At 69.6% G+C, this 56,479-nt stretch carries 54 protein-coding genes, 2 tRNA genes and 1 pseudogene (1 of these 57 cut by a window edge); 33 read left to right on the forward strand and 24 right to left on the reverse strand.

The features are described from left to right. Positions 1-347: transposase (locus tag ACH47Z_RS26915; protein WP_399077968.1), on the reverse strand; the 347-nt coding region annotated here is incomplete at its 3' end. Positions 348-508: 161 nt separating this feature from the next. On the opposite strand from ACH47Z_RS26915, the pseudogene ACH47Z_RS26920 reads away from it, so the two are divergent. Beyond that, positions 509-1,095: pseudogene (locus tag ACH47Z_RS26920) on the forward strand (tyrosine-type recombinase/integrase); the annotation flags it as partial. A 500-nt stretch (positions 1,096-1,595) separates the two neighbouring features. After that, entirely contained in the window at positions 1,596-5,453 is a 3,858-nt protein-coding gene (locus ACH47Z_RS26925; protein WP_399077970.1) for an NACHT domain-containing protein, read from the forward strand. Between the two features lie 350 nt (positions 5,454-5,803). Here the strand turns inward: ACH47Z_RS26925 and ACH47Z_RS26930 are convergent, their stop codons facing one another. Genes ACH47Z_RS26930 through ACH47Z_RS26945 form a run of 4 tightly spaced genes read right to left on the reverse strand, consistent with a single transcriptional unit; the run spans position 5,804 to position 7,380 of the window. Continuing rightward, positions 5,804-6,055, reverse strand: a complete 252-nt coding sequence (locus ACH47Z_RS26930) for a hypothetical protein (protein ID WP_399077972.1) — start codon at positions 6,053-6,055, stop codon at positions 5,804-5,806. A gap of 53 nt (positions 6,056-6,108) precedes the next feature. Next, positions 6,109-6,504, reverse strand: coding sequence for a hypothetical protein (locus ACH47Z_RS26935; protein WP_399077974.1), 396 nt, complete (start codon positions 6,502-6,504; stop codon positions 6,109-6,111). After that, entirely contained in the window at positions 6,498-6,926 is a 429-nt protein-coding gene (locus ACH47Z_RS26940) for an ATP-binding protein (RefSeq protein ID WP_399077976.1), read from the reverse strand. Before ACH47Z_RS26940 ends, ACH47Z_RS26935 begins: the two co-directional genes overlap by 7 nt. A gap of 46 nt (positions 6,927-6,972) precedes the next feature. Beyond that, entirely contained in the window at positions 6,973-7,380 is a 408-nt protein-coding gene (locus tag ACH47Z_RS26945) for an NUDIX hydrolase (protein WP_399078351.1), read from the reverse strand. A gap of 109 nt (positions 7,381-7,489) precedes the next feature. On the opposite strand from ACH47Z_RS26945, the gene ACH47Z_RS26950 reads away from it, so the two are divergent. From ACH47Z_RS26950 to ACH47Z_RS27000, 11 genes are all read left to right on the forward strand, one after another. Beyond that, the gene (locus ACH47Z_RS26950) at positions 7,490-8,278 is read left to right on the forward strand and encodes a GntR family transcriptional regulator (RefSeq protein WP_251093790.1); all 789 of its coding nucleotides are present in this window, start codon (positions 7,490-7,492) and stop codon (positions 8,276-8,278) included. 169 nt (positions 8,279-8,447) lie between these two features. Next, complete coding sequence (locus ACH47Z_RS26955; RefSeq protein ID WP_356190057.1) at positions 8,448-8,804, forward strand: hypothetical protein; 357 nt, start codon at positions 8,448-8,450, stop codon at positions 8,802-8,804. Further along, positions 8,804-10,180 (forward strand): FtsK/SpoIIIE domain-containing protein, encoded by a 1,377-nt coding sequence (locus ACH47Z_RS26960; RefSeq protein WP_399077978.1) that lies wholly within the window; start codon positions 8,804-8,806, stop codon positions 10,178-10,180. Before ACH47Z_RS26955 ends, ACH47Z_RS26960 begins: the two co-directional genes overlap by 1 nt. A gap of 34 nt (positions 10,181-10,214) precedes the next feature. Beyond that, complete coding sequence (locus ACH47Z_RS26965; protein WP_399077980.1) at positions 10,215-10,835, forward strand: DUF2637 domain-containing protein; 621 nt, start codon at positions 10,215-10,217, stop codon at positions 10,833-10,835. Between the two features lie 11 nt (positions 10,836-10,846). Continuing rightward, the gene (locus tag ACH47Z_RS26970) at positions 10,847-11,038 is read left to right on the forward strand and encodes a mobile element transfer protein (RefSeq protein ID WP_399077982.1); all 192 of its coding nucleotides are present in this window, start codon (positions 10,847-10,849) and stop codon (positions 11,036-11,038) included. Positions 11,039-11,054: 16 nt separating this feature from the next. Next, complete coding sequence (locus tag ACH47Z_RS26975) at positions 11,055-11,249, forward strand: hypothetical protein (protein WP_184965503.1); 195 nt, start codon at positions 11,055-11,057, stop codon at positions 11,247-11,249. 25 nt (positions 11,250-11,274) lie between these two features. Then, positions 11,275-11,520 (forward strand): SpdD protein, encoded by a 246-nt coding sequence (locus ACH47Z_RS26980; protein ID WP_399077984.1) that lies wholly within the window; start codon positions 11,275-11,277, stop codon positions 11,518-11,520. Between the two features lie 140 nt (positions 11,521-11,660). Next, positions 11,661-12,962 (forward strand): replication initiator, encoded by a 1,302-nt coding sequence (locus tag ACH47Z_RS26985; RefSeq protein ID WP_399078354.1) that lies wholly within the window; start codon positions 11,661-11,663, stop codon positions 12,960-12,962. Then, positions 12,955-13,167 carry an excisionase family DNA-binding protein gene (locus ACH47Z_RS26990; RefSeq protein WP_208032738.1) on the forward strand — a complete coding sequence of 71 codons (213 nt, stop codon included), beginning with the start codon at positions 12,955-12,957 and terminating at the stop codon, positions 13,165-13,167. Before ACH47Z_RS26985 ends, ACH47Z_RS26990 begins: the two co-directional genes overlap by 8 nt. Then, positions 13,167-14,324, forward strand: a complete 1,158-nt coding sequence (locus tag ACH47Z_RS26995) for a tyrosine-type recombinase/integrase (RefSeq protein WP_399077986.1) — start codon at positions 13,167-13,169, stop codon at positions 14,322-14,324. The genes ACH47Z_RS26990 and ACH47Z_RS26995 overlap by 1 nt, the downstream gene beginning before the upstream one ends. A 181-nt stretch (positions 14,325-14,505) precedes the next feature. Beyond that, positions 14,506-14,802 carry a hypothetical protein gene (locus ACH47Z_RS27000; protein ID WP_399077988.1) on the forward strand — a complete coding sequence of 99 codons (297 nt, stop codon included), beginning with the start codon at positions 14,506-14,508 and terminating at the stop codon, positions 14,800-14,802. Between the two features lie 210 nt (positions 14,803-15,012). Here the strand turns inward: ACH47Z_RS27000 and ACH47Z_RS27005 are convergent. The 3 genes from ACH47Z_RS27005 to ACH47Z_RS27015 all read right to left on the reverse strand — a co-directional run bounded on the left by ACH47Z_RS27005 (position 15,013) and on the right by ACH47Z_RS27015 (position 18,079). After that, positions 15,013-15,085, reverse strand: a tRNA-Arg gene (locus tag ACH47Z_RS27005). A gap of 53 nt (positions 15,086-15,138) precedes the next feature. Beyond that, positions 15,139-16,746, reverse strand: coding sequence for an IclR family transcriptional regulator C-terminal domain-containing protein (locus tag ACH47Z_RS27010; RefSeq protein WP_399077989.1), 1,608 nt, complete (start codon positions 16,744-16,746; stop codon positions 15,139-15,141). A 97-nt stretch (positions 16,747-16,843) separates the two neighbouring features. Then, positions 16,844-18,079 (reverse strand): M6 family metalloprotease domain-containing protein, encoded by a 1,236-nt coding sequence (locus ACH47Z_RS27015; RefSeq protein ID WP_399077991.1) that lies wholly within the window; start codon positions 18,077-18,079, stop codon positions 16,844-16,846. Positions 18,080-18,854: 775 nt separating this feature from the next. Here ACH47Z_RS27015 and ACH47Z_RS27020 point away from each other — a divergent pair. Together ACH47Z_RS27020 and ACH47Z_RS27025 are read left to right on the forward strand one after the other, a co-directional pair. Then, a complete protein-coding gene (locus ACH47Z_RS27020; protein ID WP_399077993.1) occupies positions 18,855-19,502 on the forward strand; it encodes a TetR/AcrR family transcriptional regulator in 648 nt (215 codons plus the stop codon). A 199-nt stretch (positions 19,503-19,701) separates the two neighbouring features. Then, positions 19,702-21,240 (forward strand): MFS transporter, encoded by a 1,539-nt coding sequence (locus ACH47Z_RS27025; protein WP_399077995.1) that lies wholly within the window; start codon positions 19,702-19,704, stop codon positions 21,238-21,240. 16 nt (positions 21,241-21,256) lie between these two features. On the opposite strand, the gene ACH47Z_RS27030 is transcribed toward ACH47Z_RS27025, so the two are convergent. Further along, on the reverse strand, positions 21,257-21,769 hold the full coding sequence (locus ACH47Z_RS27030) for a MarR family winged helix-turn-helix transcriptional regulator (RefSeq protein ID WP_399077997.1): 513 nt from the start codon (positions 21,767-21,769) through the stop codon (positions 21,257-21,259). Between the two features lie 104 nt (positions 21,770-21,873). Here ACH47Z_RS27030 and ACH47Z_RS27035 point away from each other — a divergent pair, with 104 nt between their 5' ends. Then, positions 21,874-22,680, forward strand: a complete 807-nt coding sequence (locus ACH47Z_RS27035; protein WP_399078000.1) for a dioxygenase — start codon at positions 21,874-21,876, stop codon at positions 22,678-22,680. A gap of 391 nt (positions 22,681-23,071) precedes the next feature. After that, positions 23,072-24,070, forward strand: a complete 999-nt coding sequence (locus ACH47Z_RS27040; protein ID WP_399078002.1) for an RNA polymerase sigma factor RpoD/SigA — start codon at positions 23,072-23,074, stop codon at positions 24,068-24,070. 689 nt (positions 24,071-24,759) lie between these two features. On the opposite strand, the gene ACH47Z_RS27045 is transcribed toward ACH47Z_RS27040, so the two are convergent. Next, positions 24,760-25,749, reverse strand: coding sequence for a MerR family transcriptional regulator (locus ACH47Z_RS27045; protein WP_399078004.1), 990 nt, complete (start codon positions 25,747-25,749; stop codon positions 24,760-24,762). Positions 25,750-26,269: 520 nt separating this feature from the next. Between ACH47Z_RS27045 and ACH47Z_RS27050 the strand changes: the two genes are divergently transcribed. Further along, positions 26,270-26,857, forward strand: a complete 588-nt coding sequence (locus tag ACH47Z_RS27050; RefSeq protein ID WP_399078357.1) for a TetR/AcrR family transcriptional regulator — start codon at positions 26,270-26,272, stop codon at positions 26,855-26,857. A 115-nt stretch (positions 26,858-26,972) separates the two neighbouring features. On the opposite strand, the gene ACH47Z_RS27055 is transcribed toward ACH47Z_RS27050, so the two are convergent. Then, on the reverse strand, positions 26,973-27,971 hold the full coding sequence (locus ACH47Z_RS27055; protein WP_399078006.1) for a helix-turn-helix transcriptional regulator: 999 nt from the start codon (positions 27,969-27,971) through the stop codon (positions 26,973-26,975). 63 nt (positions 27,972-28,034) lie between these two features. Between ACH47Z_RS27055 and ACH47Z_RS27060 the strand changes: the two genes are divergently transcribed. From ACH47Z_RS27060 to ACH47Z_RS27080, 5 genes are all read left to right on the forward strand, one after another. After that, on the forward strand, positions 28,035-29,555 hold the full coding sequence (locus tag ACH47Z_RS27060) for an MFS transporter (protein WP_399078008.1): 1,521 nt from the start codon (positions 28,035-28,037) through the stop codon (positions 29,553-29,555). A gap of 252 nt (positions 29,556-29,807) precedes the next feature. Next, positions 29,808-30,569 carry a DeoR/GlpR family DNA-binding transcription regulator gene (locus ACH47Z_RS27065; protein ID WP_399078010.1) on the forward strand — a complete coding sequence of 254 codons (762 nt, stop codon included), beginning with the start codon at positions 29,808-29,810 and terminating at the stop codon, positions 30,567-30,569. After that, positions 30,566-31,513 carry a 1-phosphofructokinase gene (gene pfkB / locus ACH47Z_RS27070; RefSeq protein WP_399078012.1) on the forward strand — a complete coding sequence of 316 codons (948 nt, stop codon included), beginning with the start codon at positions 30,566-30,568 and terminating at the stop codon, positions 31,511-31,513. The genes ACH47Z_RS27065 and pfkB overlap by 4 nt, the downstream gene beginning before the upstream one ends. A 283-nt stretch (positions 31,514-31,796) precedes the next feature. After that, a complete protein-coding gene (locus ACH47Z_RS27075) occupies positions 31,797-33,971 on the forward strand; it encodes a fructose-specific PTS transporter subunit EIIC (RefSeq protein WP_399078014.1) in 2,175 nt (724 codons plus the stop codon). Positions 33,972-34,091: 120 nt separating this feature from the next. After that, on the forward strand, positions 34,092-34,343 hold the full coding sequence (locus ACH47Z_RS27080; RefSeq protein ID WP_399078016.1) for a hypothetical protein: 252 nt from the start codon (positions 34,092-34,094) through the stop codon (positions 34,341-34,343). A gap of 13 nt (positions 34,344-34,356) precedes the next feature. Here the strand turns inward: ACH47Z_RS27080 and ACH47Z_RS27085 are convergent, their stop codons facing one another. From ACH47Z_RS27085 to ACH47Z_RS27100, 4 genes are all read right to left on the reverse strand, one after another. After that, a complete protein-coding gene (locus tag ACH47Z_RS27085; RefSeq protein WP_399078019.1) occupies positions 34,357-35,103 on the reverse strand; it encodes a DUF6227 family protein in 747 nt (248 codons plus the stop codon). Between the two features lie 157 nt (positions 35,104-35,260). Beyond that, a complete protein-coding gene (locus ACH47Z_RS27090; protein ID WP_399078360.1) occupies positions 35,261-36,478 on the reverse strand; it encodes an Ig-like domain-containing protein in 1,218 nt (405 codons plus the stop codon). 164 nt (positions 36,479-36,642) lie between these two features. Next, positions 36,643-37,668, reverse strand: coding sequence for a P1 family peptidase (locus ACH47Z_RS27095; protein ID WP_399078021.1), 1,026 nt, complete (start codon positions 37,666-37,668; stop codon positions 36,643-36,645). A gap of 37 nt (positions 37,669-37,705) precedes the next feature. Beyond that, complete coding sequence (locus ACH47Z_RS27100) at positions 37,706-38,944, reverse strand: low temperature requirement protein A (protein ID WP_399078023.1); 1,239 nt, start codon at positions 38,942-38,944, stop codon at positions 37,706-37,708. Positions 38,945-39,032: 88 nt separating this feature from the next. Here ACH47Z_RS27100 and ACH47Z_RS27105 point away from each other — a divergent pair, with 88 nt between their 5' ends. Further along, positions 39,033-39,209, forward strand: coding sequence for a hypothetical protein (locus ACH47Z_RS27105; protein ID WP_399078024.1), 177 nt, complete (start codon positions 39,033-39,035; stop codon positions 39,207-39,209). Positions 39,210-39,228: 19 nt separating this feature from the next. Here the strand turns inward: ACH47Z_RS27105 and mscL are convergent, their stop codons facing one another. The 6 genes from mscL to ACH47Z_RS27135 all read right to left on the reverse strand — a co-directional run bounded on the left by mscL (position 39,229) and on the right by ACH47Z_RS27135 (position 45,123). Next, positions 39,229-39,705 carry a large conductance mechanosensitive channel protein MscL gene (gene mscL / locus ACH47Z_RS27110; protein ID WP_399078026.1) on the reverse strand — a complete coding sequence of 159 codons (477 nt, stop codon included), beginning with the start codon at positions 39,703-39,705 and terminating at the stop codon, positions 39,229-39,231. A 138-nt stretch (positions 39,706-39,843) separates the two neighbouring features. Beyond that, positions 39,844-40,356, reverse strand: a complete 513-nt coding sequence (locus tag ACH47Z_RS27115) for a hypothetical protein (RefSeq protein WP_399078362.1) — start codon at positions 40,354-40,356, stop codon at positions 39,844-39,846. A 325-nt stretch (positions 40,357-40,681) separates the two neighbouring features. Next, positions 40,682-41,515 carry an S-methyl-5'-thioadenosine phosphorylase gene (locus tag ACH47Z_RS27120; protein ID WP_399078028.1) on the reverse strand — a complete coding sequence of 278 codons (834 nt, stop codon included), beginning with the start codon at positions 41,513-41,515 and terminating at the stop codon, positions 40,682-40,684. Between the two features lie 100 nt (positions 41,516-41,615). After that, positions 41,616-41,915 (reverse strand): FmdB family zinc ribbon protein, encoded by a 300-nt coding sequence (locus ACH47Z_RS27125; protein WP_399078030.1) that lies wholly within the window; start codon positions 41,913-41,915, stop codon positions 41,616-41,618. Positions 41,916-41,982: 67 nt separating this feature from the next. Further along, complete coding sequence (locus tag ACH47Z_RS27130) at positions 41,983-43,278, reverse strand: MFS transporter (RefSeq protein WP_399078032.1); 1,296 nt, start codon at positions 43,276-43,278, stop codon at positions 41,983-41,985. A gap of 297 nt (positions 43,279-43,575) precedes the next feature. Next, complete coding sequence (locus ACH47Z_RS27135) at positions 43,576-45,123, reverse strand: potassium/proton antiporter (RefSeq protein ID WP_399078034.1); 1,548 nt, start codon at positions 45,121-45,123, stop codon at positions 43,576-43,578. Between the two features lie 225 nt (positions 45,124-45,348). Here ACH47Z_RS27135 and ACH47Z_RS27140 point away from each other — a divergent pair, with 225 nt between their 5' ends. After that, positions 45,349-48,186 carry a penicillin acylase family protein gene (locus ACH47Z_RS27140; RefSeq protein ID WP_399078036.1) on the forward strand — a complete coding sequence of 946 codons (2,838 nt, stop codon included), beginning with the start codon at positions 45,349-45,351 and terminating at the stop codon, positions 48,184-48,186. A 71-nt stretch (positions 48,187-48,257) separates the two neighbouring features. Here ACH47Z_RS27140 and ACH47Z_RS27145 read toward each other — a convergent pair whose 3' ends face one another. Further along, positions 48,258-48,839 carry a 5-formyltetrahydrofolate cyclo-ligase gene (locus tag ACH47Z_RS27145; RefSeq protein WP_399078365.1) on the reverse strand — a complete coding sequence of 194 codons (582 nt, stop codon included), beginning with the start codon at positions 48,837-48,839 and terminating at the stop codon, positions 48,258-48,260. A 140-nt stretch (positions 48,840-48,979) separates the two neighbouring features. Here ACH47Z_RS27145 and galU point away from each other — a divergent pair, with 140 nt between their 5' ends. From galU to ACH47Z_RS27180, 7 genes are all read left to right on the forward strand, one after another. Then, positions 48,980-49,891 carry a UTP--glucose-1-phosphate uridylyltransferase GalU gene (galU, locus tag ACH47Z_RS27150; protein ID WP_399078038.1) on the forward strand — a complete coding sequence of 304 codons (912 nt, stop codon included), beginning with the start codon at positions 48,980-48,982 and terminating at the stop codon, positions 49,889-49,891. Further along, complete coding sequence (gene glp / locus ACH47Z_RS27155; protein ID WP_399078040.1) at positions 49,888-51,210, forward strand: gephyrin-like molybdotransferase Glp; 1,323 nt, start codon at positions 49,888-49,890, stop codon at positions 51,208-51,210. The genes galU and glp overlap by 4 nt, the downstream gene beginning before the upstream one ends. Before the next feature lie 135 nt (positions 51,211-51,345). Further along, positions 51,346-51,825 (forward strand): cyclic pyranopterin monophosphate synthase MoaC, encoded by a 480-nt coding sequence (moaC, locus tag ACH47Z_RS27160; RefSeq protein ID WP_399078041.1) that lies wholly within the window; start codon positions 51,346-51,348, stop codon positions 51,823-51,825. Further along, positions 51,822-52,322, forward strand: coding sequence for a molybdenum cofactor biosynthesis protein B (locus tag ACH47Z_RS27165; protein ID WP_399078042.1), 501 nt, complete (start codon positions 51,822-51,824; stop codon positions 52,320-52,322). Before moaC ends, ACH47Z_RS27165 begins: the two co-directional genes overlap by 4 nt. Before the next feature lie 20 nt (positions 52,323-52,342). Further along, positions 52,343-52,969: a GNAT family N-acetyltransferase gene (locus ACH47Z_RS27170; RefSeq protein ID WP_399078043.1), complete on the forward strand. Its 627-nt coding sequence runs from the start codon at positions 52,343-52,345 to the stop codon at positions 52,967-52,969. Positions 52,970-53,141: 172 nt separating this feature from the next. Further along, positions 53,142-54,329, forward strand: coding sequence for a gephyrin-like molybdotransferase receptor GlpR (gene glpR, locus ACH47Z_RS27175; RefSeq protein ID WP_399078045.1), 1,188 nt, complete (start codon positions 53,142-53,144; stop codon positions 54,327-54,329). A gap of 92 nt (positions 54,330-54,421) precedes the next feature. Then, positions 54,422-54,495: transfer RNA gene (locus tag ACH47Z_RS27180), tRNA-Ala, on the forward strand. A gap of 48 nt (positions 54,496-54,543) precedes the next feature. On the opposite strand, the gene ACH47Z_RS27185 is transcribed toward ACH47Z_RS27180, so the two are convergent. Then, positions 54,544-55,020, reverse strand: coding sequence for a GNAT family N-acetyltransferase (locus ACH47Z_RS27185; RefSeq protein ID WP_399078047.1), 477 nt, complete (start codon positions 55,018-55,020; stop codon positions 54,544-54,546). A gap of 82 nt (positions 55,021-55,102) precedes the next feature. Here ACH47Z_RS27185 and ACH47Z_RS27190 point away from each other — a divergent pair, with 82 nt between their 5' ends. Continuing rightward, complete coding sequence (locus ACH47Z_RS27190; RefSeq protein ID WP_399078049.1) at positions 55,103-55,906, forward strand: exodeoxyribonuclease III; 804 nt, start codon at positions 55,103-55,105, stop codon at positions 55,904-55,906. On the opposite strand, the gene ACH47Z_RS27195 is transcribed toward ACH47Z_RS27190, so the two are convergent. Further along, positions 55,903-56,479: the 3' portion of a MerR family transcriptional regulator gene (locus tag ACH47Z_RS27195; protein WP_399078368.1), read on the reverse strand. Its footprint extends 44 nt past the window's final position; 577 of the gene's 621 nt are visible here — the last part of the coding sequence; the start codon falls outside the window, past its right edge; its stop codon occupies positions 55,903-55,905. The two genes, ACH47Z_RS27190 and ACH47Z_RS27195, sit on opposite strands and share 4 nt — an antisense overlap.

Here is a 56,479-nt window from a genome sequence, read left to right on the forward strand (position 1 = left end):
CTTTTCAGGGCCCGCATGTTCACGGAGTCGATCGCGCAACGGGACCAGTCCAGCTCGCCGCGCGAGCCGAGCTCGTCGAGGACCAGGCGGTGGAGCTTGGCCCAGACCCTGGCCTTCGTCCACTCGGCGAAGCGCCGGTGAGCGGTCGCCCCCGACGGCCCGAACGACGCGGACGGCAGCTGCTGCCACGTGCAGCCCGACATGGCCACGAACACGATCGCAGCCAGCACCTCCCGGTCACCGTGACGCCGCCGGCCGCCTCCCTGAGGCCGCGATGGCGCCTCCGGCACCACCCGCTGGAACAACTCCCACAACTCGTCCGGCACCAGCCGCTCAACGATTCCCACGCCAACAGGCTACCGAACACGCCAAATGAGATGACCTCTTAGGCGTGGCCTCATCCTTATCAGGTCGATCACGGTGCCCCTGGTAGCTGGAGGGGTCCCAGCGTGATGACGGTCTATCGACCGCCGGGGGCCGCTCTCGTCCGGAGGTGTTCGCCGCTGTTCGGCTCGAATCCCTCGGCGTCGCTGACGTCCGCCGGTTCCTCGTGCGCCTGGAGAAGGACACCACCGCAGCAACCGCCAAGGAATGGCACCGAGTTCTGCGCTCCGCACTGTCCTCCGCCTGCCGCGAGGAACTGATCACGCGCAACGTCGCCAAGCTCGTTGAGCCGCCCCGTACGGACACACCCGAGCTGCACCCCTGGACCCTGGACGAGACGCTCGACTTCCTCGCGGCCTCCCGCAAGGACCCGCTCTAGCCGGAGCCAAGGCGGGGGAGAGGTGGCAAGAGTCGGACTACGTCTTCGCCACCCGGAACGGCCGACCTGTCGAGCCGCGCAACCTCTACCGCTCTTTCACCCGAGTCGCCGAGTCCGCCGACCTCCGCGTCATCCGCCTCCACGACGCCCGCCACGGCACCGCCACCCTCCGCACGGCGGCCGGAGTCGCGCCCCGCGTCGTGATGGAGATCCTCGGCCACTCCCAGATCAGCATCACCATGGACATCTACACCCACGTCGTCCAGGACACCCAGCGCGAGGCCATGAGCCACATGGACCGGCTGCTCAGGAGGCGCCCCGGTCGCCAGTGATCGCCCGCGACCATCCGCGTTGATGTCAGAAGTAGATGTCAAAGGCCCCGGACCAAAATCGGTCCGGGGCCTTTTCCCTTGTGCCCCCGGCAGGATTCGAACCTGCGACACCCGCTTTAGGAGAGAGGCTGGACGATCTCGGACCTGAGCTGCGGCTTCGCCGGCCGAGAAAGCGAGCGACTACTCGACCGTGGGGTACCGGTGTTGACCGTGGCTACCCCCTGAATCTGGCACGGTTGTGGCACGAACCTCAGCCGACGACAGTCAGCCACGATGGCGGGTGCGCCGACCGATCAGGCGCGCGTGTGCTCGTTGCACCCCGCCGACCTTGGTCACGTTTCTGGCATGTCTTGTCGGTCAGAGGCAGGCTGGTGGCTTCGACCTCGACGAGAGCACCATGTGCCCGCGTGCTTCTGAAGAGCTCAGCTTAGGCTGGATTAGGAGCGTCTTCTTCGCAGAAAACCCTGCGAGGAGTGTGCCGGTGTAGCCATACTGCCTACATGAAGTTTGATCTCTCCAGGCTGGGTCCGCGCGAGTTTGAGAACCTGACTCAGAGCCTAGCTCTTGCGGAAATCGGCTCAGCACTCAACATCTTCGGTGCCGGCCCTGATGGCGGACGAGAGGCGACATTCGAAGGACCTGTCACCCTTGGTGAATCAGGCCCTACGATAGAGGGTTACGGGGTCCTTCAAGCGAAGTACTGCGAAAATACGAGCTCTCCGCGTTCGGATGCTACCTGGCTGATTAGACAGATCAGGGACGAGTTCAAAGAATGGAAGACTTCCATTAAGCGAACCAGGAAGCCGAATTGCATCATTTTTGCGACTAACGTAACTCTCTCGGGAGTGCCGCGTACAGGCGGATTGGATCGAGTTCATAAAGAACTTGAAAAGCAGTGCGAGACGTTGGGCATTAGGGAATGGCATGTCTGGCACGGTGAAACCATTAACAGGCTGCTGGAAAATCATCCTGAAATTCGGACGAGCTATTCCGCCTGGGTCCTTCCTGGAGATATTCTCGCGGAGCTTTACTCCAATATGTCGGCCCGGAAGCAAGAAGTCGGCAAGGGTCTCCAAAGGTATCTCGCTAAAGAACTGCTTCGGGACTTGCATGTAAACCTAGATCAGGCGGGATCGGCAGACGATCTGCAAATTCCATTGGCTGAAGTCTTTATTGACCTTCCGATGGGGATTCCCGGAGCAAGTAACGCAAATGCGCCCGGGAAAGTACTTCGCAACCTGATTAATGCCTGCGACCTAAAAGCGTCTCCTAATTCACCGAACCGAAAAAAGGTAACGCTCGATCGCTATGTACTTGTAGGAGGACCGGGACAAGGCAAGAGCACCGTAAGTCAATTTCTATGTCAACTCTATAGGGCAAACCTAATTGCTGGAGCGCCGGTCGCGCGCGCAAGTAATGTTGCACAGGCAATTGATTTGATTACAAACCAAGCAGCCCGTGAGAATCTCATCCCAAATTCTCACAGATGGCCTGTCAAGGTTCCACTGACTCAGCTTGCTGACGAGCTGGCGCACGGAGCGTCAAAATCTCTTTTGCAATTTATCGCCGCCCGAGCATCAGATGCTTCGGACGTGCATATCACACCCCAAGATCTCCGTGAATGGCTTGCGACATTTCCGTGGTTGCTTCTTTTGGATGGCCTTGACGAGGTGCCGGCCTCAAGCAACCGAGACCAAGTCTTGGCTGTGGTCAACGAATTCCTCATGGACGTCGAGGAACTTTCGGCTGATGTAGTTCTCATCGCCACGACGCGACCACAAGGTTATACAGAAGAGTTTTCTCCATCAAACTTCACGCACTGGGAGCTGAAGCCGCTCGGAAAGGAGCGTGCACTTCACTACGCCCAAAAGCTGGCCACTGCTCGACATGGCGCTGATTCAGAGCGCACCGTCAGACTGATGAGTCGTCTGAAGCAAGCTGCCGACGAAAGTTCAACGGCACGGCTAATGTCGTCCCCTCTTCAGGTAACAATCATGGCGGTCTTGCTCGACAGAATGGGCAAAGCTCCAAAAGATCGCTACACCCTATTTAAGGACTACTACAGGGTCATTTATGAGCGTGAACTTGAGAAAGAAGGGGCCGCAACCAACCTTCTGCGCGATTATCGTGCAGACGTTGACGCCATCCATGCCGACGTCGGGCTTCTTCTGCAGACACGTAGCGAGCGATCTGGAGACACGGAATCCCGAATTGCACTTGAGGAGTTCAGCGGAATAATTGGTCAGCGCCTTGAAGCTGAGGGACATACAGGATCGTCGCTAGAGTCATTGACTAAGGCGATCAGTCTCGCGGCTACTGATCGCCTTGTCTTCCTGGTGCCGTCCCGTGCCGGTGAAGTCGGGTTCGAAATTCGGTCTCTACAGGAGTTCTGGGCCGCAGATGCCTTGATGTCGGCAAGTGATGAAGAGGTAAGGGATCGCCTTAGCCTAATTAGTCCGAGTTCCCATTGGCGGAATGTATTTCTTTTTGCCGTGGGGAAGATTTTTGCCGAGAGGCGGCACCTCCGAGACTCAGTAAGCAGTGTCGTGGCTGAGCTGAACCTCCATATCAAAGCACCCCATGCTCCTACTCGCCGCCTCGCTCTTGGATCACGCCTAGCTGTAGAAATCCTTGCCGACGGCATGGTTAAAGCTCCGAAACACGAAGCTGTTCTGGTCGACCAAGCCACCAAGCTTTTCGGTCTTCCGTCCTTTGACGCCGTAGAGAGACTCGTGCCGTCCCTTTCGGAAAGTGGACTCCAGGCTGCAAAGGCGAGTGTCGACAGCTGGATTCTTGAAGGTAAGCGAGTTACCGAGAGTCTCCTCCTCTTTCTGGCAAGATTGATCTCCAAGGGTCACCCATGGGCTAAAGATCACCTTGACGCGCTCTATAGGAGGATGGATGAGGTTGCGCGTGATCAGTTGTTGTGGCTTGCCTTTGAAATGTCCGCACCAGAATTGCTGAGCGTTGCTGGCGATCGCATGCTGGATGTTCCAATTCGGGAGCTGCCTGAGATTCTGACCGCCCGATACAGGCGCCCTTATTCGCGCCCCATGCAGCTGGTTAATGGTCCTGCTTGGGTGCAGCGGCTTCTGACTACCTCTGAGCAGGGTCCGCAACTGGACCCCAACCTTTCCCCTGTCCTTTCGGTAGGAAGTAGTAGCCTTACTTGTGAAATTCCCAAGCTTGGCGAGCACGACTTGTGGCAGGGGATTGATCTAAGCGGCGTGAGCGACAATCACTGGTTGCGCGTAGTTAAAAGTTTTGTCGATGCCCCGTCTCCTGTTTCACTCAAGGAGGCAGTCATCGCAGTGGAAGCAGCAAAATGTGAACTATACCGAGGGACTTCCTTCCTCCCTTGGCCAGTCGTTGCTGCGTTGCATGATTTGGTCAGTGGAGAAGTCTCCAGGGAGTCCCTGGGGGACCCCGCATATCTGGGATCCCTGGATTCTTGGAGAGCTATCGAATCCTTCTGGCAGGAGCCAATTTCTATTAATGATCTGGCGCCTAGCTTCTCGGTAGCGGTTCGCGATTCATTGCCATATTATCCTCTCGCTGCGGCTAGCGCGCGATCGTTCGATTCGCCGACCGACCGTGCTCCCTCAAGCCTTGCCTCGATTTATCTGTCAGAGCTGCTCACGCTGCTGAAATCTTCTCCAAAGTATGTGCAAGCTGGTATCGCTCAAATGGCAGTTAGTGGCCTGCGTATTCACGATAAGGCGCCGCTTGAAGCGGAAGAAGTCGAAGCAATGAAGGGCCTCACTGTTATGGCTTTGGAGGCCGCTGGTCATGTCGACCTCACTTGGTTGGCGCGGGCCAGGCGGCTGGGCGAAGGCGCGGCAGCATGGCTTAACCGAGCGGTCGCGACCGGATCGGCAAATGTGTGGATGCCGCACGTACCGCGTGATATTTGGCGAGATTGGGTTTCGGACCCGACGAAGAACGAGTTGGGGAGGGCGCTTTGTGCCGCCGATGTGACTTCAGCTCCGAAAAGCGTGCAGGGGGCTATTTCCCGGGAGTGGAAGAGGATTTCTGCCGACAGTTCGGTTGATATAAGTCGCCGAGGTGCGATTTGCCTACTGGTTAGCTCTTTCGAACCCTGTAGCGGTGAAGAGGATTTGACCAGGAGAGTCGAAGTACTTGTCCAAGCTGCTCAGATGGGCATATTCGATCCGGCTTTCGTGGCTATGAGGGTTGCACTGTCGCATGATCCGCTTCAGCAAAGACTTATTCTGGGTGTCCTCGATGCTTTGCCTGGCATCGAACATGACATCTGGGAATTGGCAATGGATCGGCTTGTAGCTGACGAGACAAGTCTGCCCACCAGAATCGATTTCAATGTGATGAGGGCTCAATGATCTGTGAAGGTTGGCGGAGCGGCTTTGGGCTGGAGCTGCTTTGGCGCGAGTGATCATGGCCCCGTAAGCTTTCGGCGCGTCGGGCAGTTTGTTGACCTGCCCGGTAAAGCACGACGTTGGGGCCATGATCTTCGAGGCTCGCGCCAAAGTGGCTGCGTAAAGCCGCGGAGCCGACCACCCCAGCCACGATGTACCCCTTCTCTGGCATCAGGCGGCTGACCGCTGAAAGCGCGGCACGGGCGCCGGCCGGGCTGGAGCAGGGCGGAGACTGGAGCGCAGGCCCGGCCGGGGGCCGGGCCGCGCGCGGGGAGCGAAGCGAGCCGCCTTGAACCAGTAGAGAAAGTTGTAACTCACTGGCTGGGGCCGGTGGATTGCTCAGTTCCTGAGCTTCGGGCCTCTGCGATGTGGCGGCCGTGTTCGGCAGCTCGTAGCAGTGACTGGGCTACCCGTTCGGCGTCGTCGGGGTGCAGGTGGACCTCCTGGGTCCACAGCACTGACAGTCGCACGGTGCCGTTCAGCAGGTTCGTTGCTACGTCTACCTCGACGCCGTTGCCGGTGGTGTCGCTGACGTTCAGGTCCAGATCGCTGCTGTAGGCGCTCATGCGATTGAGCATGCATGAGGCCCGGCTTCAGATGTGAGGCCGGGCCTTCGTCATCAGCTGAGACGGTTCGCGGTAGGCAGACGCTTGAAGTCGTGAGCGCAGAGCGGGAGTTCCCTGAGTGCGCGATGAGCGAGTGGCAGGTAGGTCACTGGCCGGATGGTCCAGGTGACGCGGGTGTCAGCGTGTGTGACCGACACCGTGCAGGGTTCGGACCGTAGTAGTGCTCGTCTGGTCTCGACACGGCCGTCGTGCAGCCACTCCCATGCCTCGTCTGAGGCATCCGAGTCCAGGGCTGGTGAGATGGTGCGAAGTGCGACCGCGACCCACCGGTCGGCCTGTGGTGCCGAGTAGGCGTCGAAAGATGCCAGGAGCGCTGGCCCGTGCTCCTCGGCGAGGTTTTCCGTCCAGCACTCGCACCAGAAGCCGCGGCGGGTTTTCTGACTCAGCACGGATGGCCTCCCCACCGGGCGTTTGCGTACAGCTCCGCGGTGACTGTGCGGCCTTGGTCGCTGTCGTGCACGACGACCCGGTGGGCGATGGCGCTGACCATGCCCAGCCCCCGGCCGCGCTCGGCGTCCCGGTCCTGGTGCTCGATCTTCGGAACCGATCCCGTACCGCCGTCGTCCGTGACCGACACCGCGACCACCTGAGCGGAGACCGCGACGGCCAGGTGGAAGGTGCCGGACTCCCAGCCGCTCGCCGTGTGCCGGATTGCGTTCGTGCTCAGCTCGCTCACGATCAGTTCGGCGTCTTCGGCTAAGGGGGAGCCACGCAGGATGTCACGGGTCCAGCGGCGGGCCCGGCTCACTTCTTCCGGGAATCCTGGGCAACTCAGCCCCCACACCCGGGCTGTACTCGTATACTCGTGCATACAAGTTCCTTCGTGCTGGTAGGCCGCCATGTGCAGCGGGTTCGGGCTAGACGAGTTTCACGCCGTCGTGGGCGCGGATGGCCGGCGGGGACGCCGCGTCGAGTGCGTCAAGGACGCGGATCGCGTATGCCTCGTCGGCAAGCTCGGTGACTTCTTCGCGGTTGGCCCAGCGCAGTGCGCGGGTCTCGTCACCGGTGGTGGGCGCACCGTCGGCGGCTTCACAGCGGAAGACCAGCGAGACGATCAGGCCCTTCATGTTCTTGTAGACGCCGGTCAGAGTCGCCGGAAGCGCGATCTTGATGCCGGTCTCTTCGAGGACTTCGCGCTGGAGGGCTTCCGGGATGGTCTCCTCGCGTTCGAGAACACCGCCTGGTGGCTCCCAGTGACCGTTGTCCCGGCGTTGGATCAGGAGGGCCCGGCCTTGGTCGTCGACGACGACCCCGGCGACGCTCACGGAGTGCGGGCGTTCAGTGCTCACGTTCCTCGGCCCTCTCGGCTGGCTAGGCTCTCCACCGTAGCAACACCACTCGCCCACTCGTCTAGATACCTAAAGGAGTACTCACGTGAGCCCTCTTCCTTCGGGCCTCCTCGGTGATCTCGACCCCACGAGCGATCGTGCGGTCTTCCGGCAGATCGCCGACCAGCTGCGCGAGGCCATCGACCGTGGGCGATTCCGCGAGGGCGAGAAGCTGCCCTCCGAAGCCGAGCTTGTCGAGCACTACGGAGTCTCCCGGATGACCGTCCGGAACTCCTTCTCCATCCTCACGGGCGAGGGCCTGGTGCACGCCGAGCACGGCAAGGGCGTCTTCGTCCGGCCGCGTCCCCCGGTGCGCCGACTCGCCTCCGACCGGTTCGCCCGGCGGCACCGCGAGCAGGGGAAGTCCGCCTTCATCGTGGAGGCCGATGCCGCTGGCAGTCATCCCACGGTCGACAGTCTGGAGGTCAAGGAAGAGAAGGCCAGTCAGGACATTTCCACCCGGCTGGGGTCGGTGCGACGGGTTCTCGCTCGTCGGCGCCGGTACCTCCTCGACGGGCGGCCGGTCGAGTTCGCGACCTCCTACCTTCCACTCGACATCGCCCGCGGGACCCCGATCGCTGAACCCAACCCCGGCCCGGGTGGCATCTACGCCCGTCTCGAAGAGCTGGGCCACCACCTCGACCACTTCGAGGAAGAGATCCGCGCCCGGATGCCCTCGCCTGCCGAGGTCAAGACGCTGCATCTGGCGGCCGGCGTGCCCGTCATCCATCTGATCCGGACCGCCTTCGACTCCGAGGGGCGAGCTGTCGAGGTCTGCGACACGGTCATGGCGGCGGACGCGTACGTCCTGTCGTACCAGCTCCCGGCGACCTGATCGTCATGGTTTGCGGTGGTGCGCGGGGGCGCTTCTCCGAACTCGTACACCCCAACACGCTTACTCGTATAGACGAGTGGCCAAGTTGTGTGGCAAGGTGATCCGTGTGATCCCGGAGATCGGGTTCGCAGGACGGCTCTTGTATAGACGAGTAGATAGGAGCGCTCTCTTGCGCACCATCCGTGTTGAAACCTCCGCCGCCACGATCCTCCTCACCGAGGCCCCCGAGCCGAAGGTCCGCGACCGGCAGACCGGCGAGATCGCCAAGGACGCCAACAGCGGTGAGGCGCTGATGACCATCGGCGTCGTCTACATCGAGGACGGCGAGTCGTCGCTGATCAAGGTCACCGTTCCGGAGGGCGGCATCTCCGAGGGGCTGACCCTCGGGGCTCCGGTCTCGCTGCCCGGCCTCGTTGCCCGGCCGTGGGAGTCGGTCTTCAACGGCCAGCAGCGTCACGGCATCGCCTACCGCGCTGCCGCTGTCACGCCTGCCGCCTTCCCGGCCACGACCGGGGCCGCCGCCTGATGCCCGACCTGACGACGCTTCTCGAAGTAGGTGGTCCTGTCGCCGCACTCGGCGGCGGGGCCGCCTATGCCCGGGCCAAGCACCCGGCGGCGTACTGGTCCACGGTCGGTCTTTCGGTGTCCACGGTCCGGCTGCTCAGCTCGTACGGCTCGATCATGGAGGCGTGTGGCCTGACCGTGGCGCCCTCCCGGCTGCGGGTGCTCGCCGTGAAGGCCATGACGCAGCGCGAGGTACGGCCCGTACCGCCGCGCCGAGGCCTCATCCGGCCCACCGCGACCGGGCTGCGGATACGCCTCCGCCTGGCGCCGGGCCAGGAACCCGCCGACGTCGCCGCCTCCGCCGAACGCCTGCGGCATGCGTGGGGCGTTCACGCCGTGTACGTCACCACCGTCAAGCCGGGGGTCGTCGAACTGCGGCTTGTCGGTTACGACGTCTTACGGCGGGTGCGCATGCCGCGCAAGGTCGCGGGCGGCTTCCTCAAGGTGCCGGTCGCATTGCGAGAGGACGCCACGCCCTTCCTACGTGACTACCGCACCATCCCGCACCAACTCACCCTCGGCGCCACGCTGTCCGGCAAGTCCATGTACCTGCGCCACCTCGTCGCCGGACTCGCCCCTCAGCCGGTCGCCCTCGTCGGCATCGACTGCAAGCGGGGTGTCGAGCTGGCTCCCTTCGCGCCCCGGCTCTCCGCACTCGCGACCGACCCGGAACAGGCGGCTGAGCTGTTGCCCGTACTGGTCAAGGAAATGGAGGACCGATACGACCTGATCAAGGCCCGACAGGGCATCGCCCCCGGCACCCCGGACGAGGAAATCACCTCCGACATCTGGGGCCTGCCCGAGCACGAACGCCCGGTGCCAGTAGTGCTGTTCGTGGACGAGGTGGCGGAACTGTTCATGGTCGCCACAAAGAAGGACGAGGAACGGCGCGACGAGATGGTCACCCAGCTCATCCGTCTCGCCCAGCTCGGCCGTGCCGCCGGCATCTACCTGGAAGTGTGCGGACAGCGCTTCGGCGCCGAACTCGGCAAGGGCGCCACCATGCTCCGAGCCCAGCTCACCGGCCGTGTCTGCCACCGCGTCAACGACGAAGCGTCCGCCAAGATGGCCCTGGGCGACATCGCGCCCGAAGCGGTCTCCGCCGCCTGCTCCATCGCCCCGGAACGGCCTGGCCTGGCCGTGGCGGGCGACACCTCCGGTGGCTGGTCCCGCATCCGCACGCCGTACCTCTCCCTCGGCGACGCTGCCGAGACCTGCCGCGAGTCGGTCCACCTGGTTCCCGACCTCCCCGCACTGAAGCCCTTCCGGCCCGACGTGCCCGAGCGTCCGGTCGAGAGCGCGGCTCCGGTCGTCCTGCCCCACCCGGTAACCGACTGACCTTCTCCTGCCCGACTCCGGAAGGAGCCGCATCATGCGTGCCCACCTGGCCCGCGTCGACGCGGTGCTCGTCCAGGCGCTCATCGCCGCCGCGCTGTCCTTCGCCCACCTCCACGACGTCGCAGTGGCGGCCGGACAGGACGGATGGAAGGCATGGGCCTACCCCGTCTCTGTTGATCTGCTGCTGGTCGCCGCTTGGCGTCGACTGCGCTCCGGTCACGGCAAAGCGGCGGCCTGGTGCTGGTTCGTCATCGCCCTTGCCGCCTCCCTCGGTGCCAACGTCGCCACCGCCGGCCTCCTCGACCTCGGCAACGTCCCGGCCTGGCTGCGCATCCTCGTCGCGGGCTGGCCCGCAATCGCCTTCCTCGGCGGGACCCTCCTCGCTCACACCGCGCCCAAGACGGACTCCGAAGCCGAGGGCATCGAGGACCAGGAGGACGAGCCCGAAACCGCGTCCGAGCCACCTGCCCAACCGGCCATCGAGGCACCACCGCAACCCTCGCCCGTACCCGTCCCGTCCGCCCTGGTCGACCACGCCCGCAAGGTCGCCGCCGAGCACCACGCCCGTACCGGCGTCCCGATCGACACCCCCACGCTCCGCGCCCGCCTCGGCGTCCCGGCCCCGATGGCCGAAGCCATCGCCGTCCACCTCTGAGAGGAGACCCCGTGTCCGCCAACCGCAGCTTCCGCAACGTCACCCGCATCGGCCCCGTTCAGGTCGGCACCGCTTACGACACCCGGGGCCGTGAGAAGCACACCGCGGCCTGCACGGCCCCGCGCTGCGGCTTCTCCGCCGACTACGACAGCCGCGCCGCCGCCGAACTGGCCGCCCGCACCCACCGCTGCCCCGTCCGCTGAAAGGACCCGGACAACCGTGACCGTCAGCCTGCCGCTCGTCGTCGTCCTCGGCTTCTTCGCCTGGGGAGCGATCAAGTTCCTCGGCGTCCGTACCTGGATCGTCGTCCTGATCGCCCTGTTCGGCTTCTGGCTCTCGCACACCTTCCTGGCTCCCGCCATCGAGTCCGGCACGCGCTCCGGCGTGAGCGTCGTAAACGGCTCACATGCCTAGACGAGTAGATAAGGAGAGTCCTGCCGTGTTCCTGCCCAAGTACCCGGACAGCCCCACCCCGCCGCCCGCCCACACCCACGCGCGGACCGACCCGGCTCCCGTCCGACGCGGCCTCCCGTCGCTCCCCGTGGATCAGAAGACGGTCGCGACGGTGCTCGTCGCCGGCGTGGTCCTCACCGCGCTCCTGGCCGCCGTCGCCGTCACGGCCATATCCGTGGCCGTCGCCGCTGTCGTCGTGCGCTCCCTGCTCCGCGACCAGTACCGGCGCTGACAAGCCGAACCGCACCCGGGGCGGCCACGACACAGCCAAGCATCCGGCCGTCCCGGGCCATCGCTCCTGACCGATCCAGTCAGAAGGAGATCGCCATCTTCACCCGCACCACCCCGCCCCCGCTCCCGGAACTCGCAAGGCTGGCCGAAGGCGGCACCCTGCCCGGTATCCTCCGGCAGCTCTCCGGGCTCGGCGGCTGCACCAACCCGATCCGCCTCGACGGCCACCGCACCGAGTACGACATCGACACCACCACCGGCGAGATCGGCGGCGTCCTCCACCACCTCGACTCGACCGCCCTCCCGGCCGGCCAACTGCTCGTGCGCTGCAACAACCGCCGCACCACTCGCTGCGCGGCCTGCGCCGAGGTCTACCGCCGCGACACCTTCCACCTGATCACCGCCGGACTGCGCGGCGGCAAAGGCACCCCGGAACACGTCGCCGCACACCCCCGCGTCTTCGCCACCTTCACCGCACCCGGCTTCGGCCCGGTCCACAACCGTCGCGCCGACGGCCGCCCCTGCCGCTGCGGCACCCACCACGACCAGGACGACGACACCCTTGGCACTCCGCTCGACCCGGACACCTACGACTACGAGGCGGCCGTCCTCTGGAACGCCCACGCCGGGCAGCTCTGGCGGCGCTTCTCCGTCTACCTGCGCCGAGAGGTCGCCAAGCGGGCGGGCCTGTCCCAGCGCCGGTTCCGCGAGCACGCGCGCGTGTCCTTCGCGAAGGTCGCCGAGTACCAGAAGCGCGGAGCCGTCCACTTCCACGCGGTCATCCGCCTCGACGGCCCCAGCGGAGGAGACACCCCGCCTCCGGCCTGGGCAACGGCCGAACTCCTCACCGACGCCATCGAGGCCGCCGCTGGCAAGGTCCGCGTCGACGGCCTGGTCATCGACGGCCGCGCCCATACCTTCGCCTTCGGCCGACAGCTCGACGTCCGCACCATCCGCTCCGCCGACTTCAACGACGGCCAGGAGCTGACCGAGCGTGCCGTAGCGGCGTACATCGCCAAGTACGCCACCAAGGGCGCCGAGACCGCGACGGGTGCTCTCGACCGACCGCTGAAGTTCGCCGCCGAACTCGCCCAGCTCGACATCAGCGACCACGCCCGCCGCCTCATCCGAACGGCCTGGACCCTCGGCGCGCGCAAGGACCTGGAACACCTCCGCCTGCGCGCCTGGGCTCACATGCTCGGCTTCCGCGGCCACTTCTCCACCAAGTCCCGCCGCTATTCCACGACGCTCGGCGCCCTCCGCGACGCCCGGGCCGAATGGCGCCGAGCGCAAGCGACAGCGGCCAACGGCCCGGAGCCCGAGACGACTTACGTCCTCGCCCACTGGGTCTTCGCCGGCACCGGCCTGTCCGACGCCGAAGCCTGGCTTGCCGCATCCCTAGAACCCGCCCCCGGAACGGAAGGAGAACCCACCCATGGCTGACCGCTACCTGACCGTCGCGCAGGTGGCCGAACTCCTCGGCACTACGGAACGCTTCCCGCGTCGCCTGATCGCCGAGCGACGCATCGTGTTCGTCAAGGTTGGCCGTCACGTCCGCATTCCGGAGAGCGCGCTGAACGCCTTCATCGACGCCAACACGGTGCAGGCGATCGGTCATCGGCGCAGCTCCCTGCGGAGGGCTGCCTGATGGCCAACAAGAAAGGGAGGCGTCGGGACTTTGGTTCGGTCCGACAGCTTCCGTCCGGCCGTTGGCAGGTCCGGTACCGAGACCCGGAGACGGGGCAACTGCGTCCCGCTGAGAAGACGTACGCGACCAAGACCGACGCTCAGGTCGCCCTGACACACATCGAGTCGGACATCGCGCGCGGGCAGTGGTCGGACCCGGACGCCGGGCAGGTGAACTTCGCCAAGTACGCCACCGCATGGCTGCGGGACCGCAAGCTGGCCGACCGCACTCGCGAGCGGAACGAGTCGGTGATGCGGCTGCACATCCTGCCCACCTTCGGGGCCGGAACGGTGGCCGACGTGACGACCGCTCGCGTACGGAGTTGGCGCGGCAAGCTCCTGGCGGCTGGCGTCGGCGAGCCGTCGGTCGTGAAGGCGTACCAGTTGTTGCGTGCCCTGATGAACACGGCCGTGGACGACGAACTGATCCGGCGAAACCCGTGCAGGATCAAGGGCGCGGACCGCTACGACGTACCCGAGCGGCCGGTCCTCACGGTGGCGGAGGTCTTCGCCGTGGCCGACTCCATCGCACCGCGCTACCGGCTGCTCGTCCTCCTCGCGGCCTTCACCACGCTGCGGTTCGGGGAGCTGGCGGCCTTGCGGCGCCGGGACATCGATCTGGAGGCGCTGACTGTCACTGTGCGCCGCGCTCAGGCAGAGCTGCAGAACGGCCGGCTCTTCGACAAGGCGCCGAAGTCCGCGGCCGGGGTTCGCTCCGTCTCCTTCCCGGCCGAACTGCTCGACGAGGTGACGCGCCACCTGGAGGACTTCGCCGCTCCTGGCCGTGACGGTCATGTCTTCGTCGGACCGCAGGGCGGGCAACTGCGGCGAAGCAACTTCCGGGACGACTGGGTGAAGGCCCGGAAGGCTGCGGGCGTCACTGCCGAACTGCACTTCCACGACCTTCGCCACACGGGCAACACGCTGGCCTCGACCGCAGGGGCCAGCACGCGGGAGCTGATGACGCGGATGGGCCACAGCAGCTCGCGGGCTGCGCTGATCTACCAGCACATGACCAGCGACCGGGACCGGGCCATCGCCGACCGGCTCGGGGCCATGATCCGGGGCGATGGGGGAGCGGTGTCCGAGACCTCTGAGAAGGGCGCTGTGGGCCCGTAGTGGCCTGTTCGTGGCACGACCCTTGTACGTCGAAGGGCCAGCACGGGAGGAACCTCTCCTGAGCTGGCCCTTCTCTCTGCGCCCGGTTCGCATCGACCTCGGCTCGCCTCTTCTCCTCCGATTCGCCCGCGGTGGCGGTACGGACATGGCAGCCTATGAGCGGCAACGAAAGGACCGGAAAATGCCCATTCTCTTCTTCGCCGCCGCTGGTGTCCTCTTCGTCGGCGGAACCGGCGGAGGGTGGTACATGTGGAAGCGCGGTTGGCAGGAAGCGGCCAAGCGGCTGCAGCATCAGGACGCCGAGGCTGCGAAGCAGGCGCTTACGGATGGCACCGACCTTGCTGAACTGCGTAGCAAGGCGCAAGAGGCAGGCTTGGACCCGGATGACGTTGTTGCCGGATACGAGAAGTTGCGAGACTCACAGTTGTCTGTTGAGGACGTGCTCAAGATGCTGAGCCAGGCTCCCATCACAGGCTGAACAACTTTGCTCCGCCGTCCGGGTCTTCCGTCTTTCGCAAGGTGCGTGAGTGGCGGCCCCTCATGAGGCGATCATGCTCGTGGGCCCAGGTTCTGGACGCGGATGCTCCCGGATCGTGAGTGCGTGTACTGGCATGCCTGTGGCACGACCCCTGAAACGCCGAAGGGCCAGCCTGGGAGGAAAACCCTCCTGAGCTGGCCCTTCTCTCTGTGCCCCCGGCAGGATTCGAACCTGCGACACCCGCTTTAGGAGAGCGGTGCTCTATCCCCTGAGCTACGAAGGCGTGGTACTCGATCAACAGGGTACCGGATGGTGCGCGGGGCGGTGGTGGGGTTGTCAGGTTGGGGGGATGGGGGTGAAGCGGGAGGCTGTGTGGAGGTCGGTCTGGATGTGGTCGGCGGTGGTGCGCAGGGCGGGGAGGACGTCCTCGATGCAGGAGGTCAGGGTGCGGCGGGCCGTGTGCGTGGCGACGCACACCGCGGCGACCGCCCGGCCCGTGCGGTCCCGTACGGGTACGGCGATGGAGCGCAGGCCCGATTCCAGTTCCTCGTCGGCCAGGGCGTAGCCCTGCGCGCGGATCTCCGGGAAGGCGGGGGAGGTGTCCGCCAGCAGGACGCGGCCGAGGGAGGTCGCGGTGGCGGGGAGGCGGGCGCCGACCGTGATGTGGACCGTGAGGACGCGGCTCGTGCCCGCCCCGGCCGTGTACTGGATCTCCGTGCCGTCCTCCGTCAGCAGCGCCATCGCCGTCGGTTCGTGCAGACGGGCTGCCAGTGCGCGCAGGTGGGGCTCGGCCAAGTGGGGGAGTGTCGTGCGGGAGAGAGGTGGGAAGCCGAGGTCCAGGACGCGGGGGGTGAGGGTGAAGGTGCGGTCGGGCAGGGCGCGTACCAGGCCCAGGTGTTCGTGGGTGAGCAGCGCGCGGCGGGCCGTGGCCCGGGACAGGCCCGTCGCCCGTGCCACCTCGGTCAGTGGCAGTGCCGGGCGGCCCGTGCCGAAGGCGGTGAGGACCGTCAGACCCCGGGCCAGGGATTCCACGAAGTCCCGGCCCAGTTCGTGTTTCGACGCCGTCGTCCAGGTTGCCAGGCCTGACGGTGGCGGGCCCGGCTCGGGTGGGGGTGCGGTGCGCAGGTCCGCCTCCATCGCCGCCACCGCCGTACGCAGGCGGGGGAGGAGGGCGGCGCGCAGGTCGGCCGCCGAGTGGCGGCTGGTGTGGCTGACCACGCTCGCCACGCAGGCCGGGCGGCCGGTGGCGGGGTCCCGTACCGGTACGGAGACCGCGACCAGCCCCGGTTCGATCAGCTGGTCGTCCAGTGCCCAGCCGTTCCGGCGCGCCCTCTCCACCCGTTCCGGGAAGGTGAGACCGTCCGCCGGTATCTGCTGGGGCGGTACGGCGGGGAAGGCCACCTCCTGCGGGTCCGCGGCCCGGCGTGTGCGCCAGCGGGCCCAGTCCTGGTCCGTCCACTGCGTCGCGAACAGCGGTCCCGGCGCGGTGCGTTCGGCGGGGAGGAGGTCGCCGATGCGGAAGCTCACCGACAGCGCGCGGCGGCGGGTGGCCTGGTGGATGAAGCGGATGCCGTCGAGGTCGGCGACCGCGAGGGACACCGACTCGTCCAGCTCGTCGGCGAGGGCGTCGGCGCGCGCGCCGAGCAGCGCGGGCAGGCGCAGGGCGGCCAGATAGGCGTTGCCCAGCTCCATCACGCGGGGAGCCAGTACGACGTCCCGGGCGTCCAGGCGGACGTAGCCCATGCGGGCCAGGGTCGCGGTGATCCGGTCGACCGTGGACCGGGCGAGCCCGGTGGCCCGCTCCAGCGCGCTCGGACTCAGGGTGCCGCCGGCCTCGGTCAGCCGCCGCAGCACCCCGACCCCGCGGATCAGCGGCCCTACCGCCTCGTCAGGAGGCCCGGCCTCAGCGGGGGCATCGGCGTCCAGTGCGGGATTCGCGGGCATCGGCTCTCCGGTACGGCATACGGGCACGCCTACGGTAAACCCCGTCCGACCGGCGCAGCCCAGCCGCGGGCTCCCCCTCCTCCCCCCCCGGCCCCCACTACCCCCGGGTGACCCGCACCCGGTAGTTCCCCTCCTCGTCCCTCTCCAGTACCTGCACGGTGATCCCGTGCGCGGGGTCCTTGAAGCTCTCGCCGGGGGAGAAGGGGGCGTCGGAGAGTTCCGTCTGGATGTTGGGGCTGCGCGTGCAGCCGCCGCTGCCCCGGTGGGCGTCGTAGACCGTGATCGGGCCGCGGCCGGTGTCGATCGTGGCGTCGACCTTGTAGACGAGGACACCCGGCTGGCACACCGCCTCGTCGTTGCCGCCCTGGGTGCGGACCTCCAGGGCGTAGGAGCTGCGGGCGTTGATCGGCACGATCACCAGCTTTCCGCCGCCCTTCCGGTACAGCGGCGTCAGCGCGTACTCGGCGCTGCCCGGGGCCGCCGCGCAGCCCACCTGGGAGCCGTCCAGCCAGCCGAGCTTCCACTTGTGCCAGCCGAGCAGATCGTTGTCGGCCCCCCAGTCCTCGCTCATGATGTCCCAGTGCCCGACCGCGCCCCCGCCCTCCTGGGTGTACAGGTCGGGCAGGCCGAAGGTGTGGCCGTTCTCGTGCGGCAGGACGCGGAAGCCGGTGTGCGCGTAGGAGCCGGAGCCGTCGTCCTGGCGGGAGTAGACGAAGGAGGCGTTGGAGATGGGGACGCCGTCGGCGACCGGGGCGTCGCCGTTGCCGGCGAAGGTCACGGACAGCACCGTGTCCAGCGCGGCGGGGCCGGCGTTCGGGGTGACCAGGACGTTGAGGATGTCGTACGAGCGGAAGTCCACCTGGGGGTCGGCCGCGGCCACGATGTCCTGCACCAGCTGCCGGTAGCCGGGGTCGAAGGGCGCGCCGCGCTCTATGCCGTACGCCCGGAAGGGTTTCGGCATCCGCAGCCAGCCCGTGACCGGGGTCTCCGGCCGGTAGTCGAGGCGGCCGTACGACGCCGTACGGAACCACTCCTGGGTCTGCGGGAAGAACTCGTGGAAGCGGTCCATCGCGCTGCCCTGGCCCGGCGCGTCGGAGAAGTCGACCATCAGGGTCAGGGCGTGCACCGTGCCCGTGGCGCGGGCGTAGCCCTGCGGGGTGGGGACGCCCTCGGTCATCTGCACATCGGAACCGCCGTGGATCATGCAGGGCGCGAGGGCGGTGGAGCGGGCCAGGCCGATGGGCCCGGCGGTGGTGGGCGCCGTCAGATGTCCGGTCCCGGCCGAGGTGCTGACCGTGAGGGTCAGCGCGGTCACCACGACGAGAGCGGCCACCCGGCGCGGGCGTATGCGCCGGGGCGGGCGTATGTGCCGGGGCTCGTGACCGCGCCCGTCGCCTAGGCCGCTCTGCCCGTCAGTCGGGTCGGCTTGCCTGCTGCCTGGTTCGCCTTGCCGGCCGCCTGGGCTGCTCTGCCCGTGACTCGAGTTGCCTTGCCCGCTGCCCGGGCCGCTCTGCCTGCCCCCCAGGCTGCCTTGCCCGCTGCCCGGGCCGCTCTGCCCGCCACTTGAGGTGCCCCGCCAGCCGTCCGGGTCGCCCTGCCCACCACCCTGCCCGCCCCGCCCGCCACCCTGCCCACCCCACCCGCCCCCCGGTCCAAGCGCGTCCTCCGCGAGATCCTCGTCGGCCGCGGCCCGCCCGGAGGACGACACGCGTCCGGGGGACACGTGTCCACGGGAGACGTGTCCGGAGAGGTGCTCGTCGGAGGCGTGCTCGTGAGGGAGGCGTATGCGGCGGGGTGGCTGCGGCTGCATGCATGGACCTCTCGCTCCACGGCAGCCGCCGTTCTCCGGCTGCACCCTTGCGCTCACCCTGTGTCGACGGGGCGAGGGGCGCGCGCTGGAGGAGACCGATCGTGGGAAAGCCGGTCCGCACGGGGGTGAATCCTGGCCGGAGGTGAGTGTGACTCAGGTGTGGTTCAGGTCACAGTGATTCTTTGCGCGGGTGGGAAATAACCGGGGACCCTCTCCCCGTTTGATCCTGTGTCCGAGCGAAACGGGGACTGCCTCCCCGGATCGCCCCACACACTTCCCACACCGTGAGGAGTACGCCGTGTCGACCGCGACCACCCCGGTACTGCGCAAGGTCCCCCGGCCCCGGGCCGATGCCCTGCGCAACCGGGAGCGGATCGTCGCCGCCGCCCGCGAGATGTTCGTCGAGGACGGCCCGCACGTGCCGCTGGACGAGATCGCCCGCCGGGCCGGCGTCGGCAACGCCACGGTGTACCGCAACTTCCCCGACCGCGAGGCCCTCGTCCGCGAGGTCGTCTGCTCCGTCATGGACCGTACGGCCGAGGCGGCCGAGATCGCCCTCGCCGGGACCGGGGACGCCTTCGCCGCGCTGGAGCACTTCGTGCACGCAGCCGCCGACGAGCGGATCAGCGCGCTGTGCCCGATGATCTCCAGCACGTTCGACCAGCACCACCCCGACCTGGAGGCCTCCCGTGAGCGGCTGGAGCGGCTCATCGAGGAGGTCATGGGCCGGGCCGCGGCGGCGGGGCAGCTCCGGCCGGACGTCGGCGTCGGCGACGTGATGATCGCCGTGGCCCAGCTGAGCCGGCCCCCGGCCGGCACGGACTGCCTGCGCGGCGACCGGTTCGTCCACCGCCATCTGCAGCTGTTCCTCGACGGCCTGCGGGCACCTGCCCGCTCCATCCTGCCGGGCGAGGCCGTGACCATCGAGGAGCTGCGCAGGTCCTGACCGATCAGTACGGCCCCTGACCGATGAGTTCGGGCGTCTGCCTCAGTCCATCCTCGCGTCCGCCCTCACGTCCCGTCCCGACCTGCCGTCAGCGTCGACGAGCCGGACCGGCCGGTTCCGTTTTTTCGCTCTACTTCATCTTTTCCAGCGAAGTTTCCCTCTAGTTTTCCGTCACGAAAATCCCGAAGTGGGTAAATCCATGTCCGAAACAGATCGCAAGGCCTTCGGCGTCACCGCCCCGGGCGTTGACGCCAACCGCTGGAAAGCGCTCGTCTTCATCGCGCTCGCCCAGCTGATGGTCGTCCTCGACGCCACCATCGTGAACATTGCCCTGCCCCACGCCCAGACCGACCTCGGCATATCCGACGGCAACCGGCAGTGGGTCGTCACCGCCTACGCCCTCGCCTTCGGTGGTCTGCTGCTCTTCGGCGGCCGTATCGCCGACAAGTGGGGCCGCAAGCGCGCCTTCGTCACCGGCCTGGCCGGCTTCGCCCTCGCCTCCGCGCTCGGCGGTGCCGCCACCACCGGCCCGATGATGTTCGGCGCCCGCGCCCTCCAGGGTGTCTTCGGCGCCCTGCTCGCCCCGGCCGCGCTGTCCCTGCTCGCGGTGATGTTCACCGACGCCCGCGAGCGTGCCAAGGCGTTCGGCATCTACGGCGCCATCGCGGGCGGCGGCGGTGCCGTCGGCCTGATCCTCGGCGGTTTCCTCACCCAGTATCTGAACTGGCGCTGGACCTTCTTCGTGAACATCCCGTTCGCCATCGTCGCGGCCCTCGGCGCGTACTTCGTCATCCGTGAGCCCGAGGGCGGCCGCAACCGCTCCCCGCTCGACATCCCCGGCGTGATCCTGTCCACCCTCGGCCTGGTCGCGCTCGTCTACGGCTTCACGCGCGCCGAGTCCGACGGCTGGGGCGACGCGATCACCGTGTCCATGTTCGTCGCGTCCGCGGTGCTGCTGCTCACGTTCGTGCTCGTCGAGTCCCGGGTGAAGGCCCCGCTGCTGCCGCTGCGCGTGGTCAGCAACCGCAACCGCGGCGGCATCTACCTCTCCCTCGGTCTCGCCATCATCGGCATGTTCGGCCTGTTCCTCTTCCTGACCTACTACCTGCAGATCGTGAAGGGCTACTCGCCGGTCAAGACCGGCTTCGCCTTCCTGCCGATGATCGCGGGCATGATCACGGGCTCCACCCAGATCGGCACCCGCCTGATGACCCGGGTCGCGCCCCGGCTGCTGATGGGTCCCGGCTTCCTGGTCGCCGGTCTCGGCATGCTGCTGCTGACCCAGCTGAAGATCGACTCCTCGTACGGCATGCTCCTGCTGCCCGCGATGCTGCTGCTCGGCCTCGGCATGGGTACGGCGTTCATGCCGGCCATGTCCCTGGCCACCCAGGGCGTCGAGCCCCGGGACGCCGGTGTCGCCTCCGCGATGGTCAACACCTCGCAGCAGGTGGGCGGCGCGATCGGCACCGCCCTGCTGAACACCATCGCCTCGTCCGCGAAGACGTCGTACTTCAAGGACCACATCGCCGGTGCGGCCAGCAAGCCGCAGCAGCAGCTGGTCGGGCTCCAGGCCATGGTGCACGGCTACAGCACCGCGATCTGGTTCGCCGTCGGCATCCTGGGCCTCGCCGCCCTGATCGCCTTCACCTTCGTCAACGCCGGCCGTCCGGGCGCCGGCCCGGTGGCCTCCGGCGAGGGCGTCGAGGACGAGGTGCCGGTGCCGGTGGTGGCCCACTGAGCGGCCGTACGGTGATTTAGCGGAGCCAGGGCAGGTCCGCACCCACTTCGTTGGGCTGGAGGCCCTCGGCGACGATCTCCATGATCTCGCCGAGGGTCTTCTGCTGTTCCGGGGTGAGCCGGTCGAACAGCGCCTGCCGTACGGCGGCCACATGGCCGGGCGCGGTGCGCTGGAGCACCTCCAGGCCCTCGTCCGTGAGCACCGCGAACTGGCCGCGCTTGTCGGAGGGGCAGTCCTCGCGGCGCACCCAGCCGTTCTTCTCCAGGCGCGCGATCGCGTGCGACAGCCGGGAGCGGGTGATCTTCGACTTCATCGCCAGCTCGGTCATCCGCAGCCGCCGCCGCGGTGCCTCGGCGAGGCCGACGATGAGGCCGTAGTAGATGTGCGGCATGCCCGCGTCGCGCTGGAGCTGCCGGTCGAGGTGGTCCTCCAGCAGGGTGGTGGCGTGCAGGTACGCGCGCCAGACGCGCTGCTCCTCGTCGGTGAGCCAGCGGTGCCGTGCGGCGGCGGAGTCGGGTGCCGTGTTCATGTCTTCCACTGTACGAGCTGCCTCCTTGAAACTTGAACAAGTCGGGCGTACTGTGACGAGTAAAGCTTGAGAGTTAAAGCACCTGGAGACTGGGAGCCGCCATCATGTCCGCCGTATCGCAGGAGCGTGTTCCGGAGGGGCGCATGCCCACCCTCTACCTCAGCCACGGCGCCCCTCCCCTCGCGGACGACCCCATATGGCCCGGCGAGCTCGCCGCCTGGTCCGCCGGTCTGCCCCGCCCCAAGGCGATCCTCATGGTCTCCGCCCACTGGGAGGAGGCGCCGCTCGCCCTGGGCGCCGTACGGACGATCCCGCTCGTTTACGACTTCTGGGGCTTCCCCGAGCACTACTACCAGGTCCAATACGCCGCCCCCGGCGCACCGGAGCTCGCCGAATCCGTGCGCAAGCTGCTGCGCGCCCCCGGCATCCCGGTCCAGGACATCCCCGACCGCGGCCTGGACCACGGCGCCTACGTCCCGCTCGTCGAGATGTACCCGGACGCCGACATCCCCGTCCTGCAGATCTCCATGCCGACCCTCGACCCGGTGAAGCTGATGGACATCGGGCGCAAGCTCGCGCCCCTGCGTGACGAGGGCGTGCTGATCGTCGGCTCCGGCTTCTTCACCCACAACCTCGCCGCCCTGCGGTACGCGGGCGGCGGCGTGCCCAGCTGGTCCTCCGAGTTCGACGACTGGGGCCGGCGCGCCCTGGAGGCCCGCGACTGGGACGCCCTGCTGGACTTCCTGGGCAAGGCCCCGGCCGGCCGCTACGCCCACCCGCGCACCGAGCACTTCGCCCCGCTCTTCGTCACCATGGGCGCGGCCGAGGCGGGCGGCGAGCTGGACGCGCAGAAGTCCGTGATCGACGGGTTCTGGATGGGCATGGCCAAGCGGTCGGTGCAGTTCGGCTGAGCCTCTTGCGACGGGCTCCTTGCGAGGATTTGCCGTGATTCCGCTTCCCTGGCAACCATCGGCGGGTGCGGGCCGTCTTCCGGGTCGGGGAGAGCGGTCAAGGGCGGCGCTCTTCCGGAACTCTTCCAGCAGTCGTCAGGTGCTGGTCCGGCGCTCTTCAGGAGCGGCCTGACCTGCACCTCTGTGGGTTCTAACGGCCCTCGCCTCCTCATGCGGCCGGACAGGGTACTGCATGATCAGAAAAATTGAGGGGCGGGTTGGGAATTCTGTCCGGATTCCAGTCGTTGTTTCCATCGGACGCAGGGCACCCGAGGAGAGTTTCCCCACAGTCCCCGGAGTGCCGAGCGACCGCCAGGACCACCCGCCAGCCCACCATCGCAAGGGAGCACGCATGGCAACCCGTGCCGTCGCCCGTCGTCAGTCCGCCTCCGGCGAGACGGCCGACTCGGCAAGCAGTGTTCGCGCACACGTCGGCGAGATCGCCGACCGTGACCTGGTCGGCATGTACCTCGACGAGATCGCGCGTACGCCGCTGCTCGACGCCGCCAAGGAGGTCGAGCTGTCCCAGACCATCGAGGCGGGTGTGTTCGCGCGGCAGGTCCTCGACGGCGAGGAGGAGTCCGCGACGGACGCCACCCGCGAGGAGCTGGAGGCGCTCATCGCCGCCGGCGAGCGGGCCAAGGACGTCTTCATCCGTTCCAACCTCCGTCTGGTCGTCGCCGTCGCCCGACGCTATCCGCGCAGCGGCCTGCCCCTGCTGGACCTGATCCAGGAGGGCAACGCCGGTCTGGTGCGCGCGGTCGAGAAGTTCGACTACCGCAAGGGCTTCAAGTTCTCGACGTACGCCACCTGGTGGATCCGTCAGGCCATCACCCGCTCCATCGCCGACCAGTCCCGCACGATCCGGCTGCCCGTCCACCTGGTGGAGGAGCTGGGCCGTATCCGCCGCATCCAGCGCGAGTTCAACCGCGAGAACGGCCGCGACCCGGAGCCCGCGGAGATCGCCACGGAGCTGGGCTCCACGCCGGAGCGCGTCATCGACGTCCTCGACTGGGCCCGTGACCCGGTCTCGCTGAACATGTCGGTGGACGACGAGGGCGAGACCCAGTTCGGCGACCTGCTGGAGGACACGTCGGCGGTCAGCCCCGAGCAGTCGGTCCTCACCCTGCTCCGCAGCGAGGAACTGGACGACCTGATCGGCCGCCTGGACCAGCGCACGGCCTCCATCATCAAGATGCGGTACGGCATCGAGGACGGCCGCGAGCGCACCCTGACCGAGGTCGGCAAGGAGCACGGCCTGACCCGCGAGCGCATCCGCCAGATCGAGAAGCACGCGCTGCTGGAACTGAAGAAGCTGGCCCGCGACACCGGGTTCGACGCGGCGGCATAGGCGTGACGGTCCGTCGGGCGGGAGGTCGGTCCGTCGGACGGTCGGTCGGTCGTACGGGGGCCTGTACGCAGGCGTATCGGGGGCCGTGTCGGGGCTGTGCGGTGACGGTTGTGCGGTGCAGGGCGCGGCGCGGTGCCGCCGTGATGCGGTGCCGGGCGCCTGCGGGAGGGTGGGCGTGCGGAGTTGTGGCGCCTGCGGGTGCGGCTGAGTGTGTGGTGCGCGGGTGTGGGCGTGCGGTGCACGGGGCGGCGCATACCGGTGGTGCGCCCGGGGCGACCTGCGCAGGTGGGGTGCCCGGGGCAGCGTGCGCCGGTGGGGTGTTCGTGGCGGCGCACGCCGGTGGCGAAAGACGGCGCAAACATGGCGTGGTCCGGTCGCTTCAACGCCCGGACCCGAGGGAACAACCCTTGCGGGCCCTTCACCGGGCCCCGGGAACCGCGACCGCACTCCCCACCGCGGCTGACACACCGCACCACGACACACCACTCACCTGACACGCACAGCCGCGCCGCACGGCGGCCTTCGTACCGCCGGCCGTCCCCACGCGAACCACGTCCCGACGCACCATCCCCCCCGGCGCCGGGACCTCCCGAAGCCGGGCTCCGGCGCCCATCCCCCCTGGGTGCCGGAGCCCGGCTCTCTTGTCTTCGCGTCCGGTCAACTCCCGTGCGCTGTACGCCTGTCGGGCCTCACGCGGCCGGCGTGTGGGCGCGCAGGGCGGTGACCGTCCAGTCGATCAGGGGTGCCACGGGGTCAGGGGCCGGCCAGCCGTTGATCAGGGCCAGCAGCTGGAGGTAACGGTCCCAGCGGGGATCGCGCGCCGACTCCAGCCGGCGGAGCAGCCATGCGGCGGGCTCGGCGGTCCCTCGGTCGCCGGGCACGGTGTCTCCTCGGCGACCGGGGGCGGGTGCGTACCGGGTGAGGAGGGCCGTGACGACGGGCTCCGCCTGCGGTGCGTCGGGTGCGGTGCCGGCCGCCATGACGGGCCCGGCCAGTTCGCGGGCGACGGCGACGACATCCGGGCGCGGTGTCCGGTGGGTGGCGCTTCGCGCGTGGTCACGGGCCAGCCGCCGTACGGCCGCACGGAAACCGTCGTCGAGGGCCAGCTCGGCCAACTCCAGCCAGGCGGCGAGCTGTTCCTCGGTCGGGTCGGTGGGCAGCTCGGGGGTCATGGAACGCCGGGCTGCGGCAGGGGGGTTGTGTGGGACGGGGCTGTCGGCGGGGACTTCGCAGACGATGTCAGGGCCTTCGAAGACGGCGTCCAGGAAGCCGTCGATCAGCCGTCGACGCTCGGTCTCGGACAGGGTCGCCAACCGGTGCATGAGTTCCGCCTCCTCGAGGGTGGGTGCGCGCCCGGCCACGGCGGACAGCACCGCCCGGCGCAGACGCAGCACGCTGATCTGCGTGTCCAGCGCGGCCGCCTGCTCCGCGGCGATCCGGCCGAGCGTGACCGGCCGGTCCAGGACCTGCCGGATCACGTCCAGGCCGAGCCCCAGTTCGCGCAGCGCCCGTACGAGCGCCAGCCGGGCCAGGGCGTCGGGGCCGTAGCGGCGGTATCCGGCCGCGGTGCGGTCCGCCGGTACGACGAGACCGCGGTCGGAGTACAGCCGGATCGTCTTGACCGACAGGCCGGTACGCCGGGCCAGTTCACCGATCGAGTACAGGGTGCCGTCACGCATGAGCCCACCTTCCGGTCTCCCGCTGGGGGAGACTCAAGTCTGCGGGGAGGCGGCCGGGTGACGGGGGAGAGGGGTGTGCCCGGCACCGTGCGCCGGCTGGTTGACCGGGCCGTGTGATGCCCTCCGCGTTCGGGACAGCCCGGTCCGACTCGGTCACGTACCGCGACGGGCCCGCGACGACCGACCTCGGCCGCTCGTACAAGCGGCTCACACTCGAGGAACCCGGCCTCCTCCCCCCCGGGCACACCGTGCTCGATCTCGGCTGCGGCCCCGGCACCGGCCTGCGGGCCCTCGCCGGGGCGGTCGTCCCGTCCTCGCACACAAGGGTGCCGATGGCGGCGGGACATGCTGGAACGGCGGTCCACCCCGTACCTGAACCCCGGGGTGGACCGCGCGGATGGCAGATTCTGCCACATGGGCATAGCCTGCCGGCATGAGCACCACCCCCAGCGCCGCCCACCAGCAGTTTTCCTACTCCGCGCCGGTCTCGCTGACCGAACGGCGGAAGGCGGAGACCCGGATGGAGATCGCCCGGGCGGCGGGCGCACTGTTCGTCCGGCAGGGCCTGCGGGCGACCCGTGCCGAGGACATCGCCCAGGCCGCGGGCATCGCACCCCGTACCTTCTACCGCTACTTCGCCACCAAGGAGGAAGCGGTCGCCCCGCTCTACGCCGCCGGCGCCCAGCGCTGGGCGGAAGCGGTCCGCGCGGCCCCGGTCCACCTCGGCATCCCCGAGGCCCTGGAACACGCCGTCCGCCACACCCTCACCCCCGGCCTCGGCGTCTCGTCCGCGTCCTGGGAGTGGGTCCGCACCCTGATCCGCCTGGCCGACACCAGCCCCGCCCTCCGCAAGGTATGGGCCGAGGTGTGCCAGACGTCGGAGACGGCCCTGGGCGAGATCCTCGCAGCTCGCCCCACGCCCACCGGTCCCCGCCCGGTCACCCCCTCTCTCCGTTTCGCCGCAGCCGTCGCCGGCGCGGCCGTACGCGTGGCCGTCGAGTCCTGGGCCGCCACGCCCGCCCCACCCACCGGTCCGGAGGGCCCAGCCGCCCTCGCGCTGCACAATCTCGGTGCCTTGCGGGCGTTCGACTGGAGCGGGGAGAGCTAGGCCGCCCTGTCGAGAGGGAGACGCGCACGTGTGCTTGCGCCCCTGGGTCAGACCGCCGCTCTGGACACCTGCGCGTCGCGCTCCCGGCCAAGTCCCTTGGGTGCCTGGATCCCGGTCACACCTCCCCGGACGCCTCGACGCCTCCCTGCCGCACACCCCCCGCCCGGCTGAGCCGCCCACCCAACTCCCGTACACATTCGGCCAGTTCTCCAGGCCCTCGTACGGTGAACTCGGCCCCGGCCATCGCGAGCCGTATCGCCAGCCACTCCACGGGATCGCCGGAGGTGCCGTGCAGCACACAGCCGCCCTCGCCGTCGTCCTCCGGCACCCCGAGCCAGGCCGGTACCCGCGCGGAGACCTGCTCGGCCGGAGCGGCGAAGCGCACGGCGAACTCGTACGTCTCCTGCCGCCGGTTGATGGACCGCCGCAGGTACTCGGCGGCGTCCCCCGTCGGCAACTCCCGCGGCGCGAACCGCACTCCGGTCGCGAACGGCTCACTGACCCGGTCCACCCGGAACGTGCGCCAGTCGGCACGGTCGAGGTCGTACGCGACCAGGTACCACCGCCGTCCCGTCGACACCAGCCGGTGCGGCTCGGTCAGCCGGCGTGACTCACCTCCCTCCTTGTCGCGGTAGGCGAACCGCAGCCGTTCGTGTCCCGCCACCGTCGACGCCATCACGGTCAGCGTCTCCGGCGCGATGCTCGCCCCGTCCCCGCTGGTCAGCGGCGTGGTCGCGGCCTGCAGGGTGGACACCCGGTGGCGCAGCCGGGACGGCAGCACCTGCTCCAGCTTGGCCAGGGCCCGTACCGACGCCTCGTCCACGCCCGCCACCGCGTGTCCGGCACCGGCCCGCAGCCCCACCGCGATCGCCACCGCCTCCTCGTCGTCCAGCACGAGCGGCGGCATCGCCTTGCCCGCGACCAGCCGGTATCCGCCGTCCGCGCCCTTCGTGGCCTGCACCGGATAGCCCAGCTCGCGCAGCCGGTCGACGTCCCGCCGCACGGTACGACGGGACACCCCGAGCCGGTGGGCCAGCTCACCGCCGGGCCACTCGCGCGGGGTCTGGAGAAGCGACAGCAACTGCAACAGCCGGGCGGGTGTGTCGGTAGTCATGTCTACGAGAATGCCGTACAACTAGGACACGATCTGACCTAATAGGGTCCTAGCTTTGCGGACATGACCTCCACGGAACAGACCCTCACCCCTGGGCCGGCCCCGGCCGACAGGCGCCGCTGGTTCGCCCTGGCCATCGTCATGACCGCGGCCTTCATGGACCTGGTGGACGTGACGATCGTCAACATCGCCATCCCGTCCATCCAGCGGAGCGCACACGCCTCCGTCAGCCAGATCCAGTGGATAACCGCCGGCTACGCCCTCGCCTTCGCCGCGGCCCTCATCACCGGCGGTCGGCTCGGCGACATCCACGGCCGCAGGCGGCTGTTCCTGATCGGTATCGGCGGCTTCACCCTCGCCTCCGCCCTGTGTGGCTTCGCCGTGAACCCGGAGATGCTGGTCGCCTCCCGCATTCTGCAGGGCGGTATGGCGGCGATGATGGTGCCGCAGGTGCTGTCGATCGTGCACGCCACCTTCCCGGCCCACGAACGCGGCAAGGTCTTCGGTCTGTTCGGCGCGATCGTCGGCCTCGGCGCGGTCTCCGGGCCGCTGCTCGGCGCACTCCTGACGGAGTGGAACCTGTTCGGCCTCGAATGGCGGCCCATCTTCCTCATCAACCTCCCCGTAGGTATCGCGGCCTTCCTTCTCGGCCGCCGCTTCATCACCGAGTCCAAGGCCCCCAAGGCGCTGAAGCTGGACCTCGTCGGCGTCGCCCTGGTCTCGCTGGGCCTGCTGATGCTGCTCTACCCGCTCACCCGCGGCCGTGAGCTGGGCTGGCCGCTGTGGGGGTACCTCTGCATGGCCGGTGCACTCGTCGTCTTCGCGGCGCTGGTGTCGTACGAAAAACGGAAGGCGGCCAGGGACGGTTCCCCGCTCATCGAGTTGTCCCTCTTCCGGGTGAAGAGCTTCGCCGCGGGCATCGCCGTGCAGACCGTCTTCGGTGTCGCGCTCGGCATCTTCTTCCTGGTCTGGACGCTGTACATGCAGATCGGCCTGGGCTGGAGCCCGCTGCGGGCCGGCCTGACCGGGGTGCCGTTCTCGATCGCGGTGTCCGTGGCGGCGGGGATGTCCGTGCAGAAGCTGGTCCCGCGCTTCGGCCGCAAGGTGCTCCAGGCGGGCGCCCTTGTGATGGGCGTGGGCGTGCTGCTGTACCTCTGGGAGGCCCACCGCTACGGCCTCGCCATCGCCTCCTGGCAGATGGCCCTGCCGCTCGTCGTGATGGGCGCCGGCATGGGGCTGATCGTGGCCCCGTTGACCGACGCGGTGCTCTCGGAGGTACCGCGCGAGCACGCCGGTTCCGCGTCCGGGCTGATCAACACCGTGCAGCAGATGGGTAACGCGCTCGGCCTGGGACTCGTGTCGGTGGTGTTCTTCGGCGAGATCGGCGACCGGCTGACTGCGGCCCAGGTCGGCCCAGCTTTCGTGCACGCCTTCCAGCACGCGCTGTGGTGGGTCGCCGGGATCATGGGCGCGATCTTCCTGCTGATGTCCGCCCTGCCCAAGCGGCCGGCCCAGCATGTGGAGGGCGCGGGGGACGAGCCGGCGGCGTCGGTCACGGACCGGGAGCCGGAACTGGTTGCCTGACCAGGCACGACGACCTGGCACGAGGACCGCACGACGAGGGCCCGGCACCGATCAGGTGCCGGGCCCTCCTGCTGTTCGCGCGTCCGCACCGGACACGCACGGGAACCGCACGCGGAGGACAGAGGTCCGTTCATGCCCGATTGAAGTCTGAACCTGTTTACATTCCGGAAAACTGGGCGTAGCCTCACGGCTGAAACCACACGTTCGGGCATCAGTCGGAAGCGAACGGACATCGAGGCGGAGGCGAACGGGATGTACGCACCGGAACGGCAGCAGGAGATCCTCCGGCTCGCCCGTGACGGCGGCCGGGTGGACGTGCTGTCGCTCGCCGAGGAGTTCCAGGTCACGGCGGAAACGATCCGCCGCGATCTGAAGGCCCTCGACCGCGCCGGCCTGGTCCGCCGGGTGCACGGCGGTGCCATCCCGGTCGGACGCCTCGACTTCGAACCGGACCTCGCCGAACGCGAGGGCACGTCCGCCGACGAGAAGGACCGCATAGCCAAGGCGGCTCTCACGGAACTGCCGAGCGAGGGCACGCTCATCCTCGACGCCGGAACGACGGTGGCGCGACTGGCTGCCGCCATCCCGCTGGAGTCCTCACTCACCGTCGTCACGCACAGCCTGCCGATCGCGGCCCGCCTCGCGGACCACCCCGGCATCCAGCTCCACCTCATCGGGGGGCGCGTACGGCACCGTACGCGCGCCGCCGTGGACGCCTGGGCGCTGCGCGCGTACGGCGAGATCCGGGCGGACGTGCTGTTCGTGGCGGCCAACGGCTTCTCCGCCGAGCACGGTCTGACCACCCCCGACCTCGCCGAGGCCGCGGTGAAGCGGGCCGCGGTCGCCGCGGCCCGCCGCGTGGTGCTGCTGGCCGACTCCGCCAAGTACGGCCAGGAGCACTTCGCCCGCTTCGGCGACCTGAGCGACGTGGACCTGCTGATCACCGACAGCGGGCTGAGCCCCGAAGACTCCGCCGCCATCGAGCGCGGCGGCACGGAAGTAGTGCGCGCATGATCCTCACCGTCACCCCCAACCCGTCCCTCGACCGCACCTACGAGGTCCCCACGCTGGAGCGCGGCGAGGTCATCCGCGCCACGGGCGAGCGCATGGACCCGGGTGGCAAGGGTGTGAACGTCTCTCGCGCCGTCGCGGCCGCCGGTCAGCGCACGGTCGCCGTCCTGCCCCTGGGTGGTGCGCCGGGGGCGCTCGTCGCCGATCTGCTCGATGCGCAGGGCATCGAGGTCGCGCCGGTCCCGGTCGCCGGAGCCACCCGCTCCAACATCGCGCTCGCGGAGGCGGACGGGGTGCTCACGAAGATCAACGCGCCGGGGCCGGAGCTGTCCGCGGAGGAGCAGGAGCTCCTCCTGGACACGGTGCGCACCCAGTCGCACGACGCCGACTGGATCGCGTGCTGCGGCAGCCTGCCCCGGGGGCTCGCGCCCTCGTGGTACGCCGACGTCGTCACGCGGGCGCACGCCGGGGGTGCGCGCATCGCCCTGGACACCTCGGGGCGCGCGCTGCTGGAGGCGCTGCGTGCACGGCCCGACGTGGTGAAGCCGAACGCCGAGGAGCTCGCGGAAGCCGTCGGGCGCCCCCTGGCGACCGTGGGTGACGCGCTGAAGGCGGCCGAGGAGGTGCGCGGCATGGGCGCGCGCGCCGTGCTCGCGAGCCTGGGCGCCGACGGGCAGCTCCTTGTGGAGGACACGGGCGCCTGGTTCGGCCGCGCGCGTGTGGACACCGTCCGCAGCAACGTGGGCGCCGGCGACTCCTCCCTCGCCGGCTTCCTGATCGCCGGCGGCAGCGGCCCCGAGGCCCTCGCCTCCGCCGTCGCCCACGGCGCCGCCGCCGTCCAGCTCCCGGGCAGCGTGATGCCGACCCCCGCCGACCTGGATCCGGCGGCGGTGACCGTCACGGCCGAGATCCCGCTCGACCGCGAACTGACGGAGCCGGTGTCATGACCCCACTCGCGCTCTGCGGCGCACGCCCCGGCACCCGGCGGCTGGGCGCACGCCCCCGCCCCGCGCCCCCGGGCGCACCCACCCGATCGGCCCCGAAGCGGCGGGACTCCCCGTTACTCGCCGCGGCCACCGGACGGCACCTCCGGCCCAGCCACGGTGCCGCCCCCGGGAGGCGGGGTTTCCCCGGCCCCGCCTCCCGTCCGGTCACACGCCCCCACAGCACCCCCGTCCCCATCTCCGCCCACTCCTTCCCCCGGGCGATACGCGTGCATAGGAGCCCGCGATGAGCGACATGATCACCGCGGACCTGGTCGACCTCGACCTGTCCGCCGACACCAAGGAAGCGGCGGCGCGTGCCCTCGCCGAGCGCATGGTGGCCCAGGGCCGGGTGACCGACCTGGAGGGCTTCCTCGCCGACGTGGCCGCTCGCGAGGCCCAGATGCCGACCGGCCTCGACGGCGGCATAGGCATCCCGCACTGCCGCAGCGCCCATGTCACCGAGCCGACGCTCGCCTTCGGCCGCAGTGCCGCGGGCATCGACTTCGGCGCCCCGGACGGCCCGGCCGACCTGATCTTCCTGATCGCGGCCCCTGCCGGTGCCGACGACGCCCACCTCACGATCCTCTCCTCCCTGGCCCGCCAGCTGATGAACACCGAGTTCACCTCGGCGCTGCGGGCAGTCGCCGAGGCGGAGACCGCGGCGGCGCTGATCCGGGGCGACGAGGCGCCGTCGGTGTCGGGCGCGGAGCCTTCGGGGGAGGGCGCGCAAGGTGCGTCGAGCGCTGCTGAGGGCGCCGTGAGCGCCTCCAAGAACACCGCTGCGACGCCGGTGGCGGCCTCCGCCGGCGCCGCAGCGGTCACCACGGCAGCGCAGGCGGAGACGCGGGGCGCGCCCGCTCCGGCGCAGGCGACCCCCGCGGGCGCCGGCTCCGGCGCGGACTCCGCCGAGCGCCCCTTCCGTATCGTCGCCGTCACCTCCTGCCCGACGGGTATCGCGCACACCTACATGGCGGCCGAGTCCCTGGAGAAGGCGGGCCGCGAGGCGGGCGTCGAGCTGGTCGTCGAGACGCAGGGCTCGGCCGGCTTCACCCGGCTCGACCCGGCGGTGATCGCGGCCGCGGACGGCGTGATCTTCGCGCACGACGTCCCCGTACGCGACAAGGACCGCTTCGCGGGCAAGCCGACCGTCGACGTCGGCGTGAAGGCGGGCATCAACCGCCCCGCCGAACTCATCGGCGAGGTGCGCGGGAAGGCGGCGCGCGGCGAGGCGAGCGCTCCGGCGTCCGCGTCGGGCGGCACGCCGGTCGAGCGCGCGGGCGACTCCACCGAGGGTTACGGCACCAGGCTCCGTAAGTGGCTGATGTCCGGCGTCAGTTACATGGTCCCGTTCGTCGCCGCGGGCGGCCTCCTCATCGCCCTCGGGTTCGCGATCGGCGGCTACAAGATCAACAAGGCGCCGTCGGTGATGGACCACTTCGTGTGGACCCAGGCCGACAGCTGGGGCGCGCTGTCCTTCCAGATCGGCGTCGTCGCCTTCGGCTTCCTCGTCCCGGTCCTGGCTGGCTACATCGCCTACGGCATGGCCGACCGACCAGGCCTCGTCCCCGGCTTCGTGGGCGGCGCCATCTCACTGACCATCAACGCGGGCTTCCTCGGCGGCCTGGCCGCCGGTCTGATCGCCGGTGGCGTGGTGATCGCCATCCAGAAGGTCAACATCCCGCCGGCCCTGCGCGGCATCATGCCGGTGGTGGTGATCCCGCTGATCTCCTCGGCGATCGTCGGATTCCTGATGTTCGTCGTGATCGGCAAGCCCATCGCCTCCGCCCAGAAGGGCCTCACCGACTGGCTGAACGGCCTCACCGGCACCAACGCCGTCCTGCTCGGCGCCCTGCTCGGCCTGATGATGTGCTTCGACCTGGGCGGCCCGGTCAACAAGGTCGCCTACACCTTCGCCACCGCCGGCATCGCGGTCTCCAACCCCAGCGACTCCGCGATGAAGATCATGGCCGCGGTGATGGCGGCAGGCATGGTCCCGCCGCTGGCGATGGCCCTGGCCACCACCGTGCGCGGCAGGCTCTTCACCCAGACCGAGCGCGAGAACGGCAAGGCCGCCTGGGTCCTGGGCGCCTCCTTCATCTCCGAGGGCGCGATCCCGTTCGCGGCGGCGGACCCGCTGCGGGTCATCCCGTCCTCGATGGTGGGCGGCGCGCTCACCGGCGCCCTGTCCATGGCCTTCGGCGCCACCCTGCGCGCCCCGCACGGCGGCATCTTCGTGGTCCCGCTGATCGGCAACCCGTTCCTCTACCTGATCGCCATCGCGGTCGGCGTCTGCGCCACCACGGGCCTGGTCGTCCTCCTCAAGGGCATGCGCAAGCAGACCCCCGAGTCCACGGCCGGCGACCCCGCGGCCAATCCGGCCACGACCCCGAAGGAGACCAAGCAGCCGGTGGCGGTGTGACGACCGCGTCACCCCTCACCGCATCTTGTCCCTTTAGTTCGCTGTGAGTTGTTCACGGCACCTGCGAGATACGTCACGGTCCGGGACCAAAGTCCCGGACCGTGGTGTGTACTGGGACGCATGCCTGAGTACGCCCCGACTCTCCAGCTGATCGGCGTGGCCGTCCTCGCCGCGGCGGCCGTCGTCTGGACCGTCGTCCTGCTGCGCCTCTTGGGCCGCACCGGCCTCCAGGCCCCCGCGCGGCGCATCCCGCCCCCGCTCCCGGCGCTGCCGCGCCAGACCCGGGTCGGCCCCCCGCTGGAGTCCGTCGAGCTGACCCCCGCGGAACAGGACGCGTTCGCGGGCCTGGTACGGCAACTCGCCGGCGGCTGACGGCGGAAGGGCGCTACCCCTGCCGAGCCGCGCGCCGCTCCATGGCATCCCGGGCCGCGTCCTCGGACAGGTAGACCTCGCACATGTGCCGCCCGTCGGGGGTCGCCGTGTGCTCGGCCTCCCACAGGGAGACCTCGGTCCCGTCCGGCAGCAGGAACGCGTGCTCGTACAGCGCGTAGCTCAATCCCACTCGTCCGACCCGCCCCGGGCGCCCGAACGCCTGCGTGATCTCGTGCGCGGTCGCCGTCGCCAGCAGCGCCGCCGTCTCCGCGCCGGGCCGGTCCGGGTTCTCCGCACGGCGCAGAAGCCGGCGCGCATGGTCCGCCGAGTCGTCGGAGGCGAACACGTGCCGGGGCTCGGGGATCGCCCACAGCCGCATCAGCGCGGGCAGTTCGAACTCCGGCGCGTCCGGCGGCAGCCCGAGCCGTGCGGTGGCCGTCTGCAGTTCCTCCTCGTCGACGTACACCTCGTGCTCCGGGGCGTCGCCCGGCGTGGGATTGTGCACGAGCTCCCACAGCGTGACCGCCGAGCCGTCGGCGAGCAGCCAGGTGTGCCGGTACGTCTCCCGGTGCCGCCCCGCGCTGTGGTACGCGGAGTGCAGCGAACTGTCGTGCGCCAGCGCGCAGTCGAGCTGCCGTATCACCTCGTCGGGCAGTTCGAAGGAGTTCAGGGCACGGCCGAGGAGCCGCGCGAGATGCTCCTCCGGAGACTCGGGCGACTCGGCTGGTTCGTACGCTGCTGTCTCGTACGGAACGCTCAAGGCATCTCCCGGCGTTGCTGCATGTCACCTTGTGGGTGCATACCGTAGCCCCTCCGTCGGACATCATGTCCGGGAACCGAGAAAACGTACGCCGGGAAAACGTGCGGACCGCGCGAAAAGTTCCCGCGCGGCCCCGCGTTGCGTCAAAGGCCGCCGCTCAGACGGCACTTCCCGCGGTCCAGGCGCTCCACGACATGTTCCAGCCGTTCAGCCCGTTGTCCGGGGCGACCGTCGTGTCGGGGGAGTTCTTCACGATCACGACGTCCCCGATGAGCGAGTTGTCGTAGAACCACTTGGCCGTCGTGTCGCCCTGCGCGCCCTGCACGTCCGTCATGCCGACGCAGCCGTGGCTGGTGCCCTCGCGGCCGAAGGGCGGGTTGCCCTTGTTGTACCAGTAGTTGCCGTGGATGAACGTGCCGGACTCCGTCAGACGCATGGCGTGTGGCACGTCCGGGATGTCGTACTCGCCGCCCAGGCCGACCGTCTGGCTGTTCATGCGGGTCTGCGTGAACTTCTCGGAGATCACCATCTGCCCGTTGTACGTCGTGTGCTGCGGGCTGCCCGTGGAGACCGGCACCGTCTTGAAGGTCTTGCCGTCCCGCACGACCGTCATCGTCTGCGTGTTGGCGTCGACGGTGGACACCTGCGACCGCCCGACGGTGAAGGAGACGGTCTTCTTCTGTACTCCGTAGACGCCGTTCGTGCCCTGGACCCCGTCCAGGTCGATCTTCATCGTGACCTGGGACCCGGCCTTCCAGTACTCCTGCGGCCGGAAGTCCAGCCGCTGGTTCCCGAACCAGTGCCCGACCACCTGCTGACCACTGCTGGAGTTGACCGTGATGTGCGACTGCACGGCCTTCTTGTCGGTGATCGCCTTGTCGAAGGTGAACGACACGGGCATGCCCACCCCGACCGTGCTGCCGCCGTCCGGTGTGTAGGTGCCGATGAAGCTGTTCGCCGAGGTGACGGTGGTGAAGATGGAGTTGGCCGCCGCGGTGCGCCCGTTCGCGTCCTTCGCGGTCGCGTCGATCTCGTACTTCGTCCCGCGGTCCAGCTGCTCCTTCGGCTTCCAGCTGCTGCCGTCCGCCGATATCGCCCCGGCCACGCTCTGGCCGGACCCCGCCACGGTCATCTTCACATCGGTCAGCCTGCCGCCGCTGACCTTCACCCCGGTCGCGTTGATGGACGCGCTGGTCGAACCGTCCTTCGCCGAGATCACGATCTTCGCCGTCGACGTCTTGGGGGATTCCTTGCCGCCCTTGTCGTCGTTGGTGGCATTGGCGCTGCCGCCGCACGCGGTCAGGGTGAGGGCGCCGACCATCAGGGCGGCACAGGCCCCCAGTGCGCGCCGCGCTGCAATGTCCGGCGTTGTCACGGGCTGCTCCAGGTTCATGTGATGTGCGTGATCCGTTCCAGTGCGTGAAGAAGGAGTGCACCGGCACCCGCGAAGGTTCCCGCCGTATCCCATGAACACGATCGCGTGACAGAACCGCGACAATCCAGCCCCGACAGGCGCCCCACGCCCGCCCCACACCGCTCCTATCGCTCGTACAACTCCCCGTACGACGGCCACACTCCACCCGGCCCGTCGACCGACCCGGTGGCGCGCACCCCCCGCACGATCGCGCGCGTCACGAGATCCGCGCCGGCGGCCAGGATCTCGTTGAGCGCCAAGGGGTGTCCGTCCAGCGGGCGCGTGCCGGTCGCGAGCGCGAACACCGTGTCCCCGTCGTGCAGGAGGTGCACCGGCCGTACGGCGCGCGCGATCCCGTCGTGCGCCGTCCCCGCGAGCTTCTGTGCCTGCGCCTTGGAGAGGTCCGCGTCGGTCGCGACCACCGCGAGCGTCGTGTTGAGCGGGGGCGGCGCGTTCCTGGTGGCCGCTTCGTCGAGCCGCCGGCGCGCGGCCTCGAGCACGCGCTCCTCCGGATACTCCACCCGCCCCTGCAACAACAACTCCCCGTACAACGCCCCCGTACCGGGATCCACCACGGCGCCCGCGGCGTTCACGACCGCCAGCGCGGCCACGGTGATCCCGGAGTCGAGCACCGTGCTCGCGGTGCCCACTCCGCCCTTGATCCGCTCGGCGACGGCGCCCGTACCGGCCCCCACGCACCCCTCCGGCACCCGCGCGCCCGGTGCGGCCGCCGCCGCGGCCTCCACCGCCGTGCGCCCCGTCGTCGCGTCGGGCCGTGCGCGGAAGTTCCCTCCGCGCCCCAGGTCGAAGAGGCACGCGGTGGGCACGACCGGCACAACGTGCGCCGGATCCGGCCCCACCCGCACCCCGCGGCCCTGCTCCTCCAGCCAGGCCATCACCCCGGACGCCGCGTCGAGCCCGTATGCGCTGCCCCCGGTCAGCACGATCGCGTCGACCCGCTGCACCACGTTGCGCGGGTCGAGCGCGTCGGTCTCCTTGGTGCCGGGGCCACCGCCGCGCACGTCCACGGCGGCTACGGCGCCGCCCTCGGGGGCGAGGACGACCGTGGTGCCGGTGAGCCAGCCGTCCCCGCGGCGGGTGGCGTGCCCCACCCGCACCCCGGCGACGTCCGTCAATGCGTCAACTGTCATGAGGGCAAGTCTGGCCCGCCCGCCCGCCGCCGAGGGCTCAGTCGGCGGTCGCGGTGGCGCTTGCCGTGCGCTCCCGGCCGACCATGCGCGTCGTCAGCGTCGTGCCGGTCGCCACCGCGCCCGCGGACACGAGCCCCGCCGCGAGCACCGCCCATTCGCCCAGGAAGCTGCAGCAGATCACCAGCAGCGCCGTGACCGGCAGGACCAGTTGCTGGGCGATGCCGACCTTGAAGTGCCGCGAGTGCAGGGCCCACACGGTCAGCAGGTACAGCGCCGTGGGCAGGGTCACGGCGGCCGAGGCGGACAGCGTGGAGATGTGGGCGTTGCCGACCGCCTGTTCCACGGCCACCTCCAGGCCGGCGCCGATCGCGGCGGCCGAGGCGAAGATCAGGTAGTGCCCGTAACCCCACAGGAACGCCTGCCCGTTGGAGCGCAGGTGGCCGTGGATGGGCACCACGAAGTAGATCCACCACGCGGAGAAGACGATCAGCAGGCCGCCCGCCGCGATGGGCAGCAGCTCGCCCAGCGCGGAGTGCTGGTCCACCGCCGACTTCACGGCGACCGTCGCCGCGGAGATCGTCTCGCCGAGCACGATGATGGTGAACAGGCCGTACCGCTCGGCGATGTGATGCGGATGCCAGGAGGTCTCGTAGCTCCTCTCGGCGTACAGCGGCACGCACATCTCCGCGATCGCCATCACGAGGAAGACCCACGGCCGGGCGGGCCCGGGTAGCACCACCAGTCCGAGCCAGCCGACCAGGCACAGCAGCACACCGGTCGCGTACCGGAGCGCCATGGTTCTCTCCGAGCCCGAGGCCGATCTCGCGGCTCTCAGCCACTGCGTGGCCATCGCCAGCCGCATGATCAGGTAGCCGAGCCAGACCACCAGGTAGTCGTGGTGCTGGAAGGCCCGGGAGATGCCGGCGGCCAGTACCAGGACGCCGGCGATCTGCACCAGGGTGACGACCCGGTAGAGGGCGTCGTCGTTGTCGTACGCCGAGGCGAACCAGGTGAAGTTCATCCAGGCCCACCAGATGGCGAAGAACTGCATGGCGTAGCTGAGGATTCCGTTGCCCGCGTGCCCCTCGGCGACGGCGTGCACCAGTTGCGCGCCGGCCTGCGCGATCGCCACGACGAAGCACAGGTCGAAGAACAGCTCTAGCGGGGAGGAGACCCGGTGCGCTTCGTCGCGCCCGCGCGCGGTGAGCCGGCGCAGGAGTCCGGGGGACTGGGGTGCGCCCGACGAGGCGGGCGCCGGAGCGGAACTCGACGTCATGCCTCCCAGGACAGCAGAAAACCTGCCCCAAGGCTTGTGAACGGATTCACAAAACGGGGCCCGCGTCGCGCCACCGTATTCTTGAGGCATGAGCACCGCCCCGGAATCCGAGTCCCGCGACCCGAAGCCCACGCTGGTTTTCGACGACCCGCTGGACCAGCAGTCCTCGGACGACACCGACCGCGGGTGGGGCGAGCGCGCGGAGGGTGACAGCGCGGCCGACCTGAAGCGCTTCCTCGACGAGAAGCCGCCCCACCACCTCTGAGCCGCTCGCGGCAGCGCCGCTAGCGCTCGTCGTGCCCCGATCCACGCTGTGCGACCAGCGCGTCGCGGATCTCCTTGAGCACCTCCAGCTCGGTCACCTCGATGACCTCCTTCGTGCCCTCCCGCGCGGCCTTCTGCGCCGCCTGCCGGGCCAGGTACCTGGCCATCGGCAGGACCATCAGGAAGTACACCACCGTCGCGGTGATCAGGAAGGTCAGCGTGGCACCGAGGACCGAGCCCCACAGGATCGGCACACCGCTCTTGACCGTGCCGTCCGCGGCCACCTGGCACGGGGCCTTCAGGCAGGAGCTGTAGTGATCCAGGTTCTGCGTACCGATCGCTCCGACCAGCGGGTTGATGACCCCCTTGACCACCGAGTTCACGATGTTCGTGAAGGCCGCGCCGATGACCACCGCGACTGCCAGATCGACGACGTTGCCGCGCATCAGGAAGGCCTTGAAGCCCTGCCAGATGTTCGGTTCCTTCTTCGCGCTCACCTAGGGGACTCTCCTCGCATGCACAGGGTGTGGAACGAAACGCTCCGCAACCTACGGCACGGTGAGGCCATTGTGTCCAATCCCGTCGTTCGATCGAGCGACTTGACGGCAAGCCGCCGACAAACCGTCCGAGTCGGTTCAGCACAGCGTCACCGCCAGGCGTGCCGTGGCGCTCGCACCCACGAGCCGGGCCGCCGTGGCACGGGGCACCGACAGCACCACCAGTGCCCCGCTCTCGGCCCCGCCCTCCAGAGGCTCCGGCACCTTGGTCACCCGCACACCGCGCGCGAGCACCCTCGCGACGCCCCCGGCCGACGGGTCCTCCGCGGCGATGACGTCGACGCGGTCGCCGGGCCGTAGCAGCCGGACCGTGGCCGCGTCGGCGATCCGCACCGGCGCCGTCACCATGTCCACCGGCGGGTGCCGTCGTACGGGCGCGGTGACCGGGTGTCCGCGGGCCTGCTCCGGGCGGTGCGGTTCGGTCGCCGTGCGCGGCCCGGCGGCGACGAGGGCGGCCGCGGTCACCGCGAGGCCGGCCGCGATGGCCCGCCTGCGGTGCCGTACGAGCCGTTGCAGCTGATACCGCCCGCCGCGCACGTACACCGGAGGGAACTGCGGGATCTCACAGGTGGCGGGGGCGTCCGTGCCCAGCGGGCGCGGGAGCTGGACGGGAGGCGGGAGCGGGGACGAGGCCGGTGGTGGAGAGGGCCGAGAGCGCGAAGAAGGCGGATGAGAGAGGGGTGCGGGCGAAGCGGGAGAAGTGGGAGGAGGTGAGGACGGAGTCGGGGACGAAGCGGACCAAGGCACGGGAAATCACCACCTGCGACGAGGGATTCGGCTTGCGATGCCACGATGAGGCATCGCGCCGCATTCCGTCGGAGCCGGTGGAAGACGGGCGGATTGTGGATAACTCGGCCACCCGAACGGAGAATTCCGCCCGGCTTTCCACAGGTCCCGCCGTGAACCGCCAGGTGCCTTACGGCAGTTCGAAGCCCGGGTCCATGCCGCCGAGCGCGTTCACGCACAGGCAGTCCCGCGCCGCGGTCTCCGGCAGTGCCGCCACCGCGTCGAACAGCACGCCGCGCAACCGGTCCACGTTGGCGGCGAACACCTGCAGCACCTCCTCGTGCGAGACGCCCTCGCCGGTCTCGGCGCCCGCGTCGAGGTCGGTGACCAGGGTCAGCGACGTGTAGCACAGCTCCAGTTCCCGGGCGAGCGCCGCTTCCGGGTGACCCGTCATGCCCACGACCGACCAGCCCTGTGCCTGGTGCCACAACGATTCGGCGCGGGTCGAGAAGCGCGGCCCCTCGACCACGACCAGCGTGCCGCCGTCCACCGGCTCCCAGTCCCGGCCGTGGGCGGCCTTGAGCGCGGTGGCCCGTCCGGTGGGGCAGTAGGGGTCGGCCATGGAGACGTGCACGACGTTCGGCACCGTGCCGTCGGGCAGCGGCAGCCCGTCGAAGTAGGTCTGCGCCCTGGACTTCGTACGGTCCACGAACTGGTCCGGCACGAGCAGCGTGCCGGGGCCGTACTCGGGGCGCAGTCCGCCCACTGCGCACGGGCCGAGGACCTGCCGGACGCCGACGGAGCGCAGTGCCCACAGGTTGGCGCGGTAGTTGATGCGGTGCGGCGGGAGGTGGTGGCCGCGGCCGTGCCGGGGCAGGAAGGCGACCCGCCGGCCGGCGATCTCGCCGAGGAAGAGGGAGTCACTGGGCGGCCCGTAGGGGGTCTCCACCTGGACCTCGGTCACCTCGTCGAGGAACGAGTAGAAGCCCGAGCCGCCGATTACGCCGATCTCTGCGTTCGCCATGACCAGCACACTAGCTGGCGGCACGACCACGGGGGAGCCGGTGCCCGGAAGCACCCAAGACCCTGCCGTCGTGCGACGGCAGGGTCCAGGGCGAGAGGTGTCAGGCGGCGGAGCTGTTGGTGGAGCTCGACGACGAGGACGAGGAGGACGGCTTCGCGTCGGACGAAGACGTGCCGGACGACGAGCTGGACGGCTTCGACGCTGGCGTGCTGCTCGATGTGGAGCCTCGGGAGTCGTTGCGGTAGAACCCGGAGCCCTTGAAGACGATGCCGACCGCGGAGAACACCTTCTTCAGGCGGCCACCGCAGTTGGGGCACTCGGTCAGGGCGTCATCGGTGAACTTCTGCACCGCCTCGAGGCCCTCGCCGCACTCGGTGCACTGGTACTGGTAGGTCGGCACTGTCTTCCTCCTGGCACTCTGACTCAATGAGTGCTAACGACGGTCCATAGTGACGTATTCCCGGGGATCAGTCCACCGTCACCGGCACGCGGTGACCGACGCCACGTGCGACGGTCACGTTCCGCTGCGGCGGCACCAGCCGTGATCGCAGCGTCACCACGGTCGCCAGCGCGAGCAGCGTGCCGCCCGCCGGCACCAGGAATCCCGCACCGCCCCACAGCCGGTCCTCGAGCTGTCCGGCGACGGTGACGGCGGCCGCCTGCCCGAGCGCGACCGCACCGGTCAGCCAGGTGAAGGCCTCGGTACGGGCGCCAGCCGGGACCAGGCCCTCGACCAGCGTGTAGCCGGTGATCAGCGCCGGCGCGATGCACATGCCGACCAACAGGCCGAGCCCGGCGAGCAGCGGCACCGAGTGCGCCGTCCACAGGGCGGACGCGATGATCGCGAGCGCCGTGTAACCGATGACCAGGCGGCGCTGGGGGGCCGCCTTCCAGGCGATCGCGCCGCAGGCGATGCCGGACAGCATGTTTCCGGCGGCGAAGACGCCGTACAGGACGCCGTTCAGGCCGGGCTCGCCGATCGACTCGGTGAACGCCGCCAGCGACACCTGCATACCGCCGAAGACGGATCCGATGCCCAGGAAGGTGACGACCAGCACACGCACGCCCGGCACGCGCAGCGCGGACGCGTGCTGCACGCGCGCGTGCCCGTTCTCGGCGGCCACCGGCGGCTGCGTGCTCTTCCGCGCGGCGAACAGCAGACCGCCGACGAGTGTCAGCGCGCCCTCCGTGACCAGACCCGCCGCCGGCGTCACGCCGGTGCACAGCGCGGTCGCCAGCAGAGGGCCGAAGACGAAGGTCAGCTCGTCCGTGACCGACTCGAACGCCGCCGCGGTGGTCATCAGGGGCGAGCCCTGCAGCTTCACGCCCCAGCGCGCCCGCACCATCGGACCGACCTGCGGCACCGAGGCACCCGTCGGGACGGCCGCCAGGAACAGCGCCCACAGCGGCGCGTGCGCCAGCGCGAGCGCCGTCAGGGACAGGCCCGACAGCGTGTGCACGAGGACGCCGGGGATCAGTACCGCGCGCTGGCCGTAGCGGTCGGCGAGGCGTCCGCTGTACGGCGCGAACAGCGCCATGGACACACCGGTCGCGGCCGCGGCGGCGCCCGCGGCGCCGTACGAGCCGGTGGTGTGCTGCACGAGCAGCACGATGGAGATGGTGAGCATCGCGAACGGCTGGCGTGCCGCGAAACCGGGGAGCAGGAACGTCCAGGCGCCGCGGGTGCGCAGCAGCTGTCCGTATCCGGGGCGGGACGACGCCGACGGGTTCTCCGCCGACTCGGTGGTGACCGTGGACTCCACGGCCCGTGCCTTTCTTCGCCTGGTAGCGCGCCCGTGCGGGGGCACCGAGAGCTGTCCTCTTGCGCGGAACTGCGGTAGATACCGGTGCCACTGCGGAGGGCGTTCCGGCCGCCATACGGTCGCGCCAGCTCTGCATCAGACAGAGTTGGTTCGATCAGGGTGCCTTCATCCTACAGGGATCAAGGGCTTGTGCACCTGTGAAAACGAGCACGCCGAGGCCTGTTCACCTGGGATTGGCGCCCGTGTGAATCGTACGAAACGCACCCGTAACGCGCGCCCTCGGGGCACGGCCCGCGCTCACCGTCCGGCACTCGCCCCGTCGGCGCCCAGCCACCCCGCGAGCTTGCCGCCCTGAGCGACCGCGCGCAGGCGCCGTTCCGCCGCGTCGCGGACCGGGTCGGTGGCGACGACCAGCAGTTCGTCGTCCCGGCGCAGCACCGTCGTCGGCAGCGGAACGAACGATTTTCCCTCGCGTACGACGAGCGTGACGGCGGCCCCGGTGGGCAGCCGCAGCTCGTTGACCTCCACGCCGTGCATCCGGGAGCCCTCGGGGATCGTGACGGAGAGCAGATGGCCGCGCAGCCGCTCCAGGGGCGCGGACTCGATGCCGAGGTCGGAGGCCTCGCCCTTCTCGCCGAGGCGCAGCCTGCGGGCCACCCAGGGCAGGGTCGGCCCCTGCACGAGGGTGTAGACCACGACCAGCACGAAGACGATGTTGAAGATGCGGCGGCTGCCGGCGACGCCGTTCACCATGGGGATGGTCGCCAGGATGATGGGCACGGCTCCGCGCAGTCCCGCCCATGACATCAGCGTCTGCTCCTGCCACGGCACACGGAACGGCGCGAGGCTGAGGACCACGCTCAGCGGGCGGGCCACCATGGTCAGGACCAGCCCGATGACCAGGGCGGGCCAGATGTCGTCGCCCAGCTCGTGCGGGGTGACCAGCAGGCCGAGCAGGACGAACATGCCGATCTGGGCGATCCAGCCGAGCCCCTCGGCGAAGCCGCGCGTGGCGGGCCAGTGCGGGAGCTTGGCGTTGCCGAGCATCATCGAGGCCAGGTAGACGGCCAGGAAGCCGCTGCCGTGTCCCAGGGCGCCGGCGGCGTACGCCGTGACGGCGATGGCCAGTACGGCGATCGGGTAGAGGCCGGAGGCGGGCAGGGCCACGCGCCTGAGCCCCAGGGACCCGAGCCAGCCCACCGCGATCCCTATGGCCGCGCCGAAGGCCAGCTCCAGGACTATCTCGCCCAGCAGGACGTACCAGTGCTCGACGGGTCCGGCCGCGGAGAAGGCGACGACCAGGATGACCACGGGGGCGTCGTTGAAGCCCGACTCCGCCTCCAGCGTGCCCGTCACGCGCGCGGGGAGGGGAATTCTGCGCAGTACGGAGAAGACCGCCGCCGCGTCCGTCGACGACACCACCGCGCCGATGATGAGCGCCTGCCGCCACTCCAGCCCGACCAGATAGTGCGCGCCCGCCGCGGTGACGCCCACGCTGACGGCGACTCCGGCGGTCGCCAGGACGGAGGCCGACGCCAGGACCGGCCGGACCTCCTTCCACTTCGTGCCGAGACCGCCCTCGGCGAGGATCACGACCAGGGCCGCGTACCCGATGACCTGGGTCATCGCGGCGCTGTTGAAGTGGATGTGCCCGAAGCCGTCCTGGCCCATGAGGACGCCGATCCCCAGGTACACGAGCAGGCTGGGGAGCCCGCTGCGGGAGGAGATCCGGACAGCCGCGACGGCGACGAGCAGGACCAGGGAGCAGACGAGCAGGAGCTGGTTGAGGTGGTGAACAGTCAGCAGCGGTTCCCTTCCTTGGCCCGCGCGGGTGGCGCGAAACACACGTACAGAAGACCCGAGGCTGCGGCGCACCGCACCCAAGTACTTCGTTACCTTACCTAACTCTTGACGCTTTCTTGACGCTCGTCGCGGCAAGATCGAACGTTCGTACACGCTGGTTCCCCACTCCGCGTCAAGCGGCGTGGGGCCCTGCGCCTATGGTTGCTCCAGCGCTCATTCAAAGTCACAGCCCGACCTGCCGCTCGCGTTAGGACAGCAAGGACAGCGATGCCCCCGAATACCACCGCCACAACGGGTGACAAGCCCGCCGAGTCCGGCAGGAAGAAGGGGCGCAAAGCCCGACTTGTCGTGCTGGTTCTGGTCCTGGCCATCATCGGAGGCATCGCCTACGGGGCGTACTGGTCGATCAGCACCGTCCGCGCCTCCTTCCCGCAGACCAAGGGAACGATCACGCTCCAGGGCCTGTCCGGGCCGGTCGACGTCAAGCGGGACGGCAACGGCATCCCGCAGATCTACGCGTCCTCCGACGAGGACCTGTTCATGGCGCAGGGCTTCGTCCAGGCGCAGGACCGGTTCTACGAGATGGACGTGCGCCGGCACATGACCTCCGGGCGCCTGTCGGAGATGTTCGGCACGAGCCAGGTCAAGAACGACGAGTTCCTGCGCACCCTCGGCTGGGACCGGATCGCCAAGCAGGAGTACGACACCAAGCTGTCGGCCTCCACGAAGAAGTACCTCGACGCGTACGCCAAGGGAGTCAACGCCTACCTGCAGGGCAAGGACGGCAAGGGCATCTCCCTGGAGTACGCGGCGCTGGGCTTCGTCAACGACTACAAGCCGCAGCCGTGGACCCCGGTCGACTCCGTCTCCTGGCTGAAGGCGATGGCCTGGGACCTGCGCGGCAACATGCAGGACGAGATCGACCGCGCGCTGATGACGAGCCGGCTCGGCCCGCAGCAGATCCAGGACCTGTACCCCGAGTACCCGTACAGCCGTAACAAGCCGATAGTGCAGGACGGCCAGTACAGCGAGCTGACCAAGACCTTCCGGCAGGGCGGCGCCTCGGGGACCTCGCAGAGCACCGGTACGACGGGTACGACCCGTACGTCCGGGACGACCGGTGGCGCCACGGGCACCACGGGCTCCTCTGCGGGCACGACGGGGACGACCGGCTCCTCCACCTCGTCCACGGCCGGATCGTCGCTCACGAGCCAACTGGGGGGCCTCTACGACGTCCTGGACAACGTCCCGACCGCCGTCGGCGTGAACGGCCAGGGAATCGGCTCCAACTCCTGGGTCGTCTCCGGGCAGTACACCATCACCGGCAAGCCACTGCTCGCCAACGACCCGCACCTGTCGGCGTCCCTGCCGTCCGTCTGGTACCAGATGGGCCTGCACTGCCGCACCGTCTCCAGCAAGTGCCAGTACGACGTCACCGGTTACACCTTCGCCGGCATGCCCGGTGTGGTCATCGGCCACAACGCGAACATCGCCTGGGGCATGACCAACTCCGGCGTCGACGTCACCGACCTCTACCTGGAGAAGGTGACCGCCAACGGCTACCTGTACGACGGCAAGGTCCGGCCCTTCAAGACCCGCGAGGAGACCGTCAGGGTCGCCGGCGGCACGTCCAAGACGATCGTCGTCCGCCAGACCCAGGACGGGATGCCGCTGCTGTCCGACCGTGACGACGAACTCGTCCAGGTCGGCAGGAAGGCCACCGTCAACACCGCCGCGCCCGACCGCGGTGACGGCTACGGCATCGCCCTGAGGTGGACCGCGCTCGACCCGGGCACCTCCATGGACGCCGTCTTCGCCATCGACAAGGCCGCCGCCTGGAGCGAGTTCCGCCAGGCCGCCGCCCTGTTCGACGTGCCCTCGCAGAACCTGATCTACGCCGACACCGACGGCAACATCGGCTACACGCTGCCCGGCAAGATCCCCACGCGCTCCTCGGTGGACGACGGCTCCGTCCCGGCGCCGGGATGGCAGTCGAAGTACCGCTGGACCGGCTTCGTCAAGCAGGACGAACTGCCCTACGAGTACAACCCCCCGCGCGGCTACATCGTCACCGCCAACCAGGCCGTGGTCGACAAGGACAAGTACCCGTACACGCTCACCACCGACTGGGGCTACGGCACGCGCAGCCAGCGCATCACCGACCTGATCGAGTCCAAGATCAAGGACGGCGGCAAGATCTCCACCGACGACATGCGGCAGATGCAGCTGGACGACAGCAGCGAGATCGCCAAGCTCCTGGTGCCGAAGCTGCTGAAGATCAACCTGGACGACAAGAACGTCCGCCAGGCGCAGAAGCTGCTGGAGGGCTGGGACTACACCCAGGAGTCCGACTCCGCGGCGGCCGCCTACTTCAACGCCGTCTGGCGCAACATCCTCAAGCTCGCCTTCGGCAACAAGCTCCCCAAGGAGCTGCGCGTCAAGGGACAGTGCCTGTGGGTCGACAAGATCGACAGCACCGGCCCGGTCGACGACAACACCAAGGTGCGCGAGTGCGGCCAGCGCGACACCGACCAGGCGCAGCCGGACGGCGGCGACCGCTGGTTCGAGGTCGTGCGCAACCTGATGGACAAGCCGGACAGCGACTGGTGGAAGACCCCCAGGTCCGGCACCCGCCGTCCCGCCGCGACCACGATGGACCAGCTCTTCGCCCGCGCCATGATCGACGCCCGCTGGGAGCTGACCGCCAAGCTCGGCAAGGACATCGACACCTGGAGCTGGGGCCGGCTGCACCGTCTGTTCCTGAAGAACCAGACGCTCGGCACCGACGGCCCCAAGATCCTGCAGTACATCCTCAACCGCGGCCCCTGGAAGCTCAGCGGCGGCGAGGCCACGGTCAACGCCACCGGCTGGAACGCCGCCGGGGGCTACGGCGTCGTCTGGGTGCCGTCGATGCGGATGGTCGTCAACCTCGCCGACCTCGACAAGTCCAGGTGGATCAACCTGTCCGGCGCCTCCGGGCACGCCTTTAGCGCGCACTACACGGACCAGACGAGCAAGTGGGCCAAGGGCGAGTTGCTGCCCTGGTCGTTCTCGGCCAACGCGGTCGACAAGAGCACCAGCGACACGCTGGTCCTCAAACCGTGAGCCACCGCTGACGGCACGGTCACCGGAACGGCCCTCCACGCGCACGCGTGGAGGGCCGTTTCCGTGTCGTGTCAGGCGCTCGGGAAGCGATGCACGCCGGAGGGTGTCACCACGGCGTGCACCGGCTTGTCGTGCGCCTCCGCCGGGACGCGCGCGACGACCTCCGTGTCGTACAGCAGCACCACGAGCCGGGGGCGTGCGCCCGCGCGCTCCAGACGAGCCAGCACGCGGTCGTACGACCCTCCGCCGCGTCCCAGGCGCATCCCGCGCGCGTCCACCGCGAGCCCGGGCAGGAGCACCACGTCGGCGGCCGTCACGGCGTCCGGGCCGAGGCTGCCGCCCGCGGGCTCGTAGAGCGCCATTTTCCCGCCGTGCCGGACCCGCGCGAGGGAGTCCGGGCCGGCGTACTCGCCCCAGTCCAGGTCGTTGTCGGGCAGGAGCGTGGGGAGCAGGACCCGTACGCCCCGCGCGCGCAGCGCGTCCAGCAGCGCCCGCGTGCCGGGTTCGCTCCCTACGGAGACGTACGCCGCCACCGTGCGCGCGTGCGCCAGCTCGGGCAGCTCCAGGGCGCGCCGCGCCACCGTGCGCCCTGTCGCGGCTACGTCATCCGGCGTCAACCTGTTCCTCACCGCGAGGAGCTCCCGCCGCAACATTCGCTTGTCAGGATCGCTCATGCGTCCGTCGTGTTCCACGGGTCGTCCTCGTACCCTTCTTGATTGTTCAATGCGGTCATAAAGGGTCAACCAGCCGGAGTCACAGAATCCGTACAAAGGCACCGGATAAGGTTGCGGGCATGACTCAGTCGCACCCCAGGATCAGCAAGGCTGTCATTCCCGCGGCGGGCCTCGGCACCCGGTTCCTGCCGGCCACCAAAGCCACTCCCAAGGAGATGCTGCCGGTCGTCGACAAGCCGGCGATCCAGTACGTGGTCGAGGAGGCCGTGTCGGCGGGGCTCGATGACGTGCTCATGGTCACCGGGCGCAACAAGCGGCCCCTCGAGGACCACTTCGACCGCAACTACGAGCTGGAGTCGGCGCTCGAGAAGAAGGGCGACGCCAAACGGCTCGCGAAGGTGCGGGAGTCCAGCGATCTGGCGACCATGCACTATGTCCGCCAGGGCGACCCCAAGGGCCTCGGTCACGCCGTACTGTGCGCCGCCCCGCACGTCGGTCACGAGCCCTTCGCCGTCCTCCTCGGTGACGACCTGATCGACCCGCGCGACCCGCTGCTGCAGCGCATGATCGAGACCCAGGAGCGGCACGGCGGCAGCGTGATCGCCCTGATGGAGGTCGCGCCCGAGCAGATCCACCTCTACGGCTGCGCGGCCGTGGAGGCGACGGCCGACGGCGACGTGGTGAAGGTGACCGGGCTGGTCGAGAAGCCGGACCCGGCGGACGCCCCGTCGAACTACGCGGTCATCGGCCGCTATGTGCTCGACCCGCACATCTTCGGCATTCTCCGCCGGACCGAGCCGGGCCGCGGCGGCGAGATCCAGCTCACCGACGCCCTCCAGCAACTCGCCCAGGACGAGAAGGTCGGCGGCCCGGTTCACGGCGTCGTCTTCAAGGGCCGCCGCTATGACACCGGCGACCGCGGCGACTATCTGCGTGCCATTGTCAGACTCGCGTGCGAACGTGAAGACCTGGGCCCGGACTTCCGGACCTGGCTTCGCAGTTACGTAGCCGAGGAGATGCAGCAATCTTGAGCAGCGCCGCGACCCGCCCCGCCGGCCCGGACCACCTGTGGTCGGTGGACGAGCACCTGGAGGACATCCTCTCCACCGTCCGCCCCCTCGAGCCGATCGAGCTGCAACTGCTCGACGCCCAGGGCTGTGTCCTGGTCGACGACGTCACGGTGCCGGTGTCCCTGCCGCCGTTCGACAACAGCTCCATGGACGGGTACGCGGTGCGGGTCGCGGACGTCGCGGGCGCCAGTGAGGAGTTCCCGGCCGCCCTGGACGTCGTCGGTGACGTCGCGGCGGGCGCGGCCGACCTGGTCCGGGTCGGCCCCGGGCAGGCCGCCCGGATCATGACCGGCGCCCCGCTGCCGCCCGGCGCCGAGGCCGTCGTCCCCGTCGAGTGGACCGACGGCGGGCTCGGCGAGGGACCGGTCAGCGGCATGCGGGCGCGCAGCCTCGCCCCCGAGGGCGCAGAGGGGCAGGTGCGCGTGCACCGCCCCGCCGAGGCACGCGCGCACGTACGCGCGAAGGGCAGCGACGTGAGGGCCGGCGACCGCGCCCTGGAGGCCGGCACGATCCTCGGCCCGCCACAGATCGCGCTGCTCGCCGCGATCGGCCGCGGCACGGTACGCGTGCGCCCGCGCCCGCGCGTGGTCGTCCTGTCCACCGGCAGCGAACTCGTCCAGCCCGGCGAGGAACTGGCCGGCGGCCAGATCTACGACTCCAACAGCTTCGCCCTCACCGCCGCCGCGCGGGACGCCGGCGCGATCGCCTACCGGGTGGGCGCCGTCGCCGACGACGCCGACACCCTCCGCTCGACCATCGAGGACCAGCTGATCCGCGCCGACCTGCTGGTCACCACGGGCGGGGTGAGCGTCGGGGCGTACGACGTCGTCAAGGAGGCGCTGTCGTACGTCGGTGACGAGGACGAGGCGGGCAGCGGCGTGGAGTTCCGCAAGCTCGCCATGCAGCCCGGCAAGCCCCAGGGCTTCGGTTCCATCGGCCCCGACCACACGCCCCTGCTGGCCCTGCCCGGCAACCCCGTCTCGTCGTACGTCTCCTTCGAGCTGTTCGTCCGCCCCGCCATCCGCGCCCTGATGGGCCTCACGGACCTCCACCGGCCCCGCACCCGGGCCGTCCTGAAGGCGGACAAGGCGCTCGGCTCGCCCAAGGGGCGCCGGCAGTTCCTGCGGGGCGCGTACGCCGGCGGCGAGGTGATTCCCGTGGGCGGTTCCGGCTCGCACCTGATCGCGGCGCTGGCGCAGGCCGACGCGCTGATCGTCGTCCCCGAGGACGTGGTCTGCGTCGAGCCCGGCGACGAGGTGGAGGTCGTGCTGCTCGGCTGACCCACGCGCGCGTGGGCGTGCGGCGGGGTCCACGGGGGTCCTGGCCCGGTGCGTGCGCCGGCTTGGCGGTACCGTGGCGCGCACAACAGGCCCGTGCACCGCACTGCGACGGGCCCGGACCGGGAGCGGCACACCATGAGTACGGACGACCGACTGACGCACATCGACGACGCGGGCGCGGCCCGCATGGTCGACGTATCGGGGAAGGACGTGACCGCGCGCACCGCCCGCGCCAGTGGCCGTGTCCTCGTCTCATCCCGCGTGGTCGAGCTGTTGCGCGGCGAGGGGGTGCCCAAGGGGGACGCCCTCGCCACCGCGCGGATCGCGGGCATCATGGGCGCCAAGCGCACCCCGGACCTGATCCCGCTGTGCCACCCGTTGTCGGTGTCCGGTGTGAAACTGGACCTGTCGGTCGCGGACGACGCCGTGGAGATCCAGGCCGTCGTGAAGACGACGGACCGTACGGGCGTCGAGATGGAGGCCCTCACCGCCGTGACGGTCGCCGCGCTCACCGTGATCGACATGGTGAAGGCGGTCGACAAGGGAGCGGTCATCACGGACGTACGGGTGGAGGAGAAGACGGGCGGCAAGTCGGGCGACTGGAGCCGGGCATGACCTACCGCGCTCTGGTGGTCACCGCCTCCAACCGGGCCGCGGCCGGTGTCTACGAGGACAGGGGCGGCCCCCTGGTCGCCGACGGCCTGAAGGGCTTCGGGTTCGACGTGGACGGCCCCCGGGTGGTCCCCGACGGGGATCCGGTGCGGGAGGCCCTGCGCGCGGGTGTGGCGGCCGGGTACGACGCCATCGTCACCACCGGCGGCACCGGGATCTCGCCGACCGACCGCACGCCCGAGGCGACCCGCGCGGTGATCGACTACGAGGTGCCGGGCATCGCGGAGGCCATCCGGGCGTTCGGCCGGGAGAAGGTTCCGACCGCCGCGCTGTCCCGGGGCCTGGCCGGGGTGGCGGGGCGGACCCTGATCGTCAATCTGCCGGGCTCCACGGGCGGGGTGAAGGACGGCCTCGCCGTGCTGGAGCCCCTGCTGGCCCACGCCGTCGACCAGATCCGCGGCGGCGACCACCCCAGATCCAGTGGCGGGGGTGCGAGCTGAACAGCCCTTCCTGGCCCGTCGTGCTGGCGGACGGCGATGTCGTCCTCCGGCCGATAAAGCTGCGCGACCAGCGGGCGTGGCGCGAGGTGAACCGGCGCAACCGGGACTGGCTGCGCCCCTGGGAGGCGACCATTCCGCCGCCCACGCCGAGCGGGCCGATCACGCACCGGCCGACCTACCGCCAGATGGTCCGGCACCTGCGGTCGGAGGCCAACGCGGGCCGGATGCTGCCGTTCGTCATCGAGTACCAGGGGCAGCTCGTCGGGCAGTTGACGGTCGCCGGCATCACCTGGGGGTCGATGTGCTCCGGGCATGTCGGGTACTGGGTGGACGAGGCCGTGGCCGGGCGCGGGGTGATGCCCACGGCCGTCGCGCTCGCGGTGGACCACTGTTTCCGCACCGTCGGGCTGCATCGCATCGAGGTCTGCATTCGCCCCGAGAACCGGCCCAGCCGCCGGGTCGTGGAGAAACTCGGATTCCGCGAGGAGGGGCTCCGGCCGCGGTATCTGCACATCGACGGCGCCTGGCGCGACCATCTGGTGTTCGCGCTCACCGCGGAAGAGGTGCCCGACGGGTTGCTCGCGCGCTGGCGGCGGGCACGCTCTCAGAACACGCCGGGGAATCCCGCCCAGACCTCGGGAAATTGAATATGTGTTCGAAATTGATCGAGTACTGACCGTCTCAGGGCATTGAATTCGCGGCTGCGGCTGTCCCCTGATCGCATCCATCGCAAAAAAAGCTGGAAATATCAGCCAGATCGTGCGACACACCGGCCCAATTGGCGGATGGCCTCACGCAAACCCCTCTACGGTGTGAGACGTGAGCAGCAGCGGCCTCATCTACGCAGTCATTGTCGGGGCCTGGGCCGCCTACTTGGTGCCGATGTGGCTCCGTAGGCAGGACGAGCTGAACGAGGCCCGTCCGACGGAACGCTTCAGTACCGCCATCCGGCTGCTGTCCGGACGGGCGGGTATGGAGCGCCGATACGCCAGGGACCTGCGGGCGCGCTCCGCCCAGGAGGGGGAGCCGGACGCCGGCGACCCGGACGCCGTCACCGACTCGGTGGACGTCCGGGCCTTCGTCATGCCTCCGACCCGCCGTCAGGTGCACGCGGACGCCGGGCCCGAGGCACCCGGGAGAACGGAGCCGGCACGCGAACACGCCGCCGTACCGGCGCACAAGTCCGCACCCGCACCCGCCCAGAAGCACGTGCCGTCCGCGCGGCAGGCGTCCTCGGCCCAGGCGGCCGCGGCGCGCGCCCAGCGCTCGAAGGCCCTCGCACGCCGTCGGCGCACCACCGTGATGCTCTTCTTCGGCTTCACGCTCGGCGCGATCGTCGCCGCCGTCGGGGGGCTCGCCTTCCTGTGGGTGCCCGCCGTACCGGCCGTGCTGCTCAGCGCGTACATCGCGTACCTGCGCTCCCAGGAGCGCCGTCGCTTCGCCTACACGATGGACCGCCGACGGGCCGAGGTCGCGGCGCAGCGGCTGCGGGAGCGGGAGCGCCAGCCGCGTCGGCGTGCGCCGCTCGACGCGGGTGGCGACGCGGACGAACCGGAGGAGGCTCCGGAGACCGGGACGGACACCGGTCTCTCCGCGCTCGCCGCGGACCGGCGCGCCCTGGTCGAGCAGACCGACCACGCCGAGTGGGTGGACCAGCAGCGTGAGCGGCAGCGGCGGCCCGGCGGGGACAGCTGGGAGCCGGTGCCGGTGCCCCTGCCGACGTATGTGACGGCGCCGGTCGCGCCGCGGGCCACGTCCGACGTGGATCTGGGGGCGCCGGACGCCTGGAGTTCGGCGCGTTCCAGCTCGGTCGCGCCGGAGCACGAGGCGGCCCAGGCGCCGCAGGCCGAGGCGGACGAGCAGGTGTCCGCGGCCGAGGACAAGCCGACGGGCGGCCGCAGCGACGCGCGCCGTGCGGCCTCCGCGCGCCGGGCGCGCGAGCGTGGACGTACGCCCCTGTTCGATCAGTACGAGGACGGCGACCGCCCGCGCGCGGCGAACGAGTGACAGCCGCCACACCCCGGGAAGCCGCCCCTGACCAGTCGGGGAACGGATTTCCAAGCACCCCGACGGGGATGCTAGAGTTTCACTCGTTGCAAGGGCCTGTGGCGCAGTCCGGTAGCGCACCTCGTTCGCATCGAGGGGGCCAGGGGTTCAAATCCCCTCAGGTCCACGCAGCATGAAGCCCCAGTCGGCAAAACCGACTGGGGCTTCAGCACGTTCACAGTCGCTTCGCGAAGCAGCGGCTCTCCTCGTGGTGGCGGTAGTAGCCGAACTTGACGCACGGCTCGTAGCCGCTGGAGGTGTACAGGGCGATGGCCTCCGGCTGCTTGGTGCCCGTCTCCAGGACCATGCGGACGCGGCCCGCGGTGCGGGCGTCCTCCTCCAGGGCCGTGAGCATGCGGCGCGCGAGACCCAGCCCGCGCATCTCCGCGATGACGAACATGCGCTTCAGCTCGGCGTCGCCGTCCTCGTTGCCCTCCTCGTTGCGGTCCTGGCTGCGCCAGCCGCCGGTGGCCACGGGGCGGTCGAACTCGTCGTACGCGATCAGATAGACGCCCTGGGGCGGGTCGAAGTCCCCCGCGTCGAGGACGGTGGCGTCGCCGTCGTCGCCGTAGCGCTCGGCGTACTCGGCCTGGACCTCGTCGTTGAGCTTGACGGCGTCGGGATGATCGAAACGTACACGGCGTATATTCATGCTGGGCATCGTACTTCTATGCGGACGGTGATCGTCGGACTGTGCGGACGGACTCCGACCAGTGTGCCGGTATCGTGCCCTGGTGCTGACTGTGACCTCGGTGAACGTGAACGGGCTGCGGGCCGCCGCCAAGAAGGGCTTCGTGGAGTGGCTCGCCCGGACTGACGCGGACGTCCTCTGTCTGCAGGAGGTGCGCGCCGAGCCGCACCAGCTGCCCGAGGAGGTCCGGGAGCCCGACGGCTGGCACGTCGTACACTCCCCGGCCGCCGCCAAGGGGCGCGCGGGCGTCTCCCTGTACACGCGGCGCGAGCCGGACCGCGTCCGGGTCGGCTTCGGCTCGGCCGAGTTCGACGGCAGCGGGCGCTACGTCGAGGCCGACCTGCCCGGCGTCACGGTCGCCTCGCTCTACCTGCCCTCCGGCGAGGTCGGCACCGAGCGGCAGGACGAGAAGACGCGCTTCATGGACGAGTTCCTCGTCCATCTCAAGGAGCTACGCGCGCGTGCCGCCGCCGACGGGCGCGAGGTCGTCGTCTGCGGCGACTGGAACATCGCCCACCAGCAGGCCGACCTCAAGAACTGGCGCGGCAACACCAAGAACTCCGGCTTCCTGCCCGAGGAACGCGAGTGGCTCGGCCGGGTGTTCGCCGCCGAGGAGGGCGGTTACGTCGACGTCGTGCGCGCCCTGCATCCGGACGCCGAGGGGCCGTACACCTGGTGGTCGTACCGGGGGCGGGCCTTCGACAACGACTCGGGGTGGCGCATCGACCACCACGTCGCGACGCCCGGCCTCGCCGGCAAGGCCGTCAAGGGGTTCGTGGAGCGCGCGGCCACGCACGCCGAGCGCTGGTCGGACCACGCCCCCGTGACCGTGGTCTACGACATCTAGTTCCGCTTGCTGATCCGCCGGTCCAGGGCCAGCGACAGTTCCGCCTCCACCACGCTGCGGGCCAGTGGGCGCAGGCGGTGGAGGTCCTCCTCGGGGGCGTGGCGCAGGATCACGTCGGCGAAGAGTTCGGCCAGGGCGTCGGCGTGTTCGCGGACGCGTTTGCCGGCCGCCAGGACCTCGCCGAGCGGGATGCCCTCGCGGACCAGTGCGGAGGAGACGTCCAGCAGACGGCGGCTGATGTGGACGATCTCGTCGCCGTCGGTGCCGAGGTAGCCCAGTTCCATGGCGGCGGCCAGGTTCTCGGGGGTGACCTCGCCCTCGAAGCGGGCGGCGAGTTCCTCGGGGGTGAGGCGGACCGGCTCCTCCTCGGTGGGGGTGCCGACGCCGAGCAGGTCGGCGACGTTGCGGCCCTGGTCGAGGGCTTCCGCGAGTTCCGCGATGCCGTTCAGGGTGTGACCGCGCTCCAGCAGGGCCGCGATGGTGCGCAGGCGTGCCAGGTGGTGGTCGTCGTACCAGGCGATACGGCCCTCGCGGCGGGGCGGCGGGATCAGCTTGCGCTCGCGGTAGAACCGC

The sequence above is a fragment of the Streptomyces sp. NPDC020192 genome (assembly GCF_044388685.1).
Lineage (GTDB): Bacteria > Actinomycetota > Actinomycetes > Streptomycetales > Streptomycetaceae > Streptomyces.

Bases quoted from the DNA above. Each gene is read 5' to 3' on its own strand.
- ACH47Z_RS27055 (WP_399078006.1), bottom strand. From the start codon at position 27,971: ATGACTACCGACACACCCGCCCGGCTGTTGCAGTTGCTGTCGCTTCTC.
- ACH47Z_RS26995 (WP_399077986.1), top strand. From the start codon at position 13,167: ATGGCCAACAAGAAAGGGAGGCGTCGGGACTTTGGTTCGGTCCGACAG.
- ACH47Z_RS27080 (WP_399078016.1), top strand. From the start codon at position 34,092: ATGCCTGAGTACGCCCCGACTCTCCAGCTGATCGGCGTGGCCGTCCTC.
- ACH47Z_RS26960 (WP_399077978.1), top strand. From the start codon at position 8,804: ATGCCCGACCTGACGACGCTTCTCGAAGTAGGTGGTCCTGTCGCCGCA.
- ACH47Z_RS26965 (WP_399077980.1), top strand. From the start codon at position 10,215: ATGCGTGCCCACCTGGCCCGCGTCGACGCGGTGCTCGTCCAGGCGCTC.
- moaC (WP_399078041.1), top strand. From the start codon at position 51,346: ATGAGTACGGACGACCGACTGACGCACATCGACGACGCGGGCGCGGCC.
- ACH47Z_RS27065 (WP_399078010.1), top strand. From the start codon at position 29,808: ATGTACGCACCGGAACGGCAGCAGGAGATCCTCCGGCTCGCCCGTGAC.
- ACH47Z_RS27045 (WP_399078004.1), bottom strand. From the start codon at position 25,749: ATGCGTGACGGCACCCTGTACTCGATCGGTGAACTGGCCCGGCGTACC.
- galU (WP_399078038.1), top strand. From the start codon at position 48,980: ATGACTCAGTCGCACCCCAGGATCAGCAAGGCTGTCATTCCCGCGGCG.
- ACH47Z_RS27120 (WP_399078028.1), bottom strand. From the start codon at position 41,515: ATGGCGAACGCAGAGATCGGCGTAATCGGCGGCTCGGGCTTCTACTCG.
- ACH47Z_RS27040 (WP_399078002.1), top strand. From the start codon at position 23,072: ATGGCAACCCGTGCCGTCGCCCGTCGTCAGTCCGCCTCCGGCGAGACG.
- ACH47Z_RS27105 (WP_399078024.1), top strand. From the start codon at position 39,033: ATGAGCACCGCCCCGGAATCCGAGTCCCGCGACCCGAAGCCCACGCTG.
- ACH47Z_RS26930 (WP_399077972.1), bottom strand. From the start codon at position 6,055: ATGAGCGCCTACAGCAGCGATCTGGACCTGAACGTCAGCGACACCACC.
- ACH47Z_RS27145 (WP_399078365.1), bottom strand. From the start codon at position 48,839: ATGTTGCGGCGGGAGCTCCTCGCGGTGAGGAACAGGTTGACGCCGGAT.
- pfkB (WP_399078012.1), top strand. From the start codon at position 30,566: ATGATCCTCACCGTCACCCCCAACCCGTCCCTCGACCGCACCTACGAG.
- ACH47Z_RS27100 (WP_399078023.1), bottom strand. From the start codon at position 38,944: ATGACGTCGAGTTCCGCTCCGGCGCCCGCCTCGTCGGGCGCACCCCAG.
- ACH47Z_RS26925 (WP_399077970.1), top strand. From the start codon at position 1,596: ATGAAGTTTGATCTCTCCAGGCTGGGTCCGCGCGAGTTTGAGAACCTG.
- ACH47Z_RS27035 (WP_399078000.1), top strand. From the start codon at position 21,874: ATGTCCGCCGTATCGCAGGAGCGTGTTCCGGAGGGGCGCATGCCCACC.
- ACH47Z_RS27010 (WP_399077989.1), bottom strand. From the start codon at position 16,746: ATGCCCGCGAATCCCGCACTGGACGCCGATGCCCCCGCTGAGGCCGGG.
- ACH47Z_RS26990 (WP_208032738.1), top strand. From the start codon at position 12,955: ATGGCTGACCGCTACCTGACCGTCGCGCAGGTGGCCGAACTCCTCGGC.
- ACH47Z_RS27095 (WP_399078021.1), bottom strand. From the start codon at position 37,668: ATGACAGTTGACGCATTGACGGACGTCGCCGGGGTGCGGGTGGGGCAC.
- ACH47Z_RS27025 (WP_399077995.1), top strand. From the start codon at position 19,702: ATGTCCGAAACAGATCGCAAGGCCTTCGGCGTCACCGCCCCGGGCGTT.
- ACH47Z_RS27050 (WP_399078357.1), top strand. From the start codon at position 26,270: ATGGAGATCGCCCGGGCGGCGGGCGCACTGTTCGTCCGGCAGGGCCTG.
- ACH47Z_RS26940 (WP_399077976.1), bottom strand. From the start codon at position 6,926: ATGCACGAGTATACGAGTACAGCCCGGGTGTGGGGGCTGAGTTGCCCA.
- ACH47Z_RS27060 (WP_399078008.1), top strand. From the start codon at position 28,035: ATGACCTCCACGGAACAGACCCTCACCCCTGGGCCGGCCCCGGCCGAC.
- ACH47Z_RS27030 (WP_399077997.1), bottom strand. From the start codon at position 21,769: ATGAACACGGCACCCGACTCCGCCGCCGCACGGCACCGCTGGCTCACC.
- ACH47Z_RS27000 (WP_399077988.1), top strand. From the start codon at position 14,506: ATGCCCATTCTCTTCTTCGCCGCCGCTGGTGTCCTCTTCGTCGGCGGA.
- ACH47Z_RS27165 (WP_399078042.1), top strand. From the start codon at position 51,822: ATGACCTACCGCGCTCTGGTGGTCACCGCCTCCAACCGGGCCGCGGCC.
- ACH47Z_RS27075 (WP_399078014.1), top strand. From the start codon at position 31,797: ATGAGCGACATGATCACCGCGGACCTGGTCGACCTCGACCTGTCCGCC.
- ACH47Z_RS27185 (WP_399078047.1), bottom strand. From the start codon at position 55,020: ATGAATATACGCCGTGTACGTTTCGATCATCCCGACGCCGTCAAGCTC.
- ACH47Z_RS27140 (WP_399078036.1), top strand. From the start codon at position 45,349: ATGCCCCCGAATACCACCGCCACAACGGGTGACAAGCCCGCCGAGTCC.